At 55.1% G+C, this 45,712-nt stretch carries 32 protein-coding genes and 1 pseudogene; 21 read left to right on the forward strand and 12 right to left on the reverse strand.

Annotated elements, in window-relative coordinates:
• Positions 1-81 precede the first annotated feature (81 nt).
• Both AC5S3R_RS18815 and AC5S3R_RS18820 read left to right on the forward strand, forming a co-directional pair.
• Positions 82-378, forward strand: a complete 297-nt coding sequence (locus tag AC5S3R_RS18815) for a cytochrome c oxidase assembly protein (RefSeq protein ID WP_494268716.1) — start codon at positions 82-84, stop codon at positions 376-378.
• Positions 379-837: 459 nt separating this feature from the next.
• Positions 838-2,148: an NAD(P)/FAD-dependent oxidoreductase gene (locus AC5S3R_RS18820; protein WP_494268717.1), complete on the forward strand. Its 1,311-nt coding sequence runs from the start codon at positions 838-840 to the stop codon at positions 2,146-2,148.
• A gap of 135 nt (positions 2,149-2,283) precedes the next feature.
• Here the strand turns inward: AC5S3R_RS18820 and AC5S3R_RS18825 are convergent, their stop codons facing one another.
• Complete coding sequence (locus AC5S3R_RS18825) at positions 2,284-3,297, reverse strand: helix-turn-helix domain-containing protein (RefSeq protein WP_494268718.1); 1,014 nt, start codon at positions 3,295-3,297, stop codon at positions 2,284-2,286.
• 246 nt (positions 3,298-3,543) lie between these two features.
• On the opposite strand from AC5S3R_RS18825, the gene exaC reads away from it, so the two are divergent.
• The 3 genes from exaC (at position 3,544) to AC5S3R_RS18840 (ending at position 6,505) form a co-directional block, all read left to right on the forward strand.
• The gene (gene exaC, locus AC5S3R_RS18830; protein ID WP_494268719.1) at positions 3,544-5,079 is read left to right on the forward strand and encodes an acetaldehyde dehydrogenase ExaC; all 1,536 of its coding nucleotides are present in this window, start codon (positions 3,544-3,546) and stop codon (positions 5,077-5,079) included.
• 94 nt (positions 5,080-5,173) lie between these two features.
• Complete coding sequence (locus AC5S3R_RS18835) at positions 5,174-6,064, forward strand: DUF3034 family protein (protein ID WP_494268720.1); 891 nt, start codon at positions 5,174-5,176, stop codon at positions 6,062-6,064.
• A gap of 33 nt (positions 6,065-6,097) precedes the next feature.
• The gene (locus tag AC5S3R_RS18840; RefSeq protein ID WP_494268721.1) at positions 6,098-6,505 is read left to right on the forward strand and encodes a DUF779 domain-containing protein; all 408 of its coding nucleotides are present in this window, start codon (positions 6,098-6,100) and stop codon (positions 6,503-6,505) included.
• Between the two features lie 798 nt (positions 6,506-7,303).
• Here AC5S3R_RS18840 and AC5S3R_RS18845 read toward each other — a convergent pair.
• The 4 genes and pseudogenes from AC5S3R_RS18845 to AC5S3R_RS18860 form a co-directional block, all read right to left on the reverse strand.
• Positions 7,304-7,741, reverse strand: coding sequence for a cytochrome c oxidase subunit II transmembrane domain-containing protein (locus AC5S3R_RS18845; RefSeq protein ID WP_494268722.1), 438 nt, complete (start codon positions 7,739-7,741; stop codon positions 7,304-7,306).
• 521 nt (positions 7,742-8,262) lie between these two features.
• Positions 8,263-8,523 carry a hypothetical protein gene (locus tag AC5S3R_RS18850; protein ID WP_494268723.1) on the reverse strand — a complete coding sequence of 87 codons (261 nt, stop codon included), beginning with the start codon at positions 8,521-8,523 and terminating at the stop codon, positions 8,263-8,265.
• A gap of 106 nt (positions 8,524-8,629) precedes the next feature.
• A pseudogene (locus AC5S3R_RS18855) lies at positions 8,630-9,112 on the reverse strand (class 1 fructose-bisphosphatase); the annotation flags it as partial.
• Between the two features lie 365 nt (positions 9,113-9,477).
• Complete coding sequence (locus tag AC5S3R_RS18860) at positions 9,478-10,086, reverse strand: TetR/AcrR family transcriptional regulator (protein WP_494268724.1); 609 nt, start codon at positions 10,084-10,086, stop codon at positions 9,478-9,480.
• A 227-nt stretch (positions 10,087-10,313) separates the two neighbouring features.
• On the opposite strand from AC5S3R_RS18860, the gene AC5S3R_RS18865 reads away from it, so the two are divergent.
• The 4 genes from AC5S3R_RS18865 to AC5S3R_RS18880 are packed head-to-tail and all read left to right on the forward strand — an operon-like array spanning position 10,314 to position 15,017.
• Positions 10,314-11,663: a TolC family protein gene (locus tag AC5S3R_RS18865; RefSeq protein WP_494268725.1), complete on the forward strand. Its 1,350-nt coding sequence runs from the start codon at positions 10,314-10,316 to the stop codon at positions 11,661-11,663.
• Positions 11,660-11,920 carry a YtcA family lipoprotein gene (locus AC5S3R_RS18870; RefSeq protein ID WP_494268726.1) on the forward strand — a complete coding sequence of 87 codons (261 nt, stop codon included), beginning with the start codon at positions 11,660-11,662 and terminating at the stop codon, positions 11,918-11,920. The genes AC5S3R_RS18865 and AC5S3R_RS18870 overlap by 4 nt, the downstream gene beginning before the upstream one ends.
• Before the next feature lie 11 nt (positions 11,921-11,931).
• Positions 11,932-13,116 (forward strand): HlyD family secretion protein, encoded by a 1,185-nt coding sequence (locus tag AC5S3R_RS18875; protein ID WP_494268727.1) that lies wholly within the window; start codon positions 11,932-11,934, stop codon positions 13,114-13,116.
• On the forward strand, positions 13,116-15,017 hold the full coding sequence (locus tag AC5S3R_RS18880) for an FUSC family protein (RefSeq protein ID WP_494268728.1): 1,902 nt from the start codon (positions 13,116-13,118) through the stop codon (positions 15,015-15,017). Before AC5S3R_RS18875 ends, AC5S3R_RS18880 begins: the two co-directional genes overlap by 1 nt.
• A gap of 146 nt (positions 15,018-15,163) precedes the next feature.
• On the opposite strand, the gene AC5S3R_RS18885 is transcribed toward AC5S3R_RS18880, so the two are convergent.
• Positions 15,164-16,357 (reverse strand): tyrosine-type recombinase/integrase, encoded by a 1,194-nt coding sequence (locus AC5S3R_RS18885; RefSeq protein ID WP_494268729.1) that lies wholly within the window; start codon positions 16,355-16,357, stop codon positions 15,164-15,166.
• A 1,040-nt stretch (positions 16,358-17,397) separates the two neighbouring features.
• On the opposite strand from AC5S3R_RS18885, the gene AC5S3R_RS18890 reads away from it, so the two are divergent.
• Entirely contained in the window at positions 17,398-20,901 is a 3,504-nt protein-coding gene (locus AC5S3R_RS18890) for a carboxypeptidase-like regulatory domain-containing protein (protein ID WP_494268730.1), read from the forward strand.
• 95 nt (positions 20,902-20,996) lie between these two features.
• Positions 20,997-22,892 carry a beta-sandwich domain-containing protein gene (locus AC5S3R_RS18895; protein ID WP_494268731.1) on the forward strand — a complete coding sequence of 632 codons (1,896 nt, stop codon included), beginning with the start codon at positions 20,997-20,999 and terminating at the stop codon, positions 22,890-22,892.
• A 106-nt stretch (positions 22,893-22,998) separates the two neighbouring features.
• Here AC5S3R_RS18895 and AC5S3R_RS18900 read toward each other — a convergent pair whose 3' ends face one another.
• The 3 genes from AC5S3R_RS18900 to AC5S3R_RS18910 all read right to left on the reverse strand — a co-directional run bounded on the left by AC5S3R_RS18900 (position 22,999) and on the right by AC5S3R_RS18910 (position 30,957).
• Entirely contained in the window at positions 22,999-27,486 is a 4,488-nt protein-coding gene (locus AC5S3R_RS18900; protein ID WP_494268732.1) for a glucoamylase family protein, read from the reverse strand.
• Positions 27,487-27,501: 15 nt separating this feature from the next.
• Positions 27,502-29,250: an ABC transporter ATP-binding protein gene (locus tag AC5S3R_RS18905; RefSeq protein ID WP_494268733.1), complete on the reverse strand. Its 1,749-nt coding sequence runs from the start codon at positions 29,248-29,250 to the stop codon at positions 27,502-27,504.
• 318 nt (positions 29,251-29,568) lie between these two features.
• Positions 29,569-30,957 (reverse strand): glucoamylase family protein, encoded by a 1,389-nt coding sequence (locus AC5S3R_RS18910; protein WP_494268734.1) that lies wholly within the window; start codon positions 30,955-30,957, stop codon positions 29,569-29,571.
• A 203-nt stretch (positions 30,958-31,160) separates the two neighbouring features.
• Between AC5S3R_RS18910 and AC5S3R_RS18915 the strand changes: the two genes are divergently transcribed.
• Positions 31,161-32,138, forward strand: a complete 978-nt coding sequence (locus tag AC5S3R_RS18915) for a hypothetical protein (protein ID WP_494268736.1) — start codon at positions 31,161-31,163, stop codon at positions 32,136-32,138.
• Between the two features lie 50 nt (positions 32,139-32,188).
• Here the strand turns inward: AC5S3R_RS18915 and AC5S3R_RS18920 are convergent, their stop codons facing one another.
• Positions 32,189-32,614, reverse strand: a complete 426-nt coding sequence (locus AC5S3R_RS18920; protein WP_494268737.1) for a hypothetical protein — start codon at positions 32,612-32,614, stop codon at positions 32,189-32,191.
• 1,185 nt (positions 32,615-33,799) lie between these two features.
• Complete coding sequence (locus AC5S3R_RS18925) at positions 33,800-34,099, reverse strand: fibronectin type III-like domain-contianing protein (protein ID WP_494268738.1); 300 nt, start codon at positions 34,097-34,099, stop codon at positions 33,800-33,802.
• Positions 34,100-34,188: 89 nt separating this feature from the next.
• On the opposite strand from AC5S3R_RS18925, the gene AC5S3R_RS18930 reads away from it, so the two are divergent.
• From AC5S3R_RS18930 to AC5S3R_RS18955, 6 genes are all read left to right on the forward strand, one after another.
• On the forward strand, positions 34,189-34,482 hold the full coding sequence (locus tag AC5S3R_RS18930; RefSeq protein ID WP_494268739.1) for a hypothetical protein: 294 nt from the start codon (positions 34,189-34,191) through the stop codon (positions 34,480-34,482).
• Positions 34,483-34,572: 90 nt separating this feature from the next.
• Positions 34,573-35,394 (forward strand): MBL fold metallo-hydrolase, encoded by an 822-nt coding sequence (locus AC5S3R_RS18935; RefSeq protein ID WP_494268741.1) that lies wholly within the window; start codon positions 34,573-34,575, stop codon positions 35,392-35,394.
• Complete coding sequence (locus AC5S3R_RS18940) at positions 35,361-35,660, forward strand: SDR family NAD(P)-dependent oxidoreductase (protein WP_494268742.1); 300 nt, start codon at positions 35,361-35,363, stop codon at positions 35,658-35,660. Before AC5S3R_RS18935 ends, AC5S3R_RS18940 begins: the two co-directional genes overlap by 34 nt.
• Positions 35,609-35,794 carry an SDR family oxidoreductase gene (locus tag AC5S3R_RS18945; protein ID WP_494268744.1) on the forward strand — a complete coding sequence of 62 codons (186 nt, stop codon included), beginning with the start codon at positions 35,609-35,611 and terminating at the stop codon, positions 35,792-35,794. Before AC5S3R_RS18940 ends, AC5S3R_RS18945 begins: the two co-directional genes overlap by 52 nt.
• 45 nt (positions 35,795-35,839) lie before the next feature.
• Entirely contained in the window at positions 35,840-39,106 is a 3,267-nt protein-coding gene (locus tag AC5S3R_RS18950; RefSeq protein ID WP_494268746.1) for a family 78 glycoside hydrolase catalytic domain, read from the forward strand.
• A gap of 30 nt (positions 39,107-39,136) precedes the next feature.
• A complete protein-coding gene (locus tag AC5S3R_RS18955) occupies positions 39,137-40,873 on the forward strand; it encodes a DUF885 family protein (RefSeq protein WP_494268748.1) in 1,737 nt (578 codons plus the stop codon).
• Between the two features lie 737 nt (positions 40,874-41,610).
• Here the strand turns inward: AC5S3R_RS18955 and AC5S3R_RS18960 are convergent.
• Positions 41,611-42,150, reverse strand: coding sequence for a hypothetical protein (locus AC5S3R_RS18960; RefSeq protein WP_494268749.1), 540 nt, complete (start codon positions 42,148-42,150; stop codon positions 41,611-41,613).
• 437 nt (positions 42,151-42,587) lie between these two features.
• On the opposite strand from AC5S3R_RS18960, the gene AC5S3R_RS18965 reads away from it, so the two are divergent.
• The 3 genes from AC5S3R_RS18965 to tssK all read left to right on the forward strand — a co-directional run.
• On the forward strand, positions 42,588-43,028 hold the full coding sequence (locus AC5S3R_RS18965; RefSeq protein ID WP_494268751.1) for a hypothetical protein: 441 nt from the start codon (positions 42,588-42,590) through the stop codon (positions 43,026-43,028).
• On the forward strand, positions 43,003-44,262 hold the full coding sequence (locus AC5S3R_RS18970; protein WP_494268753.1) for a J domain-containing protein: 1,260 nt from the start codon (positions 43,003-43,005) through the stop codon (positions 44,260-44,262). Before AC5S3R_RS18965 ends, AC5S3R_RS18970 begins: the two co-directional genes overlap by 26 nt.
• Before the next feature lie 267 nt (positions 44,263-44,529).
• On the forward strand, positions 44,530-45,712 hold a 1,183-nt coding region (gene tssK, locus AC5S3R_RS18975), incomplete at its 3' end, for a type VI secretion system baseplate subunit TssK (protein ID WP_494268755.1).

Consider the following 45,712-nt stretch of genomic DNA (forward strand, 5'->3'; position numbering starts at 1 on the left):
CGAAACGCTGAAACCGAATTATGAACCGCCTGCAGTGGATGCTTCGCGGCAGGTTGTTGCGCAGGTGACAGGACAGAAGTAGTGACTTTGCTTTTGGCTCTATTCGATGACGACGCTGCAATTCATTCGATCGATGATGCGGTGGCGCATGGATGGACTCTGCCGCTGGTGCCGTTCATCGGGCTAGTACTCGCGCTGGTAATTTACTGGCGCGGGTGGTTCCAAGCGTATAAGACGCGGCCATACGAACTTCCTCTCTGGAGAGCTGGTGCTTTCACCGCCGGGTGTGTGGCGTTGTGGATGGCGCTGGCTTCTCCAATTGATGCGCTGGATGACGTGCTGTTGTCTGCGCACATGGCGATGTTGTCGTCGCGCTAGTTGCAGGCGAAGAAGTAGCGGCCGCTTTTAACACAGCCCGATCCTATGATGCTCAAAGAATTCCATGCAAATTTATCATTTCGGGTCGCTTCGCGCAGCACAATCTGCTCCAGAGTCGGACTGAGTTTGCTCGGTATGGTTTAAGCCCTCCTCGCCTGCACAGTTGCAATTTGCAACGGATGAACAAGGAACGGCATGACACAAGTTGGAATTGTGAAGAAAATTTGAAGTGATGCATTAGAAGTTCGCAAGAAGGGGGTTGTACATCCTACCGGCATTACGACGTTGGAATCCAAAGCCACGTAATTCTGGCAGACCTTGCATCTTCACACGGAATAAGCCGAAAAACAACGGATGAACTCACCAGTATTTTGGATGCCATGGTGATGTCACGGAATCTTTGCCAACGGTAAGGTGAGATTGAAAAGTATGGAGTTTTGGAAGGAAGGTAGAGGTGTAATGGCAGAGAGAAAGCGGATTGTAGTTATCGGCGCAGGGTTCGCTGGCCTTAACGCGACGAAGACGCTAGCCAAATTGGACGTGGATATCACGCTGGTCGACCGGCGCAACCATCATACTTTTCAGCCTTTGCTTTATCAGGTCGCGCTCTCCGTCTTGAATCCAGCTGATATTGCCGAGCCTATACGTGCTGTCTTTCGCAATGCCCGCAATGTCGAGGTATTAATGGATGAAGCCACGGATTTTGACATCGAGAGAAAGCAGGTGTTTCTAGGCTCAGGAACCGAATTGGCATACGACTATCTGATTGTTGCGACCGGATCGACGCATTCGTATTTTGGCAGAGAGGAATGGGCAAAGTTTGCTCCAGGTCTGAAGACGATTGAAGATGCACTGGTCATTCGTCGCCGTGTTCTGCGGGCGTTCGAACTGGCAGAGCGCGAGATGGCCGAAAAGGGCGCACATCCCGAACTGACCTTTGTGGTAGTTGGCGCAGGACCTACGGGAGTAGAGCTAGCGGGCGCAATTTCCGATATTGCAAAGCTCTATATGCGTCAGGATTTCCGTCATATTGATCCGTCGCAGGCTAAGGTCATCATTCTTGAGGGTTCCCCGAACATTCTGGGACCTTACCCGGAAGATCTGCGACACAAGGCAGTTGAGCAACTGAACGCCTTGGGTGTGGAAGTCCATACATCGACCATTGTGACCGATATTCGGCAGGATCATGTGCTTGTAACGGATCAGAATGGCGTATCAAAACGAGTCGATGCAACGGTTACATTATGGGCGGCAGGTGTCCAGGCATCGCCATTGGGTAAACTGCTTGGAGTCGAAACGGACAAGAGGGGGTTGGTGTTGGTCGATCGCTTTCTTAACCCGTCAGGACATCCGGAGATATTTGTCTGTGGCGATCTAGCTCATGTCGAAGAGAATGGCCGTCAGATTCCTGGCGTGGCGCAGCCCGCGATGCAGATGGGCGCGTACGCGGCAAGCCTGATTGCAGACGATCTAAAGGGCAGGCTACGAAGCAGGCCGTTTCGCTATTTTGATAAGGGCGACATGGCGACCATCGGACGCAAAGCCGCTGTTGCCAAAGTTGTATGGCCTTTCAAAGCCCATTTTGCTGGTTTTCCAGCTTGGATTACATGGCTCTTTGTCCATATTGCATTCCTGATCAATTTCCGCAGTCAGTTCTCTGTTTTTCGCCAGTGGGTATACACCTACATCTTCTTCAAAGATGGCGCGCGACTGATTCTCGGATTGCAGGATACGTCGGGCAGGGAAGCGAGCGAGGAGGAGAGGACGTGACTCCTCTATTTCCCTACGAGCGTCTTAACAAAGCGATCCTGCTCAGGAATGCTCTAATGCGCGGAGTGACAGGTTGTCCGAAATGCTTATGAAAGCCCAGAAGCTTCAAAAGATTCCCGGAGTAAAGAGGCTTAACTACCTGGCGAGACGGCGATACAAGGTGCTGCGATGGATTCCGAGTCTTCTGGCTGCGGCCGAAATGTTGCCATTCTCGTCAGCAAGAGCTTCCCGGATTGCTTCGTCTTTCAAATCCGCCAGACTCGCGGGGCCCGTGTGAGCGGGCTCTGTCGCAGCGATGTATGCTCCGACGGCAGAAGCCTTGGTGAGTTCGACATAAAACACGCCAGGAAGATTGATGCGGCGTAACTCTTGCTTCCCCAGCGAAGGGCGTTGAGGAAAGATTTCCTCCCATCGCACAGCGCGAATTGCAAGTGGGGAAAGGCCAAGGTAGGCCAGTGCACGGCTGCTTGCCCCGGTTAGTAGCCCATCGTGAAAGGTCAGGAGTCCTTCTTCCGGCGTACCTAACCAAGATGGGTGTTGGTGCAGGCGAACAAGGATATCCGTTGCAGATTCTTCCACCCAATCGTGCTCGATATGGGCAACGGCCTGCCGGATAAGGCTGCCAGCCGAAACAAAAGGGTCGTTGACTCCACCTGAGATATCGAGCACTCCAGCTAATTGCCCAGACGGGGACATGATCGGCATCGCATGACAAGCCAGGATATGGTTTTCATCAAAGAAGTGTTGTTGGCCAATGATCTCAATAAAGTGCTGCTCGACGATGGCAGTGCCAATGGCATTGGTCCCTGTAGTCCGTTCTGACCATGTAGCGCCTGGCATCAACGATACGCTGCGAGCACGTCCCAGAAACGTATTGTCTCCCTGAGCGTCGAGGATGACTCCTGTTGCATCTGCCAGCAGGAGAATACGGCCTGTATCCCCTAAGGTGTGCTCCAACAGGCTCATCTCTCGCAAAGCCAAACGTCGAAGCTGCTGGTTTTGCTCCTGTTGTTGCTTAAGCTCTGCGCGGGGGAGTGGCTCCTGATGAACATGCCAGTGTGGTCCCAGTCCCGAACGACGACACCGCTGCCAGGATGCCTGGATGAGTGCATGAGAAGACTGCCGCAGGTTCAACGCGCTTGTCTGCATGGGGAAAGCTTGACTGCCAACGTAGCGGGTGTGCTAACCACTACAACTCCTTAACGATACTCCTCCGTCCGAGTGTTTGTCACTCCGTGCATTTCAGACACTCATCGGTTGCTGCGGCCTGTCGCATTCCGCAACAGGTCAAGGATGTGTTGCGTGACAACCGTCACAGAAGGAGAAGAGTATTGAGCCGCTTCAGAGAGATTCATCGCATTTCAACATGCGAGAAATGGAGAAAAAGGAAACAAAATGGCCACATTGGAAGCAGCAAAAATCGACCCAGCACACTACGGATTTAAGGTTCCGTTCAAAAAACGTTATGGCAATTTCATCGGTGGAGAGTGGGTGGAACCAGTCTCCGGCGAGTATTTTGAGAATATTACTCCAGTCACCGGTAAGGTATTGTGTGAGATTCCCCGCTCGGGCGCTGCCGATATCGAAAAAGCTCTCGACGCCGCGCACAAGGCCAAGGCTGCCTGGGCCAAAACATCGGTCACAGAGCGCTCGAACATGTTGCTCAAGATCGCTCAGCGTATCGAAGAGAACCTCGCACTGATCGCAGCGGCCGAGACGTGGGACAACGGCAAGCCCATTCGCGAGACAACCGCTGCGGATGTTCCTCTGAGCGCCGACCACTTCCGCTACTTCGCCGGAGCTATCCGCGCGCAGCAGGGGGGCATCTCCGAGATCGACCACGACACGGTCGCCTACCACTACCATGAGCCGCTCGGCGTTGTCGGGCAGATTATCCCCTGGAACTTCCCGCTCCTGATGGCTGCCTGGAAGCTGGCCCCGGCGATCGCTGCGGGCAACTGCGTCGTGCTCAAGCCTGCGGAGCAGACCCCTGTCTCGATCCTGATCCTGCTTGAGGTGATCGGGGACATCCTGCCCCCAGGCGTGCTGAACGTTGTCAACGGCTTCGGACGCGAGGTCGGCAAGGAGCTTGCCTCCAACCCGCGCATCAATAAGATTGCCTTCACCGGTTCGACCGTAACTGGCCGCCTGATCATGCAGTACGCGTCGGAGAACATCATCCCCATGACGTTGGAGCTTGGCGGCAAGTCGCCCAACATCTTCTTCGAGGATGTGCTGCGCGAAGAAGATGACTATCTCGACAAGGCCATCGAGGGACTCGTGCTCTTCGCCTTCAATCAGGGCGAGGTCTGCAGTTGCCCTTCGCGCGCGCTTATTCATGAGTCCATTTACGACCGCTTTATCGAGAAGGCGATCAAGCGCGTCAAGGCCATCCACCAGGCCAATCCTCTCGATCCCACCACGCAGATCGGTGCGCAGGCATCGAAGCAGCAGTATGAAAAGATTCTGTCCTACCTCGATCTCGGCCAGAAGGAAGGCGCCGAACTGCTCGCCGGTGGCCATGCCGCAAAGCTGGAAGGGGATCTGAGCAGCGGCTACTACATCGAGCCGACGGTCTTCCGGGGACATAACAAGATGCGCATCTTCCAGGAGGAAATCTTCGGGCCGGTGCTCTCCGTCACCACGTTCAAGAACGATGACGAGGCTCTGGAGATTGCCAACGATACGCCTTACGGACTCGGCTCCGGCGTGTGGACACGCGACCTGAACCGCGCCTATCGCTTCGGCCGGAACATCGAGGCTGGCCGTGTGTGGACCAACTGCTATCATCTCTATCCCGCGCACGCTGCCTTCGGCGGCTACAAACAGAGCGGCATTGGCCGCGAAAACCACCTGATGATGCTGGATCACTACCAGCAGACCAAGAACCAACTGATCAGTTACAGCACCAAGAAGCTGGGGCTTTTTTAGGCTTCGGTCTTCTTGGCCAGAAGGGGCGGGCGCAGGATGCCCGCCCTGATTTCTGACCTGCCATTCAATTCATTCATACGAAAGGATATTTCCAGTGAAAGGCAAAAGTAGTTTCCGGGCACATGCGGGCTCTCTTGTTCTCTTGCTCACGGTGCACTTCTTTACCATCTGCCCGGTCCTCCATGCGCAAAACCTCGGATGGGAAGGAGAAACAGGCGTTTTCGTCACTCCCACGGCCTACACCATTGCCACTCCCAAGCGTGGCTTCGCACTTCCTGTAGCCTCTTACCACTACCTGAATGGCGGCGATGTTCTCGGCACCTTCAGCCAGCTTTCTGTCACCAGCGGATACGCCAATCGCCTCGAGTTCGGCTACACGCGTGACTTTCATGCCGAGGGCGACGATGCCTCGCTCAGCCCGCTCTGGAAGGACGGCTTCAACACCTTCCATGCCAAGGGAGTGCTTATCCGGGAAAATGCCTGGCATCAACCCTGGATGCCCTCCGTCGCAACCGGCTTCATGGTCCGCAGCCAGGTCAGAAATGTGGGTGGCGCTTTAACGCAGAAGGACACCACCAATGGCGATGTCTATCTTGCACTCACCAAGACGATCAGCCAATTGAAGCCTATGCCGATTCTCCTGACAGGCGGCGTTCGTGGCACGAACTCTCAGTTGTGGGGCCTTGGCGGCAACGCGCCGGACTGGGGCGCATACGCCTTCGGCAACGCGGCCTTCATCTTGCAGGGACCGGTGCACAGCACGGTCATTCTGGCTGCTGAAGTCGCACAGCAGCCGCATCATCCGGACCAGCTTCCCGAAGCAAACATCCGCACCACGATGGTCTACGCGATGCGTGTCCTGCCCAGTCCAAAGATGAAGCTGAATGTGGACTTCGGCATTCTGGAAGGTCCGGGCCAGATCGCTCCGGGCACCGACTTGAAAGCGAAGGACCGCCCTGCCTTCGCAATCACCTATGCTTTCTAAAGCATCTGTATCGAGAAGGAGCCTCGGAAAATCATGTGCAACGACCTGAAAGAGCAGAAAGAAGCAAATCCATTGCCGGAGCAGGTCGTTGCCACTCCCGAGGCAGAGCAGTTGATTGCCGGCTTGGCGCGTGAGCATGGGCCGCTGATGTTTTATCAATCAGGCGGATGCTGCGAGGGAAGCGCGCCCATGTGCTTTCCGCAGGGAGAGTTCCGCGTTGGCAGCCGCGACGTCAAGCTGGGCGAGATCGGCGGGTTCCCGTTCTACATTTCACCGCAGCAGTTTGAATACTGGAAGCACACGCAACTGGTCATCGACGTGACTCCCGGCTTCGGCGCGGCGTTTTCCCTGGAAGGTCCTGGCGGACTCCAGTTCCTCACAAGGTCACGTGTCTTTACCAAGGAAGAGCTCGACAACCTACGTGCAGCTAGACTGATTTGATTTCAGTACAGGATTTCCCTCTTTAATCTTCTTACGAATTTAGAGTGGGCTATGCAAATGCAGTACTCGCTACGCGAGCTATTGCATTCGCATGTGCATGGCTTTACGAAAAGCATGTCGAGTTCGCATTAAAAGCAGCTGACCTCTTCAATGCATTCTCTTCGATCCACGAGTACAACTAGTGAGCAGTAACAGGCTGATTGAACCAATTCTTGAGCAGCAACGCGCATTGATGAGCCAATACGAGCCGTCTATGAATAGTCCGGAAGCCGCGTCTTCCTTGCAGTTTGAATGAGATGCAGGACACCCTGATCTGAGCCCATTTCGACCAAAATGCAGCGCTTGATAAACTCGTCAGGAGTCAAACCGAGATCGTACGGAAACCTACCGATGCCACCTCGGATAACAATAAGGGCATCGATCAATACCTTTTCTGGTATGAAAAACGTTGTATCGATTCACTATAGTTTCCCATAGGTGAAATGAGGGAGAACCGCATGTCGCCGATCGTTTGTCACCGCACGCTTCGCCCGGATAGTGCGTTGATCTTCGTTGCCACCCGTGCGGCATGCGGCGCTCGCCATCGTGGGCTATTCAGTGATGTGGGTTCCATGCGGCGAATGGACGTTATTTGAAACAGCGTGCTCCGGCAGGAGGGGAATGGGACACAGGCATTTCCTTCGACTGGAGACGATTTCGATTTCAAGTCTTCGGTTCTCGCAGTCCCTGCATGTGTCCAGGACCCCTTCTATCTCTGGTACCAACGCCGAATCGGAAGCAGCAGCAGGTAAGAGCCTGTCACCACAGGAATATGCAGTTCTGTTGCTGCCGTAATCCCGTACTACGAATAGTGATACTTCCACCAGAATCGGTGCCCAAGCGCTGTGACATCGAGTGCATTCTTCGGCTTCGGCGCATCCTGCACACGAACAATACGCGCGCCGTACTCAGGAACAGGACCACCACAATCAGAATCGGAATAATCGTCCACGATAGCTCGATCTGTGTCGAGCCAAAGATGTGCGGCGGCTCGTGCGTGTCCGTTCCCTTCGCCCGGAACTTCCACATCGCATAGAACAGCAGCGCGCTCACCACCACAAAAATCGCGGCGGTAATCACAAGCACGAAATAGGCAATGTTATTGGATTGGCTCGCAGGCGTAGAAAGGGTGGAGAAAATCGAGGTAGGGGACGACGCCATTGCGGATACCTCACGCCAGTTCAGCGTTGAGGCCACAACCGCTATTCGAAATATGCAAGTACGCACGTTCACGCGGAGGATGCGCCCCTATGGTCCGGGTTCACGTGTTCGTGTCAGGCCAACTCCTGTCCGCAAGCGCGATACACCGTCTCAACGTCAACACTGCCGGTCCTCACGGTTTCCCTTGTAGGGATTCCCCTCTCCCGTTTCGGTGCTGTCATGTGGTCTGCCATTCGTCTGTCGCATATCGCGACATCACTCCGTTCCTTGTAACGACCTATACTCGAACGGCGAGAAGGCACACGACACTCACGGAGCCCGAGGCTTCTTTCTGTGCGCCACTCCCATTCGCTCCTCGTGAGAGGGAAGTGCTGGATTTGATTCATATCCTTGAACATCCGGAAGATTTCGTCAGTTTCGATGAATAGTCGGAGGCACCAGCACTCCCTCAGGGCATGCAATCAATCACGAGAAAGTGAAATCCTAATTGTTGGGCGAGATCAGCGCATCCCGGCCTGCATGATCGAGAAAACCCTGGACCTCGGATCGGCTGCCGATCACGAGCAGCGTACGCTCGCGAATGTCCTTCGGCTGCCGGGAAAGAATGCTGCCGCTCCATCAATGGCCATTCCTCCCGCCTGCTCGGCGAGGAACGCCAAAGGGTTCGCGTCGTAGAGCAACCGGAGTTTTCCGTCCGGATGTTCCGAGGCCGAAGGGTAAAGATAGATACCGCCCTTGAGCAGAGTGCGATGAAAGTCGGCTACAAGGGAACCGATGTACCGAGAGCTGTATTGGTGACCGTTGTATCCCTCGCGCAAGGCTCGCTAGATAACTTCGGTACGGTTCTGGAAAGCTCGCGGCGTTTGCCTCGTTGCACGAATAGTATTTGCCCTGGAAAGGCATCTGCAGATTCTCATGACTGAGCACATAGGCTCCGATCGAAGGATCCAGAGTAAACCCATAGACTCCGTGCCCGGAGGTGTAGACCAGAACCGTCGAAAGGCCATAAAGAACATAGCCGGCCGCTACCTGGGCCGTTCCGGGCTGTAACGCCGCTCGGCGAAAGATCGAGAAGATCGTACCAACATTTACGTTCACATCGATATTCGAGGAGCCGTCGAGCGGATCGAATACGAGGATGTATCTGCCAGCCTCGGGGGCACGGTCAGACACAACGGGAAATTCGTTCTCCTCCGATACCAGCGCGACGACATTGCTGCGCATTCCGAGGCAATGGAGCAGGGCCTCGTTCGCGTAGACGTCCAGCTTTTGCTGCGCCTCTCCCTGGACGTTGATAGCGCCCGAGGCCCCGAGAATATTCGATAATCCCGCGCTACGGATATTCGCTTCGATCATTTTTGTCGCGAGCGTGATCCCAGATAGAAGCCAGGAGAAGTCGTCACTGATGCCTTTGTTCTGTTGTTAAAGAATATGCTGTTGCAGGGTAATGATCATTTGCTCTCTCCATTCGTTAGCCACAGAAACGATAGCGTCCCTTCGTCTACATGCTCGATTCCATCGAGCATCTTTCCTCAAGTGCACCCTGTTGGCACTCTTATCAGACGGTGTTCTTGAGGGATTGCCGTCCACGAGGACACTTGAATTGTGCGGTGGTCGATACTTTGCCTGGCTCGAGCCGAGCCGATGGCTTCCCCTTTGAATCCGGAGAAGCCATGCTTCAAAGGACGTTCGCCTTAATCCACCGCCCGCCGCGAGTCGCGACACTTCCAGGGGAAGGTGCCTGCGAGGCCTGTATCCACTGCACCCCGCAGCTAGCATTTTGGAATACCAAGCAGTTTGCGGAACGTCTCCTCCGTATCGCTGATCGCTCGCTGTTTTGTCAGCCCATAGACTTTCGGATGCGCAATAAGAAGAGCGGCTGTGCCATGCAGACAGGTGAGCATCTGGCGCAGCCGCATATTGACGATGGCGTCTGATGCTCCGTTTGGCAATATCGCGCGCACGATCTCTTGAAGTCCGCTAAGGAAGTTCTCTCCCAGCTGTTCTCTTTCGACAAGCACCAGCGGATCGGAGTGGCGGACAAGAAATACCAGGGAATAGTGATCGGGATATGAGGTGGCAAATCGAATGAGGGCAGCAATAAAGACCCGAAGCTTCTCCCAGGATGTGCTCACCCCATTCATTTCCCGATTCATTTTGTCAGTAAAGCGCGCATAAATCTGCCCGCAAATATGCTGCGTCAGAGCTTCTTTGTTCGCAAAGTGCTTATACGCCGCCATCAGCGAGCAGCCGCCCTCTTGCGCGAGACGGCGCATGGACAGGTTTTCGTATCCCTCTTCCAGGATGATTCTGCTTGCGACCTCAACGAGACGGTCGCGCAGAGCAATGCTGTCCTTACCGGGAACTGTAGCGGTCGTCATAGGCTCCTGCAGGTATACAGTGTATACTGCTGTACGTGTACTGCGTAAACATTCCCCACTCCATGCGTAGCGTACTCATCGGCAGGACTTTGTGTGTTGTCTTTGGCCTGTTCTGCTCGATAAACACCGCTCTGCTCCCCTTGCCGTGTTTATCGCAGGAGGAGACCAGCGTGCCAGATCGGCCACTGTCGGCGCGACCTCTGGCAGGGACCGGAAACTGTAATGTAGTGCTGACAACGCGGGATGCGGAGCGCTGCATCGATTCGATTCGTCCCTTAGCGCCAGTTCCTGCACTGACTCCCGGCCATGCGTATACCTTGCCGGAGCTCATCGATCTTGCAGAACAAGCCAGCCCCGAAGGCAGAATTGCGTGGGCCGGCGCGAAACGTTCGCTCGAAGAAGCGGGTGTTGACCGCGCGCTGTACCTCCCGCTTATCTCTTTTGTCGCCAACGGCAGCGATCTCCGCGAGTTCTTTCCCTTTCCGAAGCCGATTGCGCCACGCGGTTATGTAACGGTGGAAGAGCCGATCGCGCAGGCCGAACTGGATCTCGAATACAGCCTGCTCGATTTCGGGCGTGGAGCGAAGTATGACGGCAGCAAAGCTCTTGAGATTGCCTCGACACTGCGCCTGGGCAGGACGCAGCAGACGATTGCATATGCCACGGCAACGCAGTTCTATCGGACCCAGAGGGCTGCGGGACAGCTTGCTGCTGCAAAGACAATCCTAGAAACAGCGGAGACACTTCTTGGAAACGCCCAATCGCAATTCGATAACGGGCGTGCCACGCTTCCCGACGTCGAAAATGCCCAGGCCGGTGCCGCCGAGGCGAAATACGACCTGTCGGCAGCCGAAGCAGAAGTCAGAAAGGCCAAGCTCGCTCTTACGGAAGCGCTCGGAGTTGAGCCGACTGACGAGATTGAGATTGTAGCGCAGCGGCAGGCGGCGGCCTTGGACGGCGACGTAGAGGCTCTGATCCAGTCCGCGCTGAAATCGCGTCCGGACCTCCTTGCCCGCGCACAGGACTTTCGCCGCGCTCATGATGCTTACCGCAGCGCGCGATCTGCTTATCTGCCCACGGCGAGTCTTCAAGCGACGGCAGGGCAGACAAGCGCATGGCCGACCGCCGATTACGGGCAGCTTGGCTCGGGCAGTATTTCCACCTGGTCGGTAGCGGCGAAGCTCAAATGGGACGTATTCAATGGAGCGCGGCGCCATGAAGCCATGGCAGCGCTTGCCGAACAGCACGCTGCCGCTGAGGAACAGCGAGCGACCGAGGATGCGGTTACCCGGCAGGTATGGGATGCCTATGTCGATTATCAGACCGCAGTGGAACAAGACCGCTCCTCCCGCAGCTTCCTCGCTGCTGCAGAAACCTCCTACGATTCCTCTCTCGATGCCTATAAATATGGTGTCCGCTCTCTGGTCGATGTCGTGCAGGCGGAGCGCCAGCTTGCGCAGGCCCGCCTTGCTGTGGTCCAGTCGGATGCGCAACTGCTCGAGAGTGCTGTTTCTCTGAGCTATGCGACCGGAGATCTGCTCCATCAGAACCTACCTCCATCAGGAGTCCGTCCGTGAGAAACATCTCGCTGTTCCTGCCTGCCATTCTTGCTTGTGTGCTTCCTGGTTGCAGCCGCAACCCGAATATTGAAATCGTCGGCTCCTATTTTCCAGGCTGGATGGTCTCGCTTGCCATCGCAGTTGTCCTTACGATCACAGCGCATATGCTGCTCCGCCGATACAGCATGGAACATACAGTTGGCCATCCGGCCCTCATCTATCCCGGCATGGTGCTTCTCTTTACCTGCATGCTCTGGCTCTGCTGTTTCTCCTGAAGGAAGAATGAATGTCTTACGATAAAAGGAAACTTGGCCGCATTTTGGGCAGTCTCATTCTCGTTTCTGCTCTCCTGCTCCTGTTTATCTCGATTTTCCAGGTGGACCGCCATCCCCGCACCGACGATGCCACTGTCCGTGCCAACGCAATCGCTTTTGCTCCGCAGGTCGAAGGGCGTCTCGGGAGTTTGCTGGTCAAAGACAACCAGGTCGTCCACAAAGGCGACCTCCTCTTCGTCATTGACCCGCGTCCTTATGAATACGCTCTCGCGCAGGCAAAGGCGGATCAGGCCACGCTGGAAGGGCAGATCAATGACGAGCGCCGCCGCATAGCCACGGAAAAGAGCGCCGTCGGAACGGCGCGCGCGGGCGTCACGGGCTCACAGAGTGGAATCTCGGCCGCCCATGGCAATTATCTTGCGGCCCAAGCGGCTGTCGAACACGCCCACGCCGCGCAGTCTTCGGCGGAAGCGCAGCTCCAGTTTGCCGAGAACGACTATCGGCGCATCGAGCCTCTGCTTGCCAAACACTATGTCACTCCACAGCAGGTGGATCAGGCGCATACGGCGCTCCGTGTAGCGCAGGAGACCTATCAGCAGGCGTCTTCGCAGCTTCTGCAGTCTCAGGCGCAGGAGTCGATGGCGCTTGCCGCCGAGCAGACAGCCAGCGCGAACTTTGAAGCCTCCAAGTCAAAGCTGGGGGAGGCGCAGCATACTGTCGATACCCTGGAAACCCTGATGGCCGAGCGGCCCAACCGCGCTGCCAAGGTTCAGCAGGCAGAGCTCAATCTCGAGTGGTGCTATGTTCGCGCACCCTTTGACGGTTATGTCACCAACATGAATATCTCGCAGGGCGAGTACGCCCATGTGGGTACGCCCATGTTTACTCTCATCGATACCGGAACATGGTGGGTACTGGCGAATTACCGCGAATCGAAGCTCAAGCACATTCATCCAGGCATGCACGTGGACGTCTACTTGATGGAGCATTCCGACCGGCGCTTTGACGCTGTTGTCGATAGCGTCGGGCGTGGCGTATTTCCTGAAGATGGCGCGGTCGCCGGAGGCCTTCCGGCAATCGACCGCACTCTCAACTGGGTACACCTGTCGGCACGCTTTCCGGTCAGGATTCGCGTCATTAAGCCCGATCCCGAGCTTTTCCGCGTGGGCGCGACAGCCATCACGGTGGTGCGCTAGTGCAATTTCGTGCGCGTTCCAGTCGCGGCAGTATTCTTCGCCTCTTCTGGTCCGAACTCGTGCCTTATCCCGGGCGCATAGCTGGCGCGCTGCGGGACACGCTTGGCGTCCTCATTGCTCTTATTCTTGCCATGACGCTGCGTGTTCCAGGAATCTCCCTGGCTCTGGCGTTGCTGTTTCTTATGCAGCGCGCTCGTCCGGGCCTGACGCTGCGCGTGGGTCTCGAGATACTGGGTGGCGCGATTCTCGCCTGTGCCAGTTCATTGGTATGGGTGCAGATTACGGATGGCACGGAGACTGCGCGTTTCTTGGGGATGGTTCTTGGCCTCTTCCTTGCCACATTCTGCATGGCAGCCACAAGCTTTCCGCTATTCTTTACGATCTTCGGCTTCTACGGGTTTGTCGACCTGGCGGCATGGGACATGCATCGTGCGGCAACCTCTATTGTTGCGTCATCGCTTTATAACGTCGCTTCTTTCAGCATCGTCCTTCTTTCTGCCGTTGCTGTCGAGTATCTTTTCGGCACTCGACATCCCGGAGACGAACTCACGGAGGAAATGAAGGCACGCATTGCCACGTTGTCCCATTTCTTCCATACTCTGGCGCGAAGCCCTTCGGGGCGGCAGACTGCGGAGCTCCGTGCGCTGCACAACAAACTTGTTCAATATGCGCACGCGGGAGAGCTTCGTATGAACGAGCTTTATGATCACATCCGGGATGCCGACCCCTCTCTCTCCCGCGTTCCGCTCGGCGTTCACTACCGTATCGGATTACTTACCCGCGTGATCGAAAAGAGCGTGCTTGTCGGCTTCAGTCTGCGGAACCCGCGGCTGGAGAACTACCGCAATTTCTATGCCGCAATTGCTCAGCAGTGCGACTGGCTGTGCCGTGGAGGACACGCCATGGCGCCCGATTCCTTGCCTGTTTCCGCTCCCGTTTACCTGCGCAGGATTTCCACCGAGTTGCAGCAGTATGCCGCGGGCCTGGGATCAGGAGAAGATGCGGCAGTCTCTTCTCTGCAACCAAGCAAGCCGGTTGCGAGATCCTTTCGCCTTTTTCTTCCGGGTGTATTTCGTAATCCCAACGCGGCACTCTATGCACTCAAGCTGACCCTTTCCGCGACGATTTGTTACACCCTCTACAATGCGGTTGCGTGGCCGGGAATTCTTACCTGTGTCGTTACTGTTCTCTTCACGGGTCTTAATTCCACAGGGGCGATGAAACAGAAGCAGCTTTACCGCTTTTCCGGCGCGGCCATCGGCGGAGTTCTGGGTATTGCCACTGTTTCGCTGTTCTTTCCAAACATGGATTCCATCACATCCCTGGTCATCGTCGCCGCCTGTGTTTCTGTTCTCTCTGGATGGGTCATGCGCAGTCCGCGCATCGGCTATGTCGGGGTGCAGATCGGCTTTGCCTTCTTTCTGACCACTCTTCCCGATTTCAGCCCTGCCACGCAGATTGCTCCCGCGCGCGACCGTGTGATCGGCGTTGCTCTGGGCATCCTGGTGTTATGGTTTGTTTTCGATCATATCTGGCCTGTACGCACCACAACGGCGCTGGAAGGGATTCTGCAGCACATACGCGAGGCAGTTGTCGAACTGCGGAGCATCGCCGCGCACGATTCCGACCAGTTCGTACAGAAGCTTTTGCATCTTCGTGTTGCCGTTTCTCTCGATCTGGTCAATGTGCAACAACTGGACTCTGCGGCCTATTTCGATTTCGGCCGAAATCATAAGCGCGACCTGGCCCGCAGCCGCAGGATTATCCGGCAGATCGAAGCAGCTGCGGCCGAGTTTTACTCGGATGTGATGGGCCTGGCGGCAGGAATACAATGTGAGTCGTCCTCACAGAGCTCTGGCCGATCGCACGCCGGCAGAGTTCGCCAGTCATATCGCGGCTAGACGCGATATGACTGAAACAAAAACAGGCCAAAGACTAACCATCTAAGTGGTACTGTTTTTCCGGGCCCTTCACTGACACTTCCTCATCTGCCCAAAGTAACTTTACTGGCTGGAAAACCTCTAGTGCCGTGTTGACAGGGTTGAAGTCAATCTCCCCAGGCAATTGCGTTGACCTTGCTCTGAGTATCTGGCAACTCGGCAGGCGAAAGATAGCGCAAAACAGTGGCCAGATCCTCATGTCCCGTGTATTCCATCACGGTACGCGCATCAATACCGACACGGAGCAGATTTGTGGTGTATGTGGCACGAAACTTGTGAAGAAACCAGCGCTCGCACTCGCCTTTTTCCTGGCAAGTAGGGCAAGGCCCGCAGTTCAGGCCTGCCTTGCGAGCAAGACGCTTGAGGAGGTCAAGCCACTTCCAGTTAGGTGTGTCATTGGAGGTCCCGAGGATATACTTTCGCTTTCCGTGAGTCTTCTGCCATGCCTTCAACTGGCGAATCAGGTCAGACGGCAGGGGCAATGTTCGCTCAGCGCCGTCCTTGATCTGCTTGCCTTCCTCATCTCTTGCCACTACAGTGAGCGTCTTTGACTCAAAGTTAACTTGAAACCACTCCAGATACATCGCCTCCTGCATTCGTAATCCAGTTTTCAGCAAGACCTGAAAAACAATGCGATGATACGGCTCGGAAAGTGAGGCAAAGAACTGCTGCATCTCCTGCTTGCGGTATGATTCCGGCTCTTTCTCGGTATAAGAGGGCGCCCTTTCTGCAAGTTTTTCTGTATTTACTCCTGCCCACTTCAAAAAGCCAAAAACTGAAATATGTTTGTTGTAGATGGTGCGGTCCGAGTTTCCTCCTTTGCGCAATTTCCCATACCAGCCAGTGATGTGGTCCTCCGTTAATTGGTCGGCATACTTGACCTTGACTATGGACAGGAACTCATCAATCGCGGTTTTGAACAATTGCGCCGCCCGCTTCTTGCCCCGGTTTTCCTGGCGTGCCAGAAAGCGATTCGCCTCGCTGCGCAGGTTCACGCGTCCCGGAGCCTCCACAATCGTGGTCCCCGCCTCCTCGGCGGCGGCCTTTGCGCGCAGCATTGCAGCCAGAGCATCCATCGCCGTCACCGCATCCACTGCGTTATCACCAACATTTTCCCAGATAGTCTTGCGGTCCTTCGAGTATCGCAATTCGTAATGGCCAACCTGGAATTCAATCTGCGCATCTCCGACCTGAGCATAGGCCGGCCGGACTTTTCCGTTGCGTCCCCAGGCAGCCGGATAGCGCTTCCAGCCCCCTAGTGTTTTGCACGTCCAATAAAGGGAAACTTTGGGATCGGCCATATATCTCCGCTATCAATGTCGTACAAGAATTGTACAAAGAAGACGTATTTCCGCAAATACCTAATAAATACTTAAGAAATACGAATATATGGGTTCGAGTCCCTGACCGCCCACCATCGTAAAATCCATCCTCAAGAAAATGAATAGTTTACAGCTTAAATGGCGGGCTTCACGGCTCTCCACTATTTTGCATACTTCATTGTATGCAAAGTGTGCAACGCTGTAGGAAATTTGCTGCAGTTTGCCTCTGAAGCTGTGCACAAAAATCAAGTTCCGCCTTTTTCATTCCCTTGTAATGCACAATTCAGGATGCCGGGATAAAACGCTAGAGAAGCAAAAAAGCTATTGCATTCGCTGCATTGATGTGCAGTAGAATGCGTCCGGTGTATCGTGCATCCCTTTTGCAGTTGGATGAGCTTCGGACATCTGCGCAGGTGTCTCTATCGAAGCCATTCAAGTGTTGCAGTGGTTGTTGAAGTCTTGCAAAGCTTGTCATTACAAAAAATCTGAACCAGGCAAAGCCAGCAAAACATAGCCCTGTCGGGAGATTTCAAACTATCGGCTGGCTGATTTTTGGCGGCGTTGCAGGCAACTGCCTGAAGCGTTGCGTTGCGTGTCCATCGAAGAAGTAACTCGACGACGCAGTACAAGAAATGCCGGAGCAGCGAGGAGGATATGGATGGCGAGTGCTTCGCTTTCCATGGCACCCAGGGAGTAGAACAATCCGGCTATCACTGGTGCACACTGGCTCCGCGCTAGCAGAGCCGCGGCATGAAACACAGTTTGCTTTCCCGATTGCATTCACCCAGGTATCTACAAACGAATTCGCGACTTGAGCATGAACAAGGCTGGCCATGCCAGTGCTTTGACTGAAATTGCTCAGCTCGGCAGGCTGTGACCACGCAAGGCTGCGAGGACAGGCTGCGGGCTGGATGCAGAAACCAGGTTCTGCCGGAGGCATTATGGATCGTTGTGGGGAATGGCTCTATGAAATTTTTTTCCCGAAACTTGGAATCGCTACCACCGCATTCTGCGCCTGCATGCTGCTCGCAACTCTATGCACAAAGCCAGCAGCGGCACAAAATGACGTGGGCTCGATTGTTGGATTCGTGACGGATCAATCCGGAGCAGTGGTGCCGAACGCCAAGGTCACTGTCAGCAATGAAGGTACAGGCGAAACCCGCGTTGTAACCTCAGATGCCTCGGGGCACTATACAGTTCCCAATCTTCCTCCCGCGCTTTACACCGTAACAGCAGAAGCAAAAAGCTTCAGCCGCTTCATCAGCACCAATAACCGCCTCGCCTCCAACAGCACGGTTGAGATTAACGCCAAACTCAACGTAGGCGCGGAGACGCAGACGGTTGAAGTAACGGATACAGCGGTCGTACTGCAAACACAGTCCGCTGCGATTCAAAGCGAAGTTACCGGCTCACAGGTGCAGAAGCAGGAGCTGAACGGAAGAAATCCCATCTACATGACGCAGTTGCTGCCCGGTGTGGCAAGCACGGCGACACTTGGCGACTTCAATTTCGGCTTCAACAGCGGCGCAAGCTTTGCCGTCAACGGCGCGCGTACCAATGACACGCGCTACATCATCGACGGTGCAATGGCGACACGTACCCGCGGCGACAGCCAGATCATCGCAGGCGCAAACGTGGACTCTGTGCAGGAGATGCAGGTGCTCACCGGCGACTACTCGGCGGAGTACGGCAGCGCATCCGGCGCGCAGGTCCGCATCATCACCAAAAGCGGTACTCGAAATTTCCACGGTGCTGGTTACGAGTACCTGCGCAACTCGGCAATGAACGCAAACACGTGGGTGCGCAATCTCACACCTTCCACGCAATTCGCATCACCATTCGTATACAACAATTTTGGCTTCGCAATCGGCGGACCAGCATGGTTTCCGCCATTACCAAACGGCCTGCGCGACCACCTCTTTTTCTTCGTGAATGAAGACTGGATTCGCTATCGCTTTTCACAGCCGCAGACAATGTCCGTTCCCACACCGTTGATGCGCACAGGCAACTTCAGCGAGTTGTTAAGCACGACAAATCCTTGGTACAAGGGCGGCATTCAGCTCTACGACCCAGCGACCTGCCCCACTGTCGGCGCGGCAAGCTGCGTCGCCATTCCCAACAACGACCTGAGCGCATACAAAGGCGGAGCGCTGTTAAGCGCCAATGGACTCGGCATTCTAAAATCCTACCCAGATCCGACACCTGGCTTCCTCAACGGCACATCCAATTACAACGGCTCACTGCCTGACCCGGAAAACCAGCGCAAAGGCCAAATCAACATTGATTGGCTGATCGGCAAATCGCATCACATTGAGTTCCGCCGCTCAGACGACTCGTTCTACCAGTACCAGCCATTCAATCAGAGCAACCCACAGGTACCGTTGGTGTGGCATCGCCCCAACCAGGCAAACTCGCTCGGATGGACATGGACCATCAGCCCAACGATGATTAACGAACTGCGCGCCAGTGTTAGCGTGGACGACGTATACATTGGCGCAGCGCCCGGTGGCGCTGGTTATGACCGCGGCCAGTTCGGCATCAACTTCGCCTACATACTGCCCGGAACCAAAGCGTCAGAAAACAAGATTCCGACGGCCAGCGTGCCGGTTTTCTCCAGCATCGCCGGCGGCCCATATCCTTCGCAGTCTTCAGGCATCATCTCCTCGCTCTCTGAAAGCTTCACCAAGGTTCTGGGCAATCACAACCTGAAGGCCGGCATCTTCATCACCGACTCCGGTGAAAATGACAACGACCAGATCAACGTAAGCACCGTTCCCGGCGGCGCCAGCAATCAGAACGGCACATTCATCTTTACCGACGGGCACTCCGGCGGTACAGGCACCACGGGCGTTGGACTTGCCAACCTCGCTGCTGGACTGGCAGACAGCTACACAGAGATTGGTCCCAAGGCCTACACCAAGTGGCGTGGATGGACCTACGAATACTTCGTGCAGGACAACTGGCAGATCACTTCCAAGCTGCATCTTGACTACGGCATCCGCATCACCACGGCCTTGCCAGTAGAAGCAGCATGGGGCAACGCGGACTTCTTTGACCCAGCCTCTTACGATCCAAGCAAGGTCCCTGTCGTCAATTCGCAAACAGGCAACATCACACTGGGAACAGGCAATGCCTATAACGGCGTGGTAATTCCGGGGCTCAGCAGCTTCCCCAGCGAAGCTACGCAAAACAACCGCGTGCCTGCAGCGAATCCCGCAAACAACGCCTGCGCAGGCGAGCCTTGCACGGGACTTTTTGCGCCCGATCTTACACGTAGATATGTGCATAACACAACGCAGGTGCAGCCGCGCCTCGGCTTCGCTTATCAGGCATTGCCTAAGACAGTGGTTCGCGCTGCACTAGGCCGCTTCGTAACCAATAAGGGCCTGCTCGACAACATCTTCCCAGGCGGCAACTCTCCATTCCAGCCCACGGTAACAGTCAGCAACGTCTCCGTGGACAACCCCGGCGCGAACATCACCACGGGAGTCGAGCCGGCCATCACACTGACCACGCTAAACGAGCATCTGGTTCCGCCTTCGCGCTGGAACTGGAACCTGGCCGTCGAACAGGAGTTCACTTCGCTGCACTCCGTCTTCCAGGTGAGCTATGTAGGTGCACGCGGCCTGCATAACTGGGACACCATCGATATCAACCAGGCCCCAGTCGGAGCACTGCTGAATGCTCCCGCAGGCACAAGCATCCAGTACCTTCGCCCCTACAAGGGCTTCGCCTCCATTCAGCAGGAGCAGAGCGGAGTAAACTCTGCCTACCACTCACTGCAAACATCATGGAATACCAATCTTGCCTCAGGCACAAGCGTAGGCATCTCCTATACGTGGGCAAAGGCAACGGACGGCAGCTCCAACTACCGCGACATCGTTCCCGATAGCTACAGCGATAACAAATATCTCTGGGGTCCATCGGAATATGATGTTCGCCACACCTTCATCATCAACTTCCTTTACGCGCTGCCGTTCTTTGTAGACAAGCACAACCTCGCGGGCGAGTTGCTGGGAGGCTGGCAGTTGAGCGGCAACGTACAGGCGCAAACCGGCACACCCTGCGGCGTAGGTACGAGCAATGAATACGCAGGAGTCGGTGAAGTAGGCAGCTTTGGCTGCGGCACTCAGGGCCAGTTCTGGGTGAAGCACGCACAACCGTCCAGGCTGAAGCAGTTCGGTGGCGCAACAGGCACTGGCGGCAAGTGGTTCTCCACCACTTACGGCAACAACGAACCAATCTTTACGCAGCCAACACCGGGAACCTTCTTTGAGCAGCGCGGCGTGCGTGACAGCATCTACGGACCGGGCCTGCAGAACTGGAACCTCGCGCTGATTAAAGCCTTCCCCATCCGCGAGAGCATTGGTTTTGAGTTCCGCGCCGAAGCCTACAACTTCATCAATCACCCCAACCTTGCCAATCCGAACTTTACGCCTACCTCTTCAAGCTTCGGACAAGTAACAAGCAAAACCATCAGCAACCCGCGAACTCTGCAAGTGGGTGCGCGCCTTCACTTTTAACCGAAAGGGTTTATCCTTGCTCCCGCACGGCTTTGTGCCATGCGGGAGCTTGTTTGGTACGGGAACACAAAAATGCTCAGGAGCTGATAACCCAAATGAACCGTCCCATCTGCCGTACTATTTGCCATTCCATCGTCATGTTGGCCGCGCTGCCATTGGCTGTTGTTCATGCGCAGACCATGAAGTCCCCCGACATTACAAAAACCCCAACCCTCTACGTGGTGCCTTATGCGCATCTTGATACGCAGTGGCGATGGGAGTTCCCGCAGTCAATCAGCGAATACCTGCTGAAGACAATGCGCGTCAACTTCGACTACATGCAGAAGTACCCGCACTACGTCTTTAACTGGACAGGCGCAAATCGCTATCGGTTAATGAAGGAGTATTTCCCGCAGGACTACGCAAAGATGAAGCAGTATGTAGCCGAAGGCAGATGGTATCCCGCAGGCTCATCCGTAGAAGAAGGCGACGTAAATCTTCCCAGCGCAGAAGGCATCTTCCGTCAAATTCTTTATGGCAATACTTACTTCCGTCATGAATTCGGTAAGGCCAGCAGCGAGTACATGTTGCCGGATTGCTTCGGCTTTCCTGCCTCTCTGCCAAGCATTCTCGCGCACTCTGGCGTCAAGGGATTCTCAACGCAAAAGCTGGCGGCCAACTGGCAGCCCGCGCCCAAAGTTGGTGGCACTGATTCGCCAGAGCAAACACCTGAAGGTATTCCCTTCAATGTTGGGGTGTGGATTGGCCCAGATGGCGAACGCATACTGTCCGCATTGAACCCAGGCGGATACCCAGATCAAGGAAATCAGGATTGGGGGCATCACGAATTCATGCTCGGTCTTGCAGGACATGCGAATGATTGGCGTCAGTTGCAGACGGTGTGGCAAGCGCATCGTCTCAATAACCCACTCACGGCATTTGTTTCTGCCAAACATTCTGGCTCACTGGGTAAAACATTTTCCTTCCTGCATCTCAACAATCCCAACATCCGCGTGCTCGCACTGAAGAAAGCGGAGGATAGTGATGAGGTCGTTATTCGCTTGGTTGAGCTTGCTGGAGCGGCCGCTAAGGATGTACAGGTTTCCTTTGCGGCGCCCGTTACCAGTGCACGCGAAATCAACGCGCAGGAACAGCCGATAGGCGCTGCAAACGTGAGCAATGGCGCGCTCGTAACATCTTTTACTGCATATCAGCCACGTACCTTCGCTTTGCATCTCGGCTCTTCTTCAGCGCATATTGCACCGCCGCACTCTGAGCCTGTAGCACTGCAATACGACCTTGCCGCAGCAACCAACGATGATGACAAAACCAGCAACGGTGGTTTCGATGGCAAGGGGAATGCAATTCCTGCGGAAATGCTACCCTCGCAAATCGATTTTGATGGCGTGCATTTTCAACTCGCTCCCGCAAAAACAGGAGCAGCAGACGCGATAGTTGCAAAAGGCCAGATTCTCACACTGCCTGCAGGCCACCACAACCGGCTTTACATCCTTGCAGCATCAGCAGACGGCGACCAGAAAGCCATATTTCACATAGGCAAGCAGCCCGTAAGCCTGAACATTGAGGCGTGGAACGGATGGATTGGCCAGTGGGATACGCGTCTCTGGAAGAACCTTCCGGAAGAGCCCAACTGGGCCATCTCTGCAAATCATGCGCCTTGGCCACCGCCAAATTTCGCACAGCGCGAAGCACGCCCGCCCGCTCTGCGTTACCCGGAAGATTACGTAGGGATGGAATCAGGCTATGTGAAGCCAGCGGCACTGGCATGGTACGTCTCGCACCATCACACGGAAGACGGACTCAATCAGCCCTACGAGTATTCCTATCTCTTTGCTTATTATCTTGAAATACCGGCAGGAGCGCGCACACTCACACTCCCCGACAATGACAAAATACGCATCCTGGCTGTCACCGCAGCAGAGGATTATCCAACACTTACTCCCGCAGCACCGCTTTACGACACACTGAATCGCACAGAACCCGATATGTAGTAAGTCTTTTCTATAGCGAAGCTATGATTGCGTGGGGCAGTAAAGCAAAGAGGGAATGCCCGCTCAAGTGGGCATTCCCTCTTTGTGTTTGTACTGTCTGAAGGATTCATCCACGAGAGCCAAGCGGAGCAAATTCCTTCAGCTTGCTGCGCAGCGTCGATTTCCGTGGCAACTTCTCATGCAGCAACAACTCCGTAGCCTGTACCGCAGGGTTCGCATGAAACCACTGCTGCATGACATTGCCATGCAGTGCATTCACAATTGCCAGCAGTGACATTCCTTGATGGTGTGCCATCCACTCCCGTACCAACACAGGCTTGCGACGCGATTCCGTAAAGTCAGCGGCCTCGTAAAAGCCAAAGGCGCCAACCCACTTCGCAGAATCCATCTTGCGCAGGTTCTGCAAAGCCGCTGGTCCATCCATACCTAACGCCAGAAACGTGGAATAAGGCGAGATAATCGGTCCCGCATTTGCCTCACGCCATAGCGAAACCTCTGGAATTCCATACGCGTGGTAGTGATAGTCTCCCGCGTCATTCTTGCGCGCAGCGCCGGACTCCGAGATACCCCACGGAAGCCGCATTGCAGAAGCGAATCCGCGCTGAACATGCACAACTGTAGTCTGCGTATTCGCCAGCAACGTGCCCTGATAGCTGCGCATCCACAGAGACGGCATCAGGTACTCAAACATCGTGCCGCTCCATGAAAGCAACACAAAGCGCCCATAAGCGCGTACATGGTCGCGTGCCAGTTTCAACCAGCTTTGCCGGGGCAGGTCTCCACGCGCAATTGCCAGGAAGGTAGCAATGCGTGCTTCAGAAGCAATCATGTCGTAACAAGCCTCATGCGTGCGCTGCTTCTGCATGTCATAGCCAATCGACAATATCTGCCGTCCGGAATCAATGAGGAATGCAAACTCCGTCTCATCTGCAAGCCGTCCGGAGTCCTGCGCAATCGTGCGCAGGCTGTTCAGCAGGGCATTCATTTTGGAGATAGCCGGAGTCAACTTTGCATGAAGCTCGCGGCCTAAAGCCGTTACCTCCGGTGCAACTCCAATCGAATTGCCAACCTGGGACAGCCGAATCTTCAATGCCTCGGCAAACACAATGGCTTCTTCCAGCGAAAGTGTGCCCGCATCGTCATCCAGGCCAAGCTCCTGCAGCACGCGCAGCGGAAGATAATCCGGCAGAGTCCACGGCATGTAATCGCGCATAAGAGACTGGATGCGCCCAACTCTTGTTCGTGCCTCTGCCAGCAGCCATGCGGAGCTTCCCGAAGACGGATAGGCGGCCATAGCGCTTTTCAGAGCAGCTTCCGCAGTTGCCAGCCACTGTATCCATTGGTCGCGTGTTGCAGTGCGCCGCGGAATAGCCACCTTGGCTAGTCCCGTTGATGAGCCTGCTTCCGCGCAAAGCAACTGCCAGAACGCAACCAGCCCTGTAAAGAGTCGTTGCGCAAGCAATGGTCTTTTTGAAATTTCCACCGTGCCAGTGTGCAGCGTATAAAGAGAGGCTACGAAGTTTCCGCTGTCAACCGAGGAAACAAACTGCGCCGTTCCCAAAGGTTTTAGCGTCTCCGTGTCATACCAGTTATACAAATGCCCGCGAAACTTCTCGAGCCGCGCAATTGTATTCAAGCTGCGTGACGAAAGCTCGGCATACTCAGGAGCCGTCAGGAATCCAAGCTGATGTGCTGCCTGGCGTGCATTCAGGAGGAGGCCCACATTGGTGGGCGAGACACGCGCAGCTTCAACAAGCCCATCCTCGACAACATTGTCAGGAATCAAAAAATGATGCCGCTCCGAGCTGAACTGATGAAAATATCTCCACGCGCGAAGTCCATGACTAAGAAGAAATTCTTCATCCTGCACACGTGGCCGCCTGTTGCGCCGCGGAGTACGGTTCAACCATGAGGTCGCAGGAACACCAAGCAGCCATAGAAGCAGAATCGGCGCGGCACAAAGTATTGTGCTGTATTCAGATTCATATAGCCATAGCAAGCCGGCAAGGCAAAGAGGAATCAGCGGCGCTATCACAAGGTAGCGATCCGCAGGAGCACGTCCACGCGTCAAAGATTCTGCTTGATCCGCAGTCTCCCACTCCAGCAAACGCTTGCCAGTAATCAAGCTCCGAATCAGCGAACGAATAACCGCATCACATACCAGCAATGTTGTATGAGGCAGCAGAACAATGCGGAAGAGAAGAATAAGAAATGCACTGCCAAAATCTGCAAATGCCTCTCCCGTACTTCCCTTACGGCCGCTTGTCCATCCATGCACCAGGTTGAATGCCAGTTGCATGACGATAGGCAACACCAACAGCACAATCGGCGCAAGCGTCCAGTAAAGCGCTCCTCCCGGCAAGCCGAACCATGCAGCAATAAACAGCGCAAAAAATGCGGGCTCCACGAGTGACCGGCGAAGGTTATCAAAAATCTTCCAACGGTTCACCACGGAAATAGGATTCGCGCTGGTCTGTCCCTGCTCGTTCGGAACGTGCTGCGATATCCATCGCGCAATCTGCCAGTCTCCGCGAACCCAGCGATGCTGCCTCCGGCTATACGCACTATAGTGCGAAGGGTAATCCTCAATCAGTTCCACATCAGAGATCAGACCTGCGCGTGCATACGATCCTTCAATCAAGTCATGGCTCAGCAGGGCATTGCGAGGGAACCTGTTATTCAGCACAGCATGAAGAGTCTCAGCTTCATAGATGCCTTTGCCGGTAAAGATGCCTTCACCAAAGAGGTCCTGGTACGCATCCGAGGTTGCACGCGAGTAAATATCAAAGCCCGTTTGCCCAGAAAAGATAGCCGCCAAACGCGAACGCGCAACAGACTGCACCGTAATGCCAATACGCGGTTGGAGAATTCCATAACCAGCCGTCACCACACGCTTTTTCGGATCAAGTATCGCTTGATTTAACGGATGCGCAAGCGCACCCGCAAGCTGAGCAGCCACGCCGCGTGGAAGCTGTGTGTCCGCATCCAGCGTAAGCACATAGCGAACCTTCTGCAACACATCCACTTTTCCGGCCTTAACTGGGAACGCGTCAAATTCGCGGGCCAGCAGCTTGTTCAGGTCCAGCAGTTTACCCCTCTTGCGTTCCCATCCCATCCAAACATCCTGTCGCACGTTGTACTGCCGCCTGCGATGCAACAGCAGAAATCCGCCGCCATCTTGCGATGTGTATTTTGCATTCAGCCCATTGATAAGCTCTGCAGCAAGATCAATGAGTGGATGAGCATCCTGGTTATGCGGCTTGCTGAAAGAGTCTGCAAGGTCCGTAAGCAGTGCAAAGTGCAGATTGCGGTGGCGATTAGCTAGATAGCGCACTTCAAGGTCCGCCGCAAGCTTGCGCACCTGTTTCTCGTTCAGCAGCAGTGAAGGCACGGCTACCAGCGTTGTATACGCTTCAGGAATCCCCTTATCAAAGTCCAGCCGTGGCATCTGCTCAGGCTCAAATAACGTAGTCACCGCATAGTTCACCAGGTCCACTGCAGTCTGTGTAGCAGGAAGCAGCAGAAGAACAATAGTAGTGAGAACAGAGAGAAACATCGAGAAGTGCGCCAGCACTGGAAAAATCAGTGCAGCACACAAAAGAACCGTAAGGAGAATAATTCCTTCAATATAAAACTCATCGGCATGTGCGCGAACTAATTGCCGCGCACGAAATGATGTGGGTGGATGAAAGCTGCTCCTTTCCGCAAGCTGAGAAAAGCCCTTGTCAATCAGGTAGTAGCCAATGTGGCTGCGTCTCATTTGCTCGCGCGGGTTCTGCCATTGGATTGCCCCGGATCGCCGCGAAAGCTCCAGTGCCAACTCTGCAATTTGCAATTCTGTGTAATCCGAGTGGCGCGCAATATAGGCAACGCGCTTGCAGTATGCTTCGCGACTCATCAATTCCATTGCTGGATAAGCCCCGGCAATGTCCTTCTGCAAAACGCGATTCACTTCCAGCAGTGGCTCAACCTCTGCATGCCACGCCATATTTGTAATGGCACGCAGGCTTTTCAGTTCCGTCAAAACGAGCGCTGCTCCACCAGCGCCCTGTGTGCGTAACAGGATGCGGGCTTCATCAATTATGCTTTCAAGCAGAAGGAACCGCAGAAAGTTAGAGGCGGTCCACAACTCGTCAATCGTCAGCACTTCGTGCGATTGCACAATCCCAATAAATTGATGGAATGTTTTTGCCGCAAAGGCATAATCTACCGCATGCAGATAGCGCTGTATGGCGACGGCAATGCGCGGTACGCCAGCTTGCGGCCCCTGCACAACACGTGGCAACATGGAGAGCTGTTTCCGCATGTCTTTGATGCTGGCAGCCGCCGCGCGAAGATGGCGGTACTCCGCAGCCAACTCTGACAATGCAGTCTGAGATGGAGAAGGAACCGGGCTATTCTTGTCCCGCATCTCCATAAGTGATTTCTCTAGCTGCAGCAGTTCGCGTTGTGCGGAATGGACGCGTGCAGGAAAATCGCTGCGAGTCGTTGGCCGCAGCGCAACGTCCAACATAGCGACTTCGCGAGCAGCGGAACTGAGGCGCTCATCGGCCGATCCGGCCTGTGTTGGATTCGTATCAATCATGGTTTCCATTTCAATCCTGGTTCCTTATCGGTAGCTTGCAGCTTGCAGTTCAAACATCTCGGCATAACGTCCGGAGCGTTCCATCAGTTCCGAGTGATTGCCTTCTTCCACAATCTTTCCGCCCTCTAGGACAACAATTCTGTCTGCAAGGCGCACCGTAGAAAATCGATGCGAAATCAGAAGTGCCATTTTGCCGAACGCGAGTTCCGAGAAGCGTTCAAAGACTTCAAACTCGCTGCGTGCATCGAGTGAAGCAGTGGGTTCATCCAGAATGAGCAACTGTGCATCGCGCAGATAAGCACGAGCCAGTGCAAGCTTTTGCCATTCGCCGCCTGAGAGGTCTACTCCGCCCTCAAAGCGTCGGCCCAGCATCTGGTCATAGCTCTCTGGCAGTTTCGCAATTACGTCACTCGCAAGGCTCTTGTGCGCGGCATATTCAATCTCCTCTTCCGTATGAGGAACCTCGATGCGGCCCACGGCAATGTTTTCCCGTGCCGTCATCTCATAGCGCATAAAGTCCTGGAAGATGACGCCAATCTCCGCATGAAGTGAGGCGAGGTCATAGTCGCGCAGGTCCACGCCATCCAGCAGAATCTCTCCTTCCGTTGGGTCATAGAGCCGCGTAATTAACTTAACAATGGTTGTCTTCCCTTGGCCGTTTTCACCAATCAGGGCAACGCGCTCACCGGGCAAAAGCGTGAAATTAAAGTTGCTCAGAATGCGCCGTGACGTGCCCGGATAAACAAAGGAGACATTGCGAAATTCAAAGCCACGCTGAATGGGCCGTGGAGCAGGCAGTCCATTTTGCTTTTGCTCCACGCGCGGCTTCATCGCAAAGAAGGCGATTAGGTCAGTGAGAAAGAGTGCCTGGTCCGCCACACCGGATGCAGTAGAAAATGCCTGCTGCAGATTTCCCATCGCTTGAGTAATCGCGGTTGTAATCAGCGCGAGGTCGCCAATGCTGTAGCTCCCCTGGATAGTGCGGAAGATGCAGTAGGCGTAAGCGCCGTAATAACCGCATTGCCCAAGAATGGACAGCACCCCGCCCCAGAAAAGCCTCTGCCTGCTCAGGCTTACATTTTCTTCATAAATCTGCTTGGACAGCGAAGCAAAGCGTTCCGTCAGGTACTCGCTCAGGTTAAAGAGCTTCAGTTCCTTTGCCGCTTCTTTGCTGCCGCCAACCTGCCGCAGATAGTCCATCAACCGCCGTACAGGTGTCTGGCGAAAGTTCTTCGCATAGCTCAGAAATGCGAAGTGGCTTTCACCAAGAAAGGCAGGAATGATTCCCACAATCAGCAGAAGCAGCAGCACCGGGGAATACTTCACCAGCACAACAGAGAATGCCAGTGCCGCCGCCGTTTGCTGTATCAGTCTGCCCATCTGCTGAATCATTGCCAGCCTGTCCGTTGCCTGCACACGTGCGCGCTCAAGCCGGTCATAAAAGACTGGGTCCTCATACGCAGTCACATCGAGCGCCGCAGCCTTTCGCATTACTTCCACGCTAACGTGGTGCGTATAGCGGTCCGCCAGCAAGCTGTCGAAGTAATCCACCATGCGCGAGAGAACACCCAGCGCGATGGCAAGCACCATCTCGGCCACAACCAGCAGCCAGAAGTCGCGTGTAACCGGAGCATGGTCGCGTATGCGGATTACGCCGTCGATGATGAAGCGTGCGATGACGCCAATGCCTACTGGCAAAAACGCCACCACAAACCGGATAACAATGTTCCAGAAAACAACATGCGGACCCGACTCCCACACAAAGCGGAGCACGGGTGGAACATTGCGCAGGGCATGTATACGCTCTGTCCAGGCATTTCTGGAAGGCGTGTCAGGGCCCGAGTGTGATTGGCCGTTTAATACGGCTTTCTTTGCATAATTCATGAATGGTAAGAACGTTTATCTTCTGCTTGCTTGGATTGTTTTTGTTTTGTGCGCGAGGCAAAGTTCGTTACCAAGGCGTTTTCAAGGTCTTATCGAGCGCAGACCAGAGTTATTAATAATATAAATATATAAGGAAGTTGTAAGTGCATGTATTGTGATGCACGTTGGAAATCAGGTGTTGCTTTGTGTTCAAGCGTGCTTGCGGTTTTATAAACTTGTTGGTGTGTAAGGCTTGAAACCAGCATTGGCCATGCCGCGCTGTGCCTCGGCATTTTTCATAAACGTTTCCCATACAAATCCAGTCCGGGCATTTTCCGCCATTATCATCGTGATGCCTGTATCAATACCGATGACATCTGTGTCATACCAGTTGCTTAGAGGATTGAACGCGTTGACAAATCCATAGCGGCACCACGCATTTGGATAGTGGTCGTGAATGGTACGCAGAACCCGCATAGTAGCTGCTGGAAGAAAGGGAATTGACCCGCCTGCAGCCGATGGCACAACCGTACCGTCAATCGGCCCCATTGCCGGTGGTCCTCCCCACACCACATATCCGTGTGCGGAGTCCGACGCCGTAATACCCCACAACGCATTGCTGTAATCCGGAAATTGCACATTCATTTCCAGGCAGAATCTCCGGTGAACATCCGTAGCAATCGTCGAATTGATAAAGTAATCCGCATATTTATCCCGCTTATTGCGGAAGTCAAACCATGCCTGCGAATACTGGTGTACAAACAGCGGGGCAAACGAGCCAATATAGTGCTCGCCGTCATATTCAAAGAGGTTGCGCTTCCACGCAAACCATGTCTCGCTTGGCAGCGGATGCGAAGAGGACCCCATGCCAAGCAGATACATCATCATCAGTTCGCTATAAAAATCCCACCGCGTAGGAATAAATCCCAGTTCCGGCGTCCACCCATGCGATAGCAAGGAAGTATCTTCCGAAAGCCACGTCCAATCCACGCGGTCAAAAATGGCATGGGCCAACTCTTGAATATCTTTGTCCTTAAAATGCTGCTTGCAAGTAAGCACGCCGCACAGCAACATTGCCGTATCAACAGAAGACACCTCGGAATCCCAGATGCGCTCTCCCGTATCAATATGTGCAAAGTGATAAAAGAATCCGCGATGCGTAGGCAGTTTATGCCACAGAAAAGAAAGCGTGCGCAGCACACGCAAGCGCGCATCAGCATGGCTGATAAAGCCGCGTTTTTCCGCAATGCAAATCGCTGTCAGCCCAAAACCTGTCGAGGCAATGCTGGCTGCCGCGCTTGTATCTTTTGAGCGAACATTGCAGCGGTCCTTAATCAGACCTGTCTGCGGATTCGCCTGCTCCCAGAAGAAAAGAAAATTTGCCTGCTCCAGGTCATTGAGAAACGCATCATCCTGCGGCGAAAGAGAAGTATGCGGAATTGAGGTTTTTTCCTCGCCTCTTTGCTCCTTCTGTTCTGCCATGGAAAGCATAGACGCGGCGTATCCGTGCTTCAGCGGAAGTCCCACAGCCAGCCCGGCAATCTGTTGCAGCACTTCGCGGCGGGAACGCCAGTTGGGCTCATCGTCAGGTAATTGCTTGTCTCGTGGCAGCATCATGCAATCATCGGAACAGGTGCTTCAGTATATATTGATGTCATATTCGTGCCGTTCGTTACATAGAACTAAATAGTTAGAGTTCGATGCGAATATAAGTGAGCAGCAATATCGTCACAATTGCCATCTAAATCATCTTCAGATGCGTCCAATCGCCGTAAAGGTTGGTCAAAAGGACAGTGAGCCGAAAGAAAATCATACTTTACGTGGCAATTGCCGCGGTCGCATGCACAACAGCGTGGCTTCTGCTGCGGCATCACGCATTGCGCCGCGGTCTCAGCACCATGCAGGGCGCGGTAATCCGCTTCGACCAGGACACGCGCAAGGAACTTCCCATTGCCGGTGTTGTCGTCACCGCATCCAACGGCGCTGTCACCGCCACCGCCACAACAGACGCCTCCGGCTATTTCCGCATTGTATTCTCGCAAGTCATCTGGCCCGGTCAGACCATGAACCTCAAGTTCCGCAATGCCGACTACCAGCCGCTCGACATGCACCTCAGCATGACCTTTCGCTCCACTCCAAGACGGCTGATTGTCGCGACCATGAAGCCTCTGCCATTGCATTCCACTGCCACGCCGGGGCAAGCCCCCATCGTAATCTCAAACATCCGCGTTCGTTATACCGTCAACAGTGAAATGGACGACAACATCGGCAGCGCCGTGCAAACCTTTCAGGTCGTGAACCAGGCCAACATCCCATGCAAACGCAGAGTGCCGTGCTCGCCAGATGGCGACTGGAAAGCCTCCAGCAACTCCGTCACCCTAGATGCCGGAGCAGGGAACAGGTTTCAGAATGCGCGTGCCTCGTGCATCGCAGGCCCATGCCCGTTCACGCGAATCAACCCCATCACGCTCGCGCAGGATGGGCGTGCAATGACAGTCTCCGCGCTGAACTGGTCAGACACCGCAACATTCCTCGTTGAGGCAGAAGTATTCCACGCAGCCGTTACTCCCAGCGTGCGCCAGTTATACCCGGTCATCTATGGCCGCACACTCAACTTCACTCTGCCCGGAGCAGAAGAAGGTGCAAGCATTGAAGCCGATGTGAACGGCGTCTCCATGGTCTTTCCGCTCGGCCCTGAACTATCCATGAGCTGGGCTACCTGCTCGTCCAGATCGAACGACCACGGCAAAGATTCAACAGTCTACCGATGCGAGCTAAAACCCGAATATCGTTTCTGAGTTCTTTTGATTGCCTGCATGAGCAGTAACCGGAAAGCGCAAAAGCGCACTCACCTGGCAATCCCAATACTGCGCGAACCAAGAGACTTAGGAGCCACGGCGCGCTCTCCAGCAATAGCGCGAAGCTCCGCCACCCCGCGCACACCACCGACACGCCTCACCGTATAAGCACCGCCCATACGCACCGGAACAACAAGAATCGGTGCGGTCGAAGCAGCCGCCACGCGCACTCCCGTACGCGCATCCACAACCTCGACATTCCTGCCAGCCCACGGGTTACGTATGCGTATCGCAGTGTTTGCACCGGACTCAATCCCCACCGTCAGCAACTCGCCCTTGCGAATCTGCAAATGAACCTTGCCGCGATGCAGCGTGTTCACCGTAGCATCGGCATCCCAATCCTTCGGCCATGCGGGAGCAATCCTCAGCAGCCCGTCATAATCCTGCACCAGCGCGGTCTGCAGTACGTCAGACACCACGCCAATCTGCTCGATATAAAACTCAGTGCCAACAAACTTCGCAAAACCTGAAGGAGTAAGCCTGGTATCTCTCAGTCAAAGCCAGCAAGCTCGCCTTGAACTCATCCGTAAGCCCCTTCGGAAAGGTGTCGGCACGGTTGAGCTGCGCAGTGTATCCAATCCTGTGCCCACACAGCCAGCCCAGGCCGCCAATTGCCCAGCGGCATTGCCTCCTCAGGCTTAAAATTAGATCTCTGCAGAACAATGTCAGAGCGCCCAACAACGCTCTTCCGCTCGACATGAAAGCTGCCCTGCCGCCAGGCAGTACCCGCAGCATCCTGCCCCTGCGCAAGCAGAGAGAATCCAAGAAAGAGAACCGCACTCATCTTCTTCAACAAAGGCAACCTCATTAGCACTGCGTAGTGTATCTGTCCGTTCCAGCAGAATCCTCGGTGTTCCATCCTTGGCAGGTAGCAGTTTTGTGCCAAGGATGAGCACCCATACCGCTAGCTTCCTATCCTCGTTCTCCCACAAATTTAAGCGATGTCATCCTGAGCGCAGCGCATTGGGGCCCCGCGAACGGTTTCGTCGTTCGTGGGGCAGGCAGAGCGAAGGATCTGCGGTTGTCTTTTATAGTTTTTGCCCTTTACAGCCTTTCCGCCTTTTATAGCTTTAGCCGTATATCTAAAAACCCTGTACCCCGCACCCTGAACCCTGTCCCCTGCCTGCCTGTGGAAAACCCTTGTCAAGCCATCAGGCCCAAAATGTTTTCTAACTCATTGATTCCATTAAGCAAAAATCCTCGCCAGGTTTGCACTCAATTAACCCCAAATATGCCAAACTAACAATAAGCAGAAATGAATCAGAAAAGCGGCCCGATTCCCAGGGAATCGGGCTGTTCTGTTTTTCCCGCTAACCTGCTTACTCAAAAGAAAGGAGCCCCAATGCACTCAATAGCAGGCACGTCCCACTTGTCCCTTGTCCCTGTCTTCTGCACAATTCCACAGTTCCGGAATAAAGAAACTGCACAGTCCCTGTGCAATCCCCCGCAACCGACTCAAAACAAACAGCCTGGAAAAGCACCCCGCTGTGCGCATACACACGGACGCATAAAGGAGACATAAATTAAGGAATCACTCGGTGCAAGCACAGATCCCGTGACGAAGCTCCCACACTAATCTCGCGGCTTCCAGCAGGCATCTTTTACGCAGTCTCTTCCGTGGACCTGTACTGAAGCTGCCGCTCTACCACATGCAGCGTTACGCTCTTCGACTCGCCTGCGGTTACCGGAACGCGGTCAAAAGCAACCAGCGCCCAAACAGGGAACTGCACGCCATTTGGAATCTCACTCGGCGCACCGAGATAAGCCTGCGGCACTTCATCTGAGTCCACGCCGCCTGTGTTCCTGAGCGTGAAGTTCACATCAAGCCCGTTGTCAGCCTTTGCGATCTCGATGGCTGCCTTGTAGTCTGCCTCGCACTGCTCTGGTGTGTACCGATTCAACCGCACCTGAACCAGCGCATGCGAGGTGTCCGGCTCGCTGTAAATTTTCCTCGGGCGTTGGTGGGACGAGGATTATTTCGCAGAGGTCGATGATTTTGTCGCAGAAGAGTAAGGTTGTCATTACTGATTATGGGTTCCCCACGATTGCTACGGGACGGTGGATTATTGAAGGCGCTGCCAGAACGCTCGATACCTTTCAGTGCAAGACGGCGGAGGATGTGATTGCGTCCGTGCAGGATGTGGAGGCGCTGTTTGTGCAGTGGGCTCCCGTTACGCGAGCTGTGATTGAGGCGCTACCGAAGCTGAAGGCGATTGTCCGTTACGGCATTGGGCTGGACAATGTTGACCTGGATGCGGCGCGTGAGCGGGAGGAGCGTTCTTGAGCTGCAAAGGCCTGCAGCGGAAGAGGCCGTTCGTTCGATCCGTGGAGAGGTGCTGCATTACCGTATTGTGTAGTCAGGGGAAGGATGCGGATGCAATATGAGATTCAGCTGCTCAAGATGGGCCAGTGCGAAGTTCCGGGACCTGAAGTCTACTGGATGAGCAAATGGAACACTTGGGAGACGCTGCATTTCTGGATGGTTCTGATTCGCGGCGGTGGGAAGAACATTCTTATCAATACCGGGCCGCCGCTGGATCTGGCTCCGATGAACAAGGTTTGGAGCGAGGCGATTGATCCACGGTCGCAGTTTGTTCGTGAAGAGACAAAGCGGCCAGAGAATGCACTGGCGCGTGTAGGGCTGACGCCGGCGGATATTGATTATGTGCTGATTACACCGTTGCAGGCCTATGCTACAGGAAATATTGCGCAGTTTACGAATGCGCAGATTTGCATCTCGCGGCGTGGGTGGATTGAGGACTTTCATGCGCCGAAGTTTGATATGCACATTCCGCGCAAGCTGCGTATTCCGGATGAGTCTCTGAAGTACCTGGTGCTGGATGCGCCGGAGAAGGTATGGCTGCTTGAGGATGAGGACGAGATTCCTCCGGGGCTTCGATGTTTCTGGACGGGCACGCATCACAGATCGACGATGGCGTATGTGATTGAGACGGCGCGTGGGACAGTGATTGCTTCCGATTGCTTCTTCAAATATCTGAATGTGGAAGAGAGCATTCCACTGGGAATTATGGAGAGCCTGGAGGAATGTATGCTGGCTTACAAGCGCATCCGAAAAGAAGCTGACATTCTCTTCCTCTCTACAATCCCAAGGCAATTGAGCGAATCTGAATACTCGCAAGCATATAGGAATGTGAAGGGAATATGCAGGAACGGGCTTCAGGAGATCGCTTTATAGCCAAAGAGGCTATCGATACAGGCGCAGCTTCCGGGATTGGCCAGGCTGTGGTGGAAGCGTTTTGTGCGGAGGGTGGCTCTGTTGTCTTTCTCTATATGAATCGAGAGAAGGGCGCAGAGTTGGAAGCGCAGTTGAATGCTGCGAAGATGCAGGCGCTGTTTCTGTATGGCGATATGGGTGATGATGCCTTTATTGCATCCGTGGTTGGGAGTCGGTGTGGAGAAGGTTTCACATGCTGCGGCGGTTGGATGAGCCGAGCGAGATAGCGGCTGCGATTTTATTTTTGTTCAGCGAAGACGCATCGTTTATTACGGCTGCAGATTTGCCTGTGGATGGCGGATACCAAGGGCTGGGCAGCGAAGGGCTTGGCGAGTTCAATACGTTTGCGGGATTGGATTGATCTTGAAAGTTGTGTAGCTGCAGAGAATTGCCTGGGAGAGAGTTGATGGTTCGGTTTGGCGGTGTAGTGTGCGCGGTTTTGGCGTTTACGGTGATGGCGAGCGCGCAGGGAGCGGAGAAGCGTGGGCCTGTTGAACTGCGAGTGAATAATCTTGTTGCTCCGCTGGGTGTCGATTCAACACCGCGGTTTTCATGGCAACTGAGAGATGATGCGCGTGGCGCGCGGCAGAGCGCGTATGAAGTGCAGGTCGGTGCTTCGGCGGAGGCGTTGGGGCATGGTAAGACGCTGTGGGATAGCGGGCGCGTGGCGTCGGGCGAGTCGATGAATGTGAGCTATGCTGGGGCTGCGCTGAACCCGAGCACGCGTTATTACTGGCGGGTGAAGGTTTGGGATGCGGCAGGGAAGCTATATGCACCGAGTGAAGTGAGTTTATGGGAGACGGGCTTGTTGAACGAGGCAGCCTGGCATGCGGCGTGGGTTGGATATGAGACGCCGGAAGAAGCCGCGGTGCGGAGTGCGAAGGCAGAGTGGATTACGATTCCCGAGGAGAAGCTGCTGGATAAAGACGGCGAGCTGCAGAAGACGGCTTACCGAACGCAGGTTGCACTGAACAAAGAAGCGAGCCGTGTAACGCTGTATGCAACTTGCCAGGATACGGTTTCCGCGTGGGTGAACGGGAGACAGGTGTTGGCGGCAAATCCACTTTCGGCATGGGGCATTATGCCGTGGAAGAAGTATGTGAAGGCCGATGTGAGCGCGGATGTGGCGAGCGGCGCGAATACGCTGGCGATTGAGTGCGTGCATTATGGCAACGCGGGGCGCGGCGATGCTACTCCCATGAGTGCGACATTGTATGTGGAGTACAAGGATGGGAGCAATGCTACTTTTGCCAGCGGAACAAATTGGAAGTTTGCGGTTCATGCGGGGCAGGGATGGCAGACGAAAACGTTTGAGGATGCTGCATGGAAGACTGCGGTGCGGTGGGGCGGAAGTGCTGAGGAAGCTGCAGTTAAGGCAGGGCATCCATGGATTCCGGATTCTGTTAAGACATTGCGGAATACGTTTGGCGTGAAGAGCGGGATTCTCTCGGCGCGGTTGTATGCAACGGCGTTGGGTGCGTATGAGATGTTTTTGAACGGTAAGCGCGTGAGTGAGGATGTGCTTACGCCGGGATGGACGGATTATCGCGAGCGGGTGGAGTACCAGTCCTATGATGTAACGGCTCTGCTTGCCAAGGGCAGAAATGCAATTGGCGCGCTGCTTGCGCCGGGATGGTATGCAACGCCGCTTGAGTGGTATCAGCGGCCGAATAACTATGGCGATACACCACCGGTTCTGCGTGCGCAGTTACGAATTGAATATGCGGACGGCAGCGTGGAGTGGGTAAATACGAGCGATGCCTGGAAGGCGGAGCGGTCGTTTATTACGAGTTCGGAGCTGTATGACGGCGAGCAGCAGGATGTACGGCTGAAGCAGGCGGGATGGGATACTGCGGCATTTGATGCGACCTGGAAGCCTGTGGTTGTGATTACGCCGTCACCTATGCATGTGGAAGCGCAGGAGTTTCAGGCGGTGCGCGTGGAGAAGGTGGTTGCTCCTGTCAGCGTATCGGAGCCGAAGCCCGGTGTGTTTGTGTATGACTTTGGGCAAAATCTGGCGGGCGTAGAACGGGTTCGGCTGAGCGGGCCTGCGGGAACGGATGTGAAGCTGCGCTTTGCCGAGATTGTGAATGACGACGGCACGATGTATGTGGACAATCTGCGCTCGGCGAAGGCTACGGACCATTTCATTCTGAGCGGCAAGGGCGGGGAAGAGTTTACGCCGCAGTTTACGTTTCATGGTTTCCGCTATCTGGAGATTAGTGGGTTGAAGACGGCTCCTGCGAAGGATGCGGTGAGTGCGCTGGTGGTGCATACTGCTGCTCCGTTGACGACGAAGTTTACGAGCGGCAGCGTAATGGTGAACAAGTTGTGGAGCAACATTCTGTGGGGGCAGCGGTCGAATTTTGTTGGTGTGCCTACGGACTGTCCGCAGCGGGATGAGCGGCTGGGATGGATGGCAGATGCACAGGTGTTCTGGCGCACGGCTAGCTACAACATGGATCTGGCGGCGTTTACGCGGAAGTTTGGCGGCGATATGCGCGGGACGCAGTCGGGCACGCCTTATTACGGTGTGTATTCGCCGGGGACTGCGCATCGTTCTTCGGATTCGGGTGCGGGATGGAGTGATGCGGGGGTGATTATTCCGTGGACTTCATGGCTGCAGACAGGTGATACGGCGGTGATTGCTGAGAACTGGGATGCGATGGAGAAGTATCTCGCGGCGATTGCGGAGAAGAATCCGGATGGGCTTTGGAAGAACGAGTATGGCACGCCGTTTGGTGACTGGCTGGCTCCGGATGGCGCGACCGATGAGGTTCTGATTGCGACTGCGTACTGGGCCTATGATGTGACGCGCATGGCGCAGATGGCGCATGCGACGGGGCGTGTAGCGGGTGAGCAGAAGTATCTTGCGCAGTTTGAAAGAATCAAGGCGGCGTTTGCGAAGCGGTTTGTGCATAGCGATGGATTTGTTGCCGGTGCTTCTAGCGACAACGAAGCGGCGCAGAAGAAGGGCGGCGATACACAGGCGGGATATTTGCTGGCGCTGCATATGAATCTTGTGCCGGATGCGCTGCGTAAGGCTGTGGCAGACAAGCTGGTTGCGAAGATTGCAAGCAACAATGGGCTGCTGGGGACGGGGTTCCTGGGAACGCCGTACATCTTGGAGGAGCTTACGAAGGCGGGGCATACGGATGTGGCGTATTCGCTGTTGCTGAATACTCAGTATCCTTCGTGGGGTTACCTGGTGGAGCATGGCGCGACGACGATGTGGGAGCACTGGGATAGCGATAAGATGAAGAACTCTCCCGGCATGAACTCCTACAACCATTACGGATATGGCGCGGTGGCGGACTGGATATATCGCTATGCAGCGGGTGTGGATGCTACGCCGCTGGATGCTGGTTTTCATACTGTAGTGCTGCATCCGGTGTTTGATGCGCGGTTGGGCTCGCTGGGGTTTGATTATGCGTCGCAGTATGGTGCTATCCATTCGGATTGGACAGTGAAGGGCGCGAGTGCGGTTTGGAATTTGAAGTTGCCGGCGAATACGACGGGATGGTTGAGTGCGAAGGATGCGGTGGCGATGCAGTTGAATCATGTTGCACTGCCGACAAGCAAGCTGGCGAAGGCGCGTTCGCTTGATGGGCAGGATGGATTCGAGATTCCAGCGGGCAGCTATACGCTGGACGTGCAGTTGCAGGAAAAGTAGCGCGTAAGTTTGTTGGTGGAGAGTTTCTGGATGCGGCCTTGGATACGGGTGTGGTGTGCGGTGGGGCTTTGTTTGGCGCCGCAGGGTGAGATGTTGAGTGCAGCGCCGGCTGCTTCGCATGAGGCGAAGATGCCGGAGGTGATTGAGCAGTACGAGGCAGATGCGCAATCATTAGAGGCGACGTATCCGGTGAGGATTTCTCCGGAGCGGATTGCCCGGTTCGAGAAGTTTTATGCGGACGAGCAGGCATCGCTCAAGGCGATGGATTTTGACTCGCTTACGCAGGAGGACAAGGTTGATTATCTGCTGCTGAAGAGTTTTCTGACGGCGCGTGAGCATGATTTGGCGCTTCAGAAAAGGCGGATTGCGGAGATGCAGCCGCTGTTGCCGTTTGCATCAGCGGTGGATGCGCTGATGGAAGAGAAGCGCAGGATGCAGCGGCCAGATGGTGAGAAGTCCGGGGCGGCGTTGACGGAGCTGGTGAGGCAGATTGCCGCGGTGCGTGAGCAGATTGATGCAAAGAAGCTGAAGGTCAGCCCGGTGGTGGCGAACCGCGCAGTGGCAGCTACGCGGCAACTGACGGAGAATCTGAAGGACTGGTTCAACTTCAATAATGGCTATGACCCGGAGTTTACGTGGTGGGTTGCGAAGCCTTATGCAGACGCGGATAAAGTTCTGGCGGACTATGCGACCTTTCTGAAAGAGAAGGGCGTGGGTATTGCGCCGGATGATAAGGCGACGATCATTGGCGATCCGGTGGGGCGCGAGGCGCTGATGAATTACCTGGCCGATGATTTGATTCCTTATACGCCGGAAGAGCTGATTGCAATTGCGCAGACGGAGTATGACTGGGATCTCAAGGAGATGCTGAAAGCTTCTCATGAGATGGGCTTTGGCGATGACTGGCATAAGGCTGTCGAGAAGGCGAAGAGCATTCATGTTGCGCCTGGCGAGCAGCCGGAGATGGTTCGCAAGCTGGTTGTGAGCGGCATTGATTTTGTGAAGAAGAATGACCTGGTTACGGTTCCTCCGCTGGCGGAAGAGACGTGGCGGATGGTGATGATGTCGCCGGAGGAGCAGAAGGTGCTGCCGTTCTTTTATGGCGGGCCGGAGATCAGCGTTGCTTATCCGACGGACACGATGACGTATGAAGAACGTGAGATGAGCATGCGGGGGAATAATGTTCCGTTTTCGCATGCGGTGGCATTTCACGAGATGATTCCGGGACACTTTTTGCAGTTCTACATGGCGGCGCGGTACCGGCCTTACCGGCAGTTGTTTGATACTCCGTACTGGTTTGAAGGCAATGCGCTGTGGTGGGAGATGCTGTTCTGGGATAAGGGATACGATACGACTCGCGAGGAGCGCGTGGGTGCGCTGGTGTGGCGGATGCACCGCTCGGCGCGGATTATCTTCTCGATGAACTTTCACCTGGGGAAGTGGACGCCGGAGCAGTGCGTGGATTTCCTGATGGCGAACGTTGGCTTTGAGCGGGAGAATGCCGTGGCCGAAGTACGGCGGTCATTCAATGGCGACTATGAGCCGCTTTACCAGAGCGCTTATTTGCTGGGTGCGGTGCAGTTCCGGGCGCTGCATAAGGAGCTGGTAGGGTCTGGGAAGATGACGGAGCGGGAGTTTCATGACGCGGTGCTGCATGAGAACTCCATGCCGATTGAGCTGCTGCGGGCGGATTTGGAGAAGCTGCCGTTGACGCGGGATTACATGTCGGGATGGAAGTTCTATGGGGAGCATCCGGTGCATCCTTGATGCGTCTGTGTGTATGCGCACAGTGGGTGCTTTTGCAGGCTGTTTGTTTTGTATGAGTTGTGGGTGGTTGCACAGGGACTGTGCAGTTTCTTTATTTCGGAACTGCGCAAAGGCAGGGACAAGGGAAGAGGGACAAGGGACAAGTTGGTTGTGCCTGTCATTGAGCGCATGGGGTTCTCCTTTCTTTTGAGTTAGTGACGCTGCGCGCTTGGCAAGTCAGCGAGTCAGCGGAAAAACGTTCCTATGGCGCGGATGCTGCAAGCAGGAATTTGAGGCAAAAAGCATACCTCAGGGCCTAAATGCCTATCCGTTTTGGCTGGTTTGATTGCCGGGGCTGAAGCCCCGGCCTACCTTTTGCCCTAATGTGCCTCAATATCGCGATTCTGCCTGTAAAGTTATGAAATATAACAGAATATGTTCGGAATTATCTGTTTACCTTTTCGTTAACAGGTTGGCGAAAAGTGGTTACTTTGCAGGAAAAATGTTGCGAAAAAAACTTTTTGTGGTCCGGTAAAGATAGAACGGCCCGGTTCCTTTGCGGAGCCGGGCCGTTTTCCTGCTTATTTTTAGTTTGGCATAAAGTGCCATAATTGAGCGCAAACTTGGCGAAGATTTTTGTTCAATAGAATCAATGAGTTAGGAAATATTTTCGAGTTTGGGGCTTGACAAGGAATTTTCCACAGAAGGGCCTGGACAAGGTACAAGGGGTTTTAGATACACGGCTTTGTTGCTGGTGGTTAGTCGTCGGGGCAGACTTTTTGGATTTCGGGGGCGGGGGTGTCGGTGTCGTGGGGTTCGCCTTTGCCGGTTACGGTGATGCCGCTGTTGTCGAGCAGGAGCTTTTGTGTTCCGGAGTTGGGCAACTCGACGCGGTGGGGGGCGGGGGATGTGTAGTTGGCGAATGCCAGCACGGCGTTGGTGCCGGCGGGGACTGGGATCTGGGCGGTGAAGCTTTGGCCGGGGACGAATTCCCAGGAGTGGAACTCGACTTTGGCCTTGGAGCCGCTGCGGTAGGTGCAGCGGCCCTTTTCGCCGAACCATGCGGCAGCATCCATTTTGCTGATTTGTTTCAGCATGGATTTGTCTCGTATTACTACTACGTCCAGAGGGATGGGGCTGTCGGCGTTTGCGCCCTGGACTACGGTTCCTTGCAACTCCAGCGATGGCTTTTGGCCTACGGTCTGCTTAAGTGAGGATACCGGGTGCTTGAGGGCGCAGCCGGTCATGAGACATGCCACGGCAAGCGTCCAGACGGGATGGGGGAAATGCTTGGCCACTTTGATTTGCCTCGGGTGAAGTCAATATGAATGTACAACACGGCAGGGTACAGGGTGTGGGGGACAGGGTACGGGGTTTTAGATAAAGGGCTAAGAACTATAAAAGACGGGAAGGCTGTAAAGAGCGAAAGACTATAAAAGGCAATCGCAGATCCTTCGCTCCGCTTACTCCAATGCGCTTCGTTCAGGATGACAACCGATGATTTTGTGGGGGGAACTTGATGCGTGGGCAACTCGCCGTATAGATACCCCACCCTTGCGACAGAAAAAAGTCGCAAGGATGGGGCACGGAGATTTTGTGGGAGTTATTGTGTGTGTGGCGTTGTTGGGGAATCTAACTCGATATTGACCGGGGGAGGGTGGCGGGACACACTCAAGCTACGGAGTGACTCCGCGGGGCCCTGTTGATTTCACCCTGTTGCAACTTCGAGGAGGCAATGGCCCAGCTTGAATCCAGTCGCGAACTGACCGTTCAGGCTGAGAGTGGGGATGTTGCCGCCCAGTATCGGCTGGGAGTGTTGCTGCTGCTCGGAGAACGCGTTTCCCAAGACATTGAAAAGGCCTATTGGTGGCTGTCGCGTGCGGCGATTGCGGAACATGCCGGTGCGCAGGCGTTGCTGCCTGCGGTTGCGGCCTTGCAGGCCCAGGCTGGCGCAAAGCTGATGGGGATGGCTGGGAGTGAGCCGATTTGGGAGCGGGGGATTTCTTTTCTCTGCCGCATGATTACGCGACCGGTCCAGGCGGGGGCGGGGTTTGTTGCTTCGGCGTATGGCTGGGCATTGCGGGTGCTGCGGCGTAGATGGAAAGCTGGTCCTATGCTTGCGGGGCCGGTAGGTGAGGAGCGCAGGAGACATGCTCCTTTCGTCGATGCTGCTTGATGTGCGTTCTCAACTGACAATGCTGCTGACGGTTCGCTGGCCCCGGTCAGGGAGTGGCTGGTGGCGGCTTGCGCTTGCTTGCGTTCTCTGGCTTTGTTTGATTGCCGGAGCGGTGCTGCTGGTGCTGGCTGCTTTGCAGTCGTGGAGGCCGGTGGTGTTGGCGTTGGTGGCTGGCGTGCTGGCTGCGTGGGGAGTTCAGTGGGGACGGGCGGCGCGGCTTCTTTTTGCTAAGAGACTTCCGGAGTGGGTGAGCTGTTCGTTTGAAGACGGGCGGCTGGAGTGCTTGTTTGATGAGGCGCTGCTGCACAAGTGGGTTTGCGCGTGGCCATGGAGGGTTGTGACTGCGGTTGTTGCGGGGCTTGCTTGTTTTGGGATGCAGAGGGTTTCTGTTTTGCAGGCTGGCTTGCTGCCGTTGAAGGTGACGGCGATGGCGTGGCTGATGCTGGTTGTTCGCGGGGCTGGCGTGGTGTTGCCTGTTGCTGTTGCGGGTGTGTTTTTGTGGGCTACGTGGTTGCTGCGTGGGATGGCGGGGCATGCGAAGAGGGCGCTGGCGAGGCGGGCGGCTTTGGCGCAGGAACGCATTGGGCGCACGAGTGAGATCGATGGTTTTGATGCGGCGATGGAGGTGTTGTTTGCGCAGTTTTATCGCGAGCGGCCCACGACTTATCGCAGTGCGATTGAGAACCGGTTGAAGGCAGAGCCTGCGCTTGCGGTGATGCAGCCGGAGAGCATGGCTACGATGCTGAAGGCGGTGACGGAAGTGGCCCGGCAGGATATGCGGAATGCGGCGGGTGCGCTGGAGTCTGTGCGGCGGGTGGAGAAAAGCGCGCATGTGTTGCAGTCGTTGTCTTCTGTTTTGCGCGAGCCGCTGGTAGAGGTTAAGGCTGAGCAGTTTGTGAGCAGGCAGAGAGAGCTGGGGGAGCTGGTTGCGCGGCGGCAGTGGGAAGAGTTGGAGCGGGAGGCGCAGGAGCTTGAGAAAGAGATTGGAGAGGCGAGGGCGCTGCTGCGGGAGCGGTCGGTAAGAAGCGCTGGGGCGCTTTTGACTCCGGGGATGGACCCTTACAGCTTGCTTGGTGTGGATGCTTCGGCTTCGACTGCGGCGATTAAGAAGCTGCGGTTGCGATTGGCGCAGGTTTACCATCCCGACATTGGTGGAGAGACCAGCAATGCGGCAAAGATGGCGGAGCTGAACGCCGCGTATGATGCGGTGATGCGGGAGCGCGAGCGGCGGTGAAGGGTTCTGTTCCCTTAAAAACAGATGCGCGTTGAGAAACATTTGGCGTGATGAATCGATGTGGGTTTCTTGACTCAGGCATCGGTGGCGTGTCACGCTTGCAGGCGTACTCCTCCGAGATAGTTTGGTCATTGACGGCTAAAGAATGCCTATGAAGGCATCGAGCCGCGTGCCTGCGTTTCTCCGGTTTTCCTTTCCCTCGATTGCGCAAAACCTCGTTTGTAAAACAAACGCACGCTGCGCTGCGGCGTGGAGAGATCGCATTGTATGGCTATGTTGGAGTTGCCTGAACTCATCGAATGGCATGAGGGCATGCTGCTTACTCCTCAGCACTTCCAGCAGTTTGCTGGACGGACTGAGCTGTTGAGCCAGTTTTTATTTACGCAGGCGTGCCCGCTTGGATGGGGACTGCTGAACCTGAAGATCGATGAGGTGGCGCTGGGCGCGGGGAAGGTGTCTGTGCTGAACATCGAGGCGATTATGCCCGATGGGCTGCTGGTGCTTGGGGGGAGCGAACGCGGACTGAAACTGGAGTTCGACCTGAAGAATGCCAAGACAGATCCGGCGCGGATTTATCTTGTGGTTCCTCGCGAGCCGGATCTTTATCAGCGATCGGATTACAGCCGCTATGAGGAGATTAAGAATGGCATGGCGAGCCGCGATGGGGTTTCCGGCGCGGAGTCGATTGCTATTCCGAGGATTCGTCCGCGAGCGAAGCTGGTTTCGGATGATTCGGATATTCGCTCGATGACGGCTTTGCCGCTGATTGAGTTTGCGAAGGAAGGCTCGATCTGCAAGCAGACGGAGTATATTCCGCCGCAGATGCGGGTGAGGCCGGGGAGCGCGGTGGCGGAGCTTTGTGCGCCGGTGCGGAAGCTGGTGCGCGACAAGGCGACCGGGTTGGCGATGCGGCTGGGCGCGAAGGCGAAGCAGACGGATATGTTTACGGTGCTGCAGGTGCAGAGCCTGGTGTGCAGCTTGCCGATGCTGGAGGCGATGCTGAACTCGGGGCAGGCGCATCCGTTCCAGGTTTATCTTGCGCTGTGCCAGATGGCGGGCGGGGTTTCGTTTTTAAGCCATGCGCGGATTCCTCCGATTTTTCCGGCTTATGACCACCATGATCTTCTTTCGACTTTTGAGGCGGTGCTGGAGTTTATCCGGCGGTCTGTGTCCGAAGGGTTGATTGAGAACTGGGTTGGGCGGGAGCTGAAGGCGGCGGGCGGTCCGGGAGCGAAGAGCTTTGAGCTGGGGCCGACGATGGAGCAGGCACTTGGCGAGAATGCGGATTTGTCTGCGCCGTTCCATGGGTTGATGTTGCGTGCCGCGCCGGGAACTGATCCGGAGCTGCTGGTGGAGTGGGGCGAGACGTGCCTGCTGGCTTCAGAAGACCAGATTGCGGAGATTGAGATGAGCCGCAACCTGGGCGCTACGTTGGAGCGCGTGGATGCGA

It is taken from the genome of Occallatibacter sp. FHG110214_02, from assembly GCF_059115385.1.

Bases quoted from the DNA above. Each gene is read 5' to 3' on its own strand.
- AC5S3R_RS18820 (WP_494268717.1), top strand. From the start codon at position 838: ATGGCAGAGAGAAAGCGGATTGTAGTTATCGGCGCAGGGTTCGCTGGC.
- AC5S3R_RS18825 (WP_494268718.1), bottom strand. From the start codon at position 3,297: ATGCAGACAAGCGCGTTGAACCTGCGGCAGTCTTCTCATGCACTCATC.
- exaC (WP_494268719.1), top strand. From the start codon at position 3,544: ATGGCCACATTGGAAGCAGCAAAAATCGACCCAGCACACTACGGATTT.
- AC5S3R_RS18840 (WP_494268721.1), top strand. From the start codon at position 6,098: ATGTGCAACGACCTGAAAGAGCAGAAAGAAGCAAATCCATTGCCGGAG.
- AC5S3R_RS18860 (WP_494268724.1), bottom strand. From the start codon at position 10,086: ATGACGACCGCTACAGTTCCCGGTAAGGACAGCATTGCTCTGCGCGAC.
- AC5S3R_RS18875 (WP_494268727.1), top strand. From the start codon at position 11,932: ATGTCTTACGATAAAAGGAAACTTGGCCGCATTTTGGGCAGTCTCATT.
- AC5S3R_RS18885 (WP_494268729.1), bottom strand. From the start codon at position 16,357: ATGGCCGATCCCAAAGTTTCCCTTTATTGGACGTGCAAAACACTAGGG.
- AC5S3R_RS18890 (WP_494268730.1), top strand. From the start codon at position 17,398: ATGCTGCTCGCAACTCTATGCACAAAGCCAGCAGCGGCACAAAATGAC.
- AC5S3R_RS18895 (WP_494268731.1), top strand. From the start codon at position 20,997: ATGAACCGTCCCATCTGCCGTACTATTTGCCATTCCATCGTCATGTTG.
- AC5S3R_RS18900 (WP_494268732.1), bottom strand. From the start codon at position 27,486: ATGGAAACCATGATTGATACGAATCCAACACAGGCCGGATCGGCCGAT.
- AC5S3R_RS18910 (WP_494268734.1), bottom strand. From the start codon at position 30,957: ATGATGCTGCCACGAGACAAGCAATTACCTGACGATGAGCCCAACTGG.
- AC5S3R_RS18930 (WP_494268739.1), top strand. From the start codon at position 34,189: ATGATTTTGTCGCAGAAGAGTAAGGTTGTCATTACTGATTATGGGTTC.
- AC5S3R_RS18935 (WP_494268741.1), top strand. From the start codon at position 34,573: ATGCAATATGAGATTCAGCTGCTCAAGATGGGCCAGTGCGAAGTTCCG.
- AC5S3R_RS18940 (WP_494268742.1), top strand. From the start codon at position 35,361: ATGCAGGAACGGGCTTCAGGAGATCGCTTTATAGCCAAAGAGGCTATC.
- AC5S3R_RS18950 (WP_494268746.1), top strand. From the start codon at position 35,840: ATGGTTCGGTTTGGCGGTGTAGTGTGCGCGGTTTTGGCGTTTACGGTG.
- AC5S3R_RS18955 (WP_494268748.1), top strand. From the start codon at position 39,137: ATGCGGCCTTGGATACGGGTGTGGTGTGCGGTGGGGCTTTGTTTGGCG.
- AC5S3R_RS18965 (WP_494268751.1), top strand. From the start codon at position 42,588: ATGGCCCAGCTTGAATCCAGTCGCGAACTGACCGTTCAGGCTGAGAGT.
- AC5S3R_RS18970 (WP_494268753.1), top strand. From the start codon at position 43,003: ATGCTCCTTTCGTCGATGCTGCTTGATGTGCGTTCTCAACTGACAATG.